The 57,077-nt window shown below is 57.8% G+C and carries 54 protein-coding genes and 1 tRNA gene (1 of these 55 running past the window's edge); 30 read left to right on the forward strand and 25 right to left on the reverse strand.

The genetic code is table 11. The features are described from left to right. From VB780_RS09840 to VB780_RS09865, 6 genes are all read left to right on the forward strand, one after another. Positions 1-235, forward strand: a 235-nt coding sequence (locus VB780_RS09840; protein WP_323350973.1) for a transposase, incomplete at its 5' end; no start/stop codon positions are given. A gap of 289 nt (positions 236-524) precedes the next feature. After that, positions 525-1,277 (forward strand): IS1 family transposase, encoded by a 753-nt coding sequence (locus VB780_RS09845; protein ID WP_323351212.1) that lies wholly within the window; start codon positions 525-527, stop codon positions 1,275-1,277. Positions 1,278-1,538: 261 nt separating this feature from the next. Beyond that, entirely contained in the window at positions 1,539-2,159 is a 621-nt protein-coding gene (locus VB780_RS09850) for a Uma2 family endonuclease (RefSeq protein WP_323350974.1), read from the forward strand. A 160-nt stretch (positions 2,160-2,319) separates the two neighbouring features. Further along, positions 2,320-2,751 carry an element excision factor XisH family protein gene (locus VB780_RS09855; protein ID WP_323350975.1) on the forward strand — a complete coding sequence of 144 codons (432 nt, stop codon included), beginning with the start codon at positions 2,320-2,322 and terminating at the stop codon, positions 2,749-2,751. Then, a complete protein-coding gene (locus VB780_RS09860) occupies positions 2,727-3,065 on the forward strand; it encodes a XisI protein (protein WP_323350976.1) in 339 nt (112 codons plus the stop codon). The genes VB780_RS09855 and VB780_RS09860 overlap by 25 nt, the downstream gene beginning before the upstream one ends. 443 nt (positions 3,066-3,508) lie before the next feature. After that, positions 3,509-4,951, forward strand: a complete 1,443-nt coding sequence (locus VB780_RS09865) for an HNH endonuclease (protein WP_323350977.1) — start codon at positions 3,509-3,511, stop codon at positions 4,949-4,951. A 154-nt stretch (positions 4,952-5,105) separates the two neighbouring features. Here the strand turns inward: VB780_RS09865 and VB780_RS09870 are convergent, their stop codons facing one another. From VB780_RS09870 to VB780_RS09880, 3 genes are all read right to left on the reverse strand, one after another. Next, the gene (locus VB780_RS09870; protein WP_323350978.1) at positions 5,106-6,548 is read right to left on the reverse strand and encodes a carotenoid oxygenase family protein; all 1,443 of its coding nucleotides are present in this window, start codon (positions 6,546-6,548) and stop codon (positions 5,106-5,108) included. Between the two features lie 136 nt (positions 6,549-6,684). Further along, positions 6,685-7,467, reverse strand: a complete 783-nt coding sequence (locus VB780_RS09875) for an anti-sigma factor domain-containing protein (RefSeq protein WP_323350979.1) — start codon at positions 7,465-7,467, stop codon at positions 6,685-6,687. A gap of 52 nt (positions 7,468-7,519) precedes the next feature. Continuing rightward, positions 7,520-8,107, reverse strand: a complete 588-nt coding sequence (locus VB780_RS09880; protein ID WP_323350980.1) for a sigma-70 family RNA polymerase sigma factor — start codon at positions 8,105-8,107, stop codon at positions 7,520-7,522. A 187-nt stretch (positions 8,108-8,294) separates the two neighbouring features. Here VB780_RS09880 and VB780_RS09885 point away from each other — a divergent pair, with 187 nt between their 5' ends. Then, positions 8,295-8,963, forward strand: coding sequence for a ferritin-like domain-containing protein (locus VB780_RS09885; RefSeq protein ID WP_323350981.1), 669 nt, complete (start codon positions 8,295-8,297; stop codon positions 8,961-8,963). A 104-nt stretch (positions 8,964-9,067) separates the two neighbouring features. Here the strand turns inward: VB780_RS09885 and VB780_RS09890 are convergent, their stop codons facing one another. Then, positions 9,068-12,799 (reverse strand): substrate-binding domain-containing protein, encoded by a 3,732-nt coding sequence (locus VB780_RS09890; RefSeq protein WP_323350982.1) that lies wholly within the window; start codon positions 12,797-12,799, stop codon positions 9,068-9,070. 137 nt (positions 12,800-12,936) lie between these two features. On the opposite strand from VB780_RS09890, the gene VB780_RS09895 reads away from it, so the two are divergent. Further along, a complete protein-coding gene (locus VB780_RS09895) occupies positions 12,937-13,254 on the forward strand; it encodes a hypothetical protein (RefSeq protein ID WP_323350983.1) in 318 nt (105 codons plus the stop codon). Between the two features lie 108 nt (positions 13,255-13,362). Continuing rightward, positions 13,363-13,815 (forward strand): hypothetical protein, encoded by a 453-nt coding sequence (locus VB780_RS09900; RefSeq protein WP_323350984.1) that lies wholly within the window; start codon positions 13,363-13,365, stop codon positions 13,813-13,815. A 63-nt stretch (positions 13,816-13,878) separates the two neighbouring features. Here VB780_RS09900 and VB780_RS09905 read toward each other — a convergent pair whose 3' ends face one another. Together VB780_RS09905 and VB780_RS09910 are read right to left on the reverse strand one after the other, a co-directional pair. Beyond that, positions 13,879-15,735 carry a serine/threonine-protein kinase gene (locus VB780_RS09905; RefSeq protein WP_323350985.1) on the reverse strand — a complete coding sequence of 619 codons (1,857 nt, stop codon included), beginning with the start codon at positions 15,733-15,735 and terminating at the stop codon, positions 13,879-13,881. A 172-nt stretch (positions 15,736-15,907) separates the two neighbouring features. Beyond that, on the reverse strand, positions 15,908-16,156 hold the full coding sequence (locus VB780_RS09910; protein WP_190706116.1) for a Ycf34 family protein: 249 nt from the start codon (positions 16,154-16,156) through the stop codon (positions 15,908-15,910). A gap of 307 nt (positions 16,157-16,463) precedes the next feature. On the opposite strand from VB780_RS09910, the gene VB780_RS09915 reads away from it, so the two are divergent. After that, the gene (locus tag VB780_RS09915) at positions 16,464-17,723 is read left to right on the forward strand and encodes a CCA tRNA nucleotidyltransferase (RefSeq protein WP_323350986.1); all 1,260 of its coding nucleotides are present in this window, start codon (positions 16,464-16,466) and stop codon (positions 17,721-17,723) included. A 10-nt stretch (positions 17,724-17,733) separates the two neighbouring features. Here VB780_RS09915 and VB780_RS09920 read toward each other — a convergent pair whose 3' ends face one another. Next, positions 17,734-18,357, reverse strand: coding sequence for a hypothetical protein (locus VB780_RS09920; RefSeq protein ID WP_323350987.1), 624 nt, complete (start codon positions 18,355-18,357; stop codon positions 17,734-17,736). A gap of 390 nt (positions 18,358-18,747) precedes the next feature. On the opposite strand from VB780_RS09920, the gene queF reads away from it, so the two are divergent. Continuing rightward, the gene (queF, locus tag VB780_RS09925) at positions 18,748-19,179 is read left to right on the forward strand and encodes a preQ(1) synthase (RefSeq protein WP_323350988.1); all 432 of its coding nucleotides are present in this window, start codon (positions 18,748-18,750) and stop codon (positions 19,177-19,179) included. A 122-nt stretch (positions 19,180-19,301) separates the two neighbouring features. On the opposite strand, the gene VB780_RS09930 is transcribed toward queF, so the two are convergent. Continuing rightward, complete coding sequence (locus VB780_RS09930; RefSeq protein ID WP_323350989.1) at positions 19,302-21,149, reverse strand: hypothetical protein; 1,848 nt, start codon at positions 21,147-21,149, stop codon at positions 19,302-19,304. Between the two features lie 341 nt (positions 21,150-21,490). On the opposite strand from VB780_RS09930, the gene rsfS reads away from it, so the two are divergent. The 5 genes from rsfS to VB780_RS09955 all read left to right on the forward strand — a co-directional run bounded on the left by rsfS (position 21,491) and on the right by VB780_RS09955 (position 25,271). Continuing rightward, the gene (gene rsfS / locus VB780_RS09935; RefSeq protein WP_323350990.1) at positions 21,491-21,931 is read left to right on the forward strand and encodes a ribosome silencing factor; all 441 of its coding nucleotides are present in this window, start codon (positions 21,491-21,493) and stop codon (positions 21,929-21,931) included. A 107-nt stretch (positions 21,932-22,038) separates the two neighbouring features. Beyond that, on the forward strand, positions 22,039-22,527 hold the full coding sequence (locus tag VB780_RS09940; RefSeq protein WP_323350991.1) for a CGLD27 family protein: 489 nt from the start codon (positions 22,039-22,041) through the stop codon (positions 22,525-22,527). 46 nt (positions 22,528-22,573) lie between these two features. Then, a complete protein-coding gene (locus VB780_RS09945; RefSeq protein WP_323350992.1) occupies positions 22,574-23,536 on the forward strand; it encodes an asparaginase in 963 nt (320 codons plus the stop codon). Between the two features lie 220 nt (positions 23,537-23,756). Beyond that, positions 23,757-23,833 (forward strand) — tRNA-Met (locus tag VB780_RS09950). A gap of 118 nt (positions 23,834-23,951) precedes the next feature. After that, entirely contained in the window at positions 23,952-25,271 is a 1,320-nt protein-coding gene (locus VB780_RS09955) for a four-carbon acid sugar kinase family protein (protein ID WP_323350993.1), read from the forward strand. Between the two features lie 114 nt (positions 25,272-25,385). Here VB780_RS09955 and hslO read toward each other — a convergent pair whose 3' ends face one another. Then, positions 25,386-26,297 carry an Hsp33 family molecular chaperone HslO gene (gene hslO / locus VB780_RS09960; protein WP_323350994.1) on the reverse strand — a complete coding sequence of 304 codons (912 nt, stop codon included), beginning with the start codon at positions 26,295-26,297 and terminating at the stop codon, positions 25,386-25,388. Positions 26,298-26,475: 178 nt separating this feature from the next. On the opposite strand from hslO, the gene VB780_RS09965 reads away from it, so the two are divergent. Continuing rightward, a complete protein-coding gene (locus tag VB780_RS09965; protein ID WP_323350995.1) occupies positions 26,476-26,862 on the forward strand; it encodes a hypothetical protein in 387 nt (128 codons plus the stop codon). A 16-nt stretch (positions 26,863-26,878) separates the two neighbouring features. Here VB780_RS09965 and VB780_RS09970 read toward each other — a convergent pair whose 3' ends face one another. Continuing rightward, entirely contained in the window at positions 26,879-27,352 is a 474-nt protein-coding gene (locus VB780_RS09970; RefSeq protein ID WP_323350996.1) for an NUDIX domain-containing protein, read from the reverse strand. Between the two features lie 327 nt (positions 27,353-27,679). Between VB780_RS09970 and VB780_RS09975 the strand changes: the two genes are divergently transcribed. After that, positions 27,680-28,216, forward strand: a complete 537-nt coding sequence (locus tag VB780_RS09975; protein WP_323350997.1) for a zinc ribbon domain-containing protein — start codon at positions 27,680-27,682, stop codon at positions 28,214-28,216. A gap of 112 nt (positions 28,217-28,328) precedes the next feature. Here the strand turns inward: VB780_RS09975 and aqpZ are convergent, their stop codons facing one another. Next, positions 28,329-29,096 (reverse strand): aquaporin Z, encoded by a 768-nt coding sequence (gene aqpZ / locus VB780_RS09980; protein WP_323350998.1) that lies wholly within the window; start codon positions 29,094-29,096, stop codon positions 28,329-28,331. A gap of 278 nt (positions 29,097-29,374) precedes the next feature. Between aqpZ and glgX the strand changes: the two genes are divergently transcribed. Next, positions 29,375-31,534 (forward strand): glycogen debranching protein GlgX, encoded by a 2,160-nt coding sequence (glgX, locus tag VB780_RS09985; protein ID WP_323350999.1) that lies wholly within the window; start codon positions 29,375-29,377, stop codon positions 31,532-31,534. 4 nt (positions 31,535-31,538) lie between these two features. Beyond that, a complete protein-coding gene (locus VB780_RS09990; protein WP_323351000.1) occupies positions 31,539-31,901 on the forward strand; it encodes an MGMT family protein in 363 nt (120 codons plus the stop codon). An 8-nt stretch (positions 31,902-31,909) separates the two neighbouring features. Here the strand turns inward: VB780_RS09990 and VB780_RS09995 are convergent, their stop codons facing one another. From VB780_RS09995 to psbB, 4 genes are all read right to left on the reverse strand, one after another. Continuing rightward, positions 31,910-32,890, reverse strand: coding sequence for a 30S ribosomal protein S1 (locus tag VB780_RS09995; RefSeq protein WP_323351001.1), 981 nt, complete (start codon positions 32,888-32,890; stop codon positions 31,910-31,912). Positions 32,891-33,112: 222 nt separating this feature from the next. Then, positions 33,113-33,637 (reverse strand): transcriptional regulator NrdR, encoded by a 525-nt coding sequence (nrdR, locus tag VB780_RS10000; RefSeq protein WP_323351002.1) that lies wholly within the window; start codon positions 33,635-33,637, stop codon positions 33,113-33,115. A gap of 210 nt (positions 33,638-33,847) precedes the next feature. Further along, positions 33,848-33,946: a photosystem II reaction center protein T gene (locus tag VB780_RS10005; protein WP_073607450.1), complete on the reverse strand. Its 99-nt coding sequence runs from the start codon at positions 33,944-33,946 to the stop codon at positions 33,848-33,850. Between the two features lie 114 nt (positions 33,947-34,060). Continuing rightward, a complete protein-coding gene (psbB, locus tag VB780_RS10010) occupies positions 34,061-35,590 on the reverse strand; it encodes a photosystem II chlorophyll-binding protein CP47 (RefSeq protein ID WP_323351003.1) in 1,530 nt (509 codons plus the stop codon). Positions 35,591-35,941: 351 nt separating this feature from the next. Between psbB and VB780_RS10015 the strand changes: the two genes are divergently transcribed. The 3 genes from VB780_RS10015 (at position 35,942) to VB780_RS10025 (ending at position 37,558) form a co-directional block, all read left to right on the forward strand. Further along, on the forward strand, positions 35,942-36,280 hold the full coding sequence (locus VB780_RS10015; RefSeq protein ID WP_323351004.1) for a 2Fe-2S iron-sulfur cluster-binding protein: 339 nt from the start codon (positions 35,942-35,944) through the stop codon (positions 36,278-36,280). Positions 36,281-36,483: 203 nt separating this feature from the next. Further along, positions 36,484-36,594 carry a photosystem II reaction center protein PsbM gene (gene psbM, locus VB780_RS10020; RefSeq protein WP_017300174.1) on the forward strand — a complete coding sequence of 37 codons (111 nt, stop codon included), beginning with the start codon at positions 36,484-36,486 and terminating at the stop codon, positions 36,592-36,594. A 187-nt stretch (positions 36,595-36,781) separates the two neighbouring features. Next, on the forward strand, positions 36,782-37,558 hold the full coding sequence (locus VB780_RS10025) for a proteasome-type protease (RefSeq protein WP_323351005.1): 777 nt from the start codon (positions 36,782-36,784) through the stop codon (positions 37,556-37,558). A gap of 30 nt (positions 37,559-37,588) precedes the next feature. Here VB780_RS10025 and VB780_RS10030 read toward each other — a convergent pair whose 3' ends face one another. Further along, complete coding sequence (locus VB780_RS10030; protein ID WP_323351006.1) at positions 37,589-38,374, reverse strand: 4'-phosphopantetheinyl transferase family protein; 786 nt, start codon at positions 38,372-38,374, stop codon at positions 37,589-37,591. A 94-nt stretch (positions 38,375-38,468) separates the two neighbouring features. Here VB780_RS10030 and VB780_RS10035 point away from each other — a divergent pair, with 94 nt between their 5' ends. After that, positions 38,469-39,698 (forward strand): NAD(P)/FAD-dependent oxidoreductase, encoded by a 1,230-nt coding sequence (locus VB780_RS10035; RefSeq protein ID WP_323351007.1) that lies wholly within the window; start codon positions 38,469-38,471, stop codon positions 39,696-39,698. A gap of 227 nt (positions 39,699-39,925) precedes the next feature. On the opposite strand, the gene VB780_RS10040 is transcribed toward VB780_RS10035, so the two are convergent. Beyond that, positions 39,926-40,501 carry a TMEM175 family protein gene (locus VB780_RS10040; RefSeq protein WP_323351008.1) on the reverse strand — a complete coding sequence of 192 codons (576 nt, stop codon included), beginning with the start codon at positions 40,499-40,501 and terminating at the stop codon, positions 39,926-39,928. 207 nt (positions 40,502-40,708) lie between these two features. On the opposite strand from VB780_RS10040, the gene VB780_RS10045 reads away from it, so the two are divergent. Then, entirely contained in the window at positions 40,709-42,184 is a 1,476-nt protein-coding gene (locus VB780_RS10045) for an NYN domain-containing protein (protein WP_323351009.1), read from the forward strand. Between the two features lie 7 nt (positions 42,185-42,191). On the opposite strand, the gene purF is transcribed toward VB780_RS10045, so the two are convergent. The 8 genes from purF to VB780_RS10085 all read right to left on the reverse strand — a co-directional run bounded on the left by purF (position 42,192) and on the right by VB780_RS10085 (position 51,431). Beyond that, positions 42,192-43,712 (reverse strand): amidophosphoribosyltransferase, encoded by a 1,521-nt coding sequence (gene purF / locus VB780_RS10050; RefSeq protein ID WP_323351010.1) that lies wholly within the window; start codon positions 43,710-43,712, stop codon positions 42,192-42,194. Positions 43,713-44,080: 368 nt separating this feature from the next. Next, a complete protein-coding gene (gene purL, locus VB780_RS10055; RefSeq protein ID WP_323351011.1) occupies positions 44,081-46,462 on the reverse strand; it encodes a phosphoribosylformylglycinamidine synthase subunit PurL in 2,382 nt (793 codons plus the stop codon). A gap of 134 nt (positions 46,463-46,596) precedes the next feature. Beyond that, positions 46,597-47,844, reverse strand: a complete 1,248-nt coding sequence (locus VB780_RS10060) for an RNA polymerase sigma factor (protein ID WP_323351012.1) — start codon at positions 47,842-47,844, stop codon at positions 46,597-46,599. A 7-nt stretch (positions 47,845-47,851) separates the two neighbouring features. Next, complete coding sequence (locus tag VB780_RS10065) at positions 47,852-48,469, reverse strand: glutathione S-transferase family protein (RefSeq protein ID WP_323351013.1); 618 nt, start codon at positions 48,467-48,469, stop codon at positions 47,852-47,854. Next, on the reverse strand, positions 48,466-48,819 hold the full coding sequence (locus tag VB780_RS10070; protein WP_323351014.1) for a YciI family protein: 354 nt from the start codon (positions 48,817-48,819) through the stop codon (positions 48,466-48,468). Before VB780_RS10070 ends, VB780_RS10065 begins: the two co-directional genes overlap by 4 nt. 226 nt (positions 48,820-49,045) lie before the next feature. Continuing rightward, positions 49,046-49,555, reverse strand: a complete 510-nt coding sequence (locus VB780_RS10075) for an N-acetyltransferase (RefSeq protein ID WP_323351015.1) — start codon at positions 49,553-49,555, stop codon at positions 49,046-49,048. Positions 49,556-49,591: 36 nt separating this feature from the next. Next, complete coding sequence (locus VB780_RS10080) at positions 49,592-50,578, reverse strand: adenylate/guanylate cyclase domain-containing protein (protein ID WP_323351016.1); 987 nt, start codon at positions 50,576-50,578, stop codon at positions 49,592-49,594. Between the two features lie 136 nt (positions 50,579-50,714). Beyond that, positions 50,715-51,431: a DUF3120 domain-containing protein gene (locus VB780_RS10085; RefSeq protein WP_323351017.1), complete on the reverse strand. Its 717-nt coding sequence runs from the start codon at positions 51,429-51,431 to the stop codon at positions 50,715-50,717. A 375-nt stretch (positions 51,432-51,806) separates the two neighbouring features. Between VB780_RS10085 and VB780_RS10090 the strand changes: the two genes are divergently transcribed. The 5 genes from VB780_RS10090 to moeB all read left to right on the forward strand — a co-directional run. Further along, positions 51,807-52,739, forward strand: a complete 933-nt coding sequence (locus VB780_RS10090) for an undecaprenyl-diphosphate phosphatase (RefSeq protein ID WP_323351018.1) — start codon at positions 51,807-51,809, stop codon at positions 52,737-52,739. Between the two features lie 42 nt (positions 52,740-52,781). Beyond that, positions 52,782-54,239 carry a TIGR03279 family radical SAM protein gene (locus tag VB780_RS10095; RefSeq protein ID WP_323351019.1) on the forward strand — a complete coding sequence of 486 codons (1,458 nt, stop codon included), beginning with the start codon at positions 52,782-52,784 and terminating at the stop codon, positions 54,237-54,239. 215 nt (positions 54,240-54,454) lie between these two features. Further along, positions 54,455-56,113 carry a TolC family protein gene (locus tag VB780_RS10100; protein WP_323351020.1) on the forward strand — a complete coding sequence of 553 codons (1,659 nt, stop codon included), beginning with the start codon at positions 54,455-54,457 and terminating at the stop codon, positions 56,111-56,113. Positions 56,114-56,117: 4 nt separating this feature from the next. Continuing rightward, positions 56,118-56,684 (forward strand): M67 family metallopeptidase, encoded by a 567-nt coding sequence (locus VB780_RS10105; protein ID WP_323351021.1) that lies wholly within the window; start codon positions 56,118-56,120, stop codon positions 56,682-56,684. Positions 56,685-56,759: 75 nt separating this feature from the next. Beyond that, positions 56,760-57,077, forward strand: the 5' end (the start) of a protein-coding gene (gene moeB, locus VB780_RS10110; RefSeq protein ID WP_323351213.1) for a molybdopterin-synthase adenylyltransferase MoeB. The gene runs 855 nt beyond the window's last position; only the first 318 of its 1,173 coding nucleotides appear in the window; it begins with the start codon at positions 56,760-56,762; its stop codon lies beyond the right edge, outside the window.

Consider the following 57,077-nt stretch of genomic DNA (forward strand, 5'->3'; position numbering starts at 1 on the left):
CCCCGCCTTCATGATGTGGGTGATGGATACCTGTCGCTGGATCGTCGAGGTCGTCTTACGACCGCAGCAGACCAAAGGATTTGTCCTGCTGAAGAAACGCTGGGTCGTCGAGCGTACCTTCGGATGGTTGATGGGGTGCCGACGCTTGGTGCGAGACTACGAACGGCTACCGGAAACGTCAGAAACCCTCATCTACCTTGCCATGATACGGATCATGGTCAGGCGATTGGCATGATTTTTGACCCCATCGGACTTTTCAAACACCCTCTAATGCCTTGGCAATAGTTCAAAATGGGTAGACAATATGGACTATGGCTTATGCGTTAATAACTATGGCTTAAGCAATGCTAATTGTTGGGGCTTAAAATCTGTGGTTAGTACGGAGGTGGGTTTGGGTGGGACTAGCGATCGCCCCAAATACCTGGCCAACCATAGGCATTGCTGGTAATGAATTAGTGTAAAGGATGGAGAAAAATAAGGTGTCGCCGTCGCAGTTTTGATGGGGTAACCAGATGACCATTGAGATGACCTGTCCAACCTGTGGTTCTCACGACATCTCAAAGAACGGCACCACTAGACGCGGCAAGCAAAACTACAAATGCCGAGATTGTAACCGTCAATTCGTCGAAGATCCGCAGTGGAAGCCGAAACCTAGGGACACTCAGGCTTTAGTCAATCTACTGCTGTTGGAGAAGATTCCATTAGCCGGAATCGCCAGAGTCACCGGGGTTTCGGACAGTTGGCTACAAAGCTATGTGAATGCCCAATATCAGGTAGTGCCCAAAACAGCAGAAGTTCTACCTAAGGCCAAAGGCAAACTGAAAGTGCAGATGGATGAACTGTGGTCTTTTGTCGATCACAAAGGCAACAAGCAGTGGGTATGGCTGGCGATGGATACAGACACCCGAGAAATCATCGGCTGTTATATTGGTGACCGCTCTAGAGAATCGGCGATTGCCTTATGGCAGTCAATTCCTGCTGTATACCGACAATGTGCCCAGGTCTACACCGATTATTGGGAGGCCTACGTCACCGTTATCCCGAGCAAACGGCATGCGGCGGTCGGCAAAGACAGCGGCTTGACAAGTTACATAGAAAGACTGAACAACACGCTAAGGCAGCGGATTTCTCGGCTAGTGAGGAAGACACTGTCCTTCTCAAAGAAGCTAGAGAATCACATCGGTGCCATCTGGATGTTCATTCATGAATACAATCGCTTAGTCAGAAAGAAGATAGCAGAAAGGGGAGAGTCTGTCTTTTCCGCTGTCCTTTACTAAAATGCACTACCGGCATTGCTTAAGCATTAGTGAATAGTGCTTAAGCGTTAATTATTAGTCGTGTTATGCCTTTAAAGTCGGGCATCCACAGGGAGAAATTGCTACCGAGTGGATTTCGCACCATGCCTTTGCGAGGATCTGTGCTGAAATGACATGCAGAGTTTTGCGTCAGTGGCCCCAGTTACGGTGTCGCTTCGCCCACCCCGCGCTTCCTCGATTAACCTATAGATAAGCCTGTCCTGCCTATCTGCGTCTCTGCTCATGGTTCAAGCGCTTTCTGAGACTCTGACCTTTGAAGAATTTCTCGACTGGTATCCAGACGGGCAAGGACGCTATGAATTGATCGATGGTGTTGTCTCTGAAATGACTCCTACGGGCGACCATGAAGAAGTCGGTGCGTTCATTGCCCGCAAGCTGAATGTCGAAATTGATCGCCTGGAACAGCCCTGGTTCATTCCCCGCACTTACATTGTTAGGCCTCCTGTTTTGGCTAGCGGATATCAGCCCGATGTGCTGGTGGTCGATCGCCTAGCTTTAGACCAGGAACCCCTATGGAAGAAGTCTTCGGTGATTACCCGTGGGGCATCGATTAAGCTGGCGATCGAAGTGGTCAGCACTAACTGGCGTGATGACTATGGCCGCAAGCTCTTTGACTATGAAGCGATGGGCATTGGCGAGTATTGGATTGTGGATTTTCGCGCGCTGGGTGCCCGCCGTTTTACGGGATACCCAAAACAACCGACGCTCTCGCTGTGTCAGTTGGTTGAGGGAGAATATCAAATTCAGTTGCTTCAGGGTGATCAGCTTATTATTTCGCAGGTTTTCCCAGAGTTGACGCTAACGGCTGCGCAGGTTTTCCAGGCAGGATTGAACCAAGCTTAATCTGGCCTACTGCTTTCTACCAATTCTGGATGCCTTACCAGCCATGAACAGTGTCCAGTTACGCCAGAACGTCAACCATGTCGAGACCTGGGAAGGTTCAGACTTCGAAGAATGCTTAGAAAGTGAGATGGTGGGTAGTAGGTAAGAGAGAAGTGAGCCCATGCCAGCGAGAGACATCTATCACAATGCCGTCAAACAAGCCCTACAAAAAGACGGGTGGACGATTACCCATGATCCCTATCGGCTCAAACTCTCTAGAGGCAAAAACCTATTTGTAGATCTTGGTGCAGAGCGCCTCATTGCCGCCGAACGGGGGCTAGAGAAAATTGCTATTGAAGTCAAAAGCTTTCGCAGCGCCTCCGACATGAAAGACCTCGAAGATGCAGTGGGGCAGTTTGTCTTATACGACCATCTTCTCACCCGCTATGATCCAGAGAGAGCACTATATTTGGCTGTTCCTGAGGCAGTTCGCACTTCAGTTTTTGAAGAAGAAGCAGGCGCTGTGCTGCTTGAAGATCGCGTTATCCGGTTGTTTACCTTCAGCCCTACTCACGAGGTTATCGTTCAATGGATGCCCCAAACACCAAGCTAAAACAGATCGTTTTGCAGGTCTTACAAGACTACATAGACTTTTTGGGCAGTGATCTAGAGACTCAATTACAGCTCATCGCTGATGAGAAAAACGACCATTACCTGCTGACCGAAATCGGCTGGCAGGGGCAGCGACGCATCTATGGCACCTTGATTCACTGCGACATCATTGACGGCAAAATCTGGATTCAGCAAGACGGCACTGAAGACGGCATCGCCCCAGAACTCTTGGCTCTTGGCATCGATCAACAGCAGATTGTGCTGGGGTTTAAGTCCATAGAACGGAGACAGATTACAGATTTCGCAGTTGCCTAGTAGCTGTAGGGTGAGGCACTGCCCACCTTTCACCACTCGCCACCTTTCCCCCAAATCGAGAATGCTACAAACCTCCCTGCTCATACCCCAACAGGCTAAGCCTTAGATTGATGAAGGGGGAGTTGAGGATTGGGAGTTTATTTGAGGGGAAGGAGGAGGTAGTGAGTGAGGAAATGGGATCGTGGCAGTGCCTCAGCAGTTTATGTGAAACACGTTTGAAGCTATGCAGAAAGTTTTTTGTGATTCCCCTAAATCGGCACAATGTTTGGAAGTTTCCTCTAAACTATTAATTTTGGGTAAATATGTAGAAAGTTTCAGCCTATCTACCCGAACAGGGATGATATGTGGAAACTTTCTCTCTGATAAGACTGTCAACCTCCTTCAGTCTTGAGTGTGAAAATTACAAATTGTTCACCGTTAGAAGTAATTATGGTCTAAATGCCATGCCTAACCTAAACCAGATTTGGGAATGTGCAGCTGAATTGAGAGGTCATTCTAGCTGGGTTTATGGAGTTCCAATCACTTCTGATGGAATGTTAGCCAGTGTTAGTGGCAGTAAGATTTTATTCTGGAATTTAAACACTCAAGAAATCGATTCCATCCTTGAAGAACACACAGATACCATATTCTCTCTCAGTCTTAGCCCTAATCATAAAATCTTGGCTAGTGGTGGTCTTGACAAGACAGTGTGCTTATGGAACTTAAAAACAAGGAGCTTAATTTGTACACTTGCCAAACGCAAAGATCCCATACATTCAGTTGCATTTAGCCCTGATAGCGGATTGCTGGCAAGTGGGGGAGAAAGTAAATATAAAACCGCTGACGGACAAAAAACAACCATTTATCTTTGGAGTGTTGATAGCAAAGAATTAGTTCGTACTCTTCAAGGACATGATCTTAGAGTTAACACCCTTGCCTTTAGCTCTGATGGTCAAACCTTGGCTAGTGGAAGTAATGACAAAACAGTTAGATTATGGGATGTCAATACAGGTAGACAGTTGCATATCTTAGAGGGGCACTCCAGCAACATTGGCACAGTTGCCTTTACTCCAGACGGTGACAGTCTTTTCAGTAGTGGTGGCGGTGGGATCAAAGTCTGGAAGGTGCAAACTGGAGAGTTACAGCAAAGCTTTGCTGAGCAGTCTGAATATACAAGTTGCTTTGCGGTTGATCCTACTGGCCAACTTCTAGCTTTTGAAGTGCATGATGGTATTGAAATATGGAACCTAAGAAGCACTGAAAAATTACAATACTTAAACTTCATGTGGCCAACTAGCATGAATTTCAGTGCTGACAGTAAATTGTTAGCTAGTGGAGATGCCTCTGCGTTTGCCGAGGATGGTGGTTTAGTTAAGGTGTGGAGAGTTCCAACACTAGAATCTTTAGTACATCCAGTTGACAAAAACTATGCTCAATTTGAATTACTTACTGAGCGGCAGCAAATTGAAGCTGAAGGATATTTTGATGTAGAAACTATTGAAGATGCTAGAAAGCGCATTAATGCATCTATTGTGCAACGGCAGGGACAGGCTGAATTTCGGTTTAAGTTACTAAAATCTTATGGTTCTCGCTGCCCAATAACTGACTGCGACGTAGAATCGGCTCTTGAAGCAGCACATATAATTCCCTATCAAGGGACTGACACTAACCACCCGACAAACGGATTGCCGCTCAGAGCTGACATACACACTCTATTCGATCTGCATCTACTGTCAATTCAACCAGACACTTATGATGTGGTGATTGCCCCTGAACTTATTGGTACCTGTTACCAAGATTTAGTCGGTCGAAAACTTACTCTGCCAGAAGATCAAAACACAGCACCAAGTCGAATCGCTCTTAGAACACACTATGAAACTTTTCTCAGTCAATGCAAAAGTGATTAGCTGCTGACCAGCTAACAACCGCAATTTATAGGAACTCCTAAGTATTGCGTTTCTAAGAGAGGTTATCTAAGGCCGGTGATTGCGAACATTAGCTACCCCAGGTCTGGTCATGGGCAATTACTGACATCCTATGTGAACTGGTCAGCACCTATACTCACTCATCTACCCAGGTGCCATGGAAACTGTGGGGCACCACCTCCGGCAGCCCTAGCCGACAGATCGGCCCGTTTTCAAGTTCATTTCCCTCGTAGATCCACAGTTCGCTGCGGTGCTGGTTACCGTCGTAGACCACAGTGATCACCCAGGGCTGCTCGGGGTTAGCGGGGTTCGCCACGGGGATCGGTTCCGAGGGATAGCGGCCATCCCCAGGGTCGGCGACGGTGAGGCCAGTCTTGGGGTCGAAGCGGGCGATCGCGCTCAACAATTCCCCCGGTGGCGTCACCGCTGTGGGATGCACGCTCATATGGGTGGCGGCCCCGTGGTCTTGCCCCAGGGCGATTGGGAACTCGCAGTGGCGATCGACTAAGCACTGCTGATCGAGAACTTTTGCGGTTTTGGGGTCAATGCGGTACTGCCAGAGCTGAGCATCGGAGACGGTGCTTGCCGTTCCAGAGGCCACTTCTTTAAAGAACTGGTTGCTGGCAAAGTCGTTGTAGCGAGCCACATCAAACACGATGGAGCCATCAAAATCTAAATAGCTGTGGCCAAAGTGCCACTGAAACCAGGGGTCTGCGGCCTCCAGGGCGATCGCCTCCAGACTGTCAGCATCCACCACAATAATCTGGGTACCCTGCTGGGGTTGCCATTGCAGCGCGTCGCTAAAGCTAGACAAGCCAAACAGCGCGGGCAGTGGGCTAAGCCGCACGGGCGACACGCAAAACACCAGGTAGCGATCGGCCAGCACAAAGTCGTGAATCAGCGGAATGCCCGAGAGGGGAATGGTGCCGGTTTGCTCTACGACCCCGGCGGCGCTACAGCGGTAAATTTGCAGCGTGGCATTGCCCCCCGGAATCGTGCCAAAGCTAAAAATCTGGCCCGTGCGGGGGTGGCGCTTGGGGTGGGCGGTGAAGGTGTCGCTGACCTTGAGCCCCCCCAGGTTGTCTAGGCCCAGAGTCTCCAGAGTTTCTAAATCCAGACGGTGGGGTAGGCCGCCCTCCCATAGAGCCAAGAGGCGATCGGGCAGGGCCAGCACCGAGGTATTGGCGGCATTTTTGACCTGGGTCTGCCAGTGCTGCCAAAACGGGCCAGGGGGCAGGGTGCCGTAGCCGCGATAGAGGCCCTGGTCGGCTTCTTCTTCTTCCACAAACCCGGCAGAGCGCACGTAGCGGTAGTTGGCCACGGCACTGTCGCCGTCAAAGTTCACCCGCAGCACCGCCCCATCGCCGTCAAACCAGTGGCTAACCCGAGTGCCGCCGCGTTCTAGGCGAGCTGGGCCATTGCGGTAGAGGGTGCCCCTCAGACTGGCTGGTAACTGTCCCTCCAGCACGGGGAGAGTCGTGGCGGCGAATTCTGTCGCGGGCTGGGCGATCGCCCCCGCCCACAGAGCCGCAGTGGGGGCAGCGGCAGGCTGCGATCGCGACGGTGCCAAAGGAGCCATAGGTGCAGAAATAAATATTGCTCACTCTATTGTGACCCAGGACGCCCCAGAGGGTGGGGCGTCCTGGGTCACTCCCTCACCCATCACTCCCCCACTCCCTTATCTCCCTCACCTTCCCCATCACTCCCCCACTCCCCTACGACTGACTCTGCAACACCAAATCCCCCGCCGGTACTGGTGGATCGTCCGCCCGCTCGGTAGTAATTAGCATCTGCACCGGGGCAGTGCCACAGACGGCATCGGGCAGCGCCCACTGATTGGTATCTTCAGCGGTGGCCGTATTGAATTCTCCACAAAATACCGGGTCGCTGTCGGCCAGCGCCCAGAGCCGATACACCTGATCCTCATCCAGGGGCGGCAGATCGGTGGTGACAATCAGCGCGGTTTGGTCGGCGGGGTTGACCACCAGGCGGGCATTGGCCTGAGGTTCGGCCTCGGTGCCCGCCAGGGTGTAGAGGCGGTTGGCTGGCTGGCTAAAGCTGGCCACCACGGCCTCGGTTTGGCGTAGGGCCAGGCGCAGACGCTGGTTCTCTTGCAGGGTGAAGGCCAGGGCCAGGGTGGTGGCGGCCCAGCCCAGGGCTAACCCCACTCGACCCCAGGGGAATTGGCGGCGAGCGACTGGTGCGGCATCGGGGAACTTGAGTGTCTCTCTAGGGATTACAGGCCCAGGCTCAGCTGATACGGCGGCGGCCATGGCGGCGGCTAGGGTGCGATCGCGCAGCTCCGGCGGTGGCGTTACTGGCGTTGGCCCGAGGGCGAGGCTGCCCCAGGTGGTTTGCAGGGCGGCTAACTCGGTAGCCACCTCGGGATACTGCTCTAGCCACTGCTCGACCTGGGCGGCCTCTTCGTCCGTGAGGTCGTCGAGCACGTACCCGGCCAGCTGCGATCGCCAGTTGTCAGGAAGGGGAGGGGAGGTCATTGGTGGACTGGTGGGGAGTGGGTGGGTGAGTGAGTGAGTGGGTGTGTTACCGCTAACGCTGGTGGGGTTGGAGGAGGGTGCGGAGGCGGAGGAGTCCTTGGCGGCAGCGAGATTTGACGGTGCCGAGGGGAATGCCGAGCTGGGCGGCAATTTCGGTTTGGGTAAGCCCCTGAAAGTAGGCGATTTCTAGTACTTCGCGCTCGGTGGGGGGTAGCTGGGCGAGGGCGGCGCGCAGGTGCTCACGCTGTTCGTGCTGGGCGGCGTAGTCAACCGGGTTGGGCGATCGCGCCGAGGCCTCGCTAATGCGCTGAAACCGCTGCAAAATCAGCGCCCGCCCGCTGCTCACCCGCAGGCGATCGAGGGCGCGGGAGCGGGTGTAGGTGGCCAGATAGCTGCCCACGCTGCCCCGGTCGGGGTCGTACTGTCGCCGCTGCCAAAAATTGACGAACACTTCCTGGGTGAGATCCTCGGCCTCGGCACGGTTGGACAGCATTTTGAGAGCCAGGGTATAGACCATCGGCGAATAGCGGTCGTAGAGGGTGGCAAGGGCAGCAGTATCACCGTCCCACAGACGGGCAACCAGGTCGCGATCGCTAACTGGCTGGGGCGTCTGTGGGTCGGAGGGCGAGAATGGAGGCATTAACAACACATTAGAAATACGACTCAGACCACCGCTATGGATGGCCGGGGGAGACACAGTTAGAAAACGCAATGGACGGGCTGAGCTCATGGGAACTTTCTGCCATCCACAGACCCAAGCTAGTCGTATTGTGGCGGGTTCGATAGCAATTACGCTTGCCCACGACGTTAGCGCAAAGGATACTGCAATGAATAATGACTTTATGGGTTCTGACTCCCGTTTTGTTAAGCCAGGGCTGTCGCGGCGACGGGTGGTGATGGGCGGCGCGATCGCCGGGCTGGCCGGTACCGTGGGTTTCTCTGCCCTAACTAAGCAGTCTGCGAAGGCTGGTATGGCCACCAGTGCCGCCGCCAACGATGCCGACATTCTCAACGGCGCGCTCTTCTACGAGCACCAGGCCATCTGGGCCTACGGAGCCGCCGCCGGAGGTCTCAGCGACACCGATGTGGGTAAAGCCGTGCTGGCGATCGCCCTGGCCAACCAGGCCGACCACATGGCCCACCGCGACCTGCTCATGCAAGTCGTGAGCGACCTGGGCGGCACCCCCGTCATGGCCGCAGACAGCTACGACCTGTCGGCCTACCTAGAGCGGGGCGACGGCGGCCTCGACTCAGATGTCAACATCGCCAAGCTGGCCCTGGCCCTTGAAACCGATGCCGCGATCGCCTACGCGGGTGAGGTTGCCCGGCTCAAAACCCCCGAGCTAATCACCGCTGGGGCTTCCATCGCTGCCGCTGAGGCCGCTCATGCTACTACCATTCGCGCTGCCTTCATTTCCCTGGGGGTCGAGATTCCCTTTGTGCCCGCCCCCTTTGTCAGCGCCGACACCCGCGAGCAGTGGGTGCTCAAGGTGTGAGCCAACCCAGTTTTGTGAAAGACAGTCTTTCCTGAGATCGTCACCATCCAGATCGTCAAGTCACTCCTGACTATTGCCCGGGGCCTCGCCTCGGGCTTTTTTGTTCAGGATAGAGATATCGCCGCCACCTCGACCGATTGGGCGATCGCCTGCCAGTCGTCCGTTGCGCTCAGGTAGCCCACCTCGACCACATAGATGCGATCGCGCTGGGGAATCGGCAGGTACCAGTCTTGGGCAAAGTCGTCGCGGCAGCGCTGTTCTACCGCCGCTGGGGGCAGGGGCATTTGGGTGGTCTGGCCGGTGACATCGTAGAGGCGCAGGGTCATGGTTTCGCCGCCGTCGGCCTTAGCCTGGGCGCGATCGCCCTCCTCGATCTGCCAAACCGCATAGAAGCGATCCCCCTCCTGGTCAATGGAGAGGCGAATCCAGCTGTCGGCAGTGGCTTCTGCCACCGGCTCAGGGCTAGGGGGCACTACCCCAAAGCTGTCGGGCGAGCCGGCTGGAATGCTGGCTAGAGCCGCTACAACCTCTGGCGGTAGCCCCTCTAGCCCCGACAGATCCTCGTCCCCAGCCACCTCTTCCGGCGGGGGAACGTAGTCGCCGGGCTCTAGGGGCACTGGCGGCGGCACCGGCATGGGGGCCGGTCGCAGGGGTGGCATCGTTACGTCAGAGGTGGCTGGATCGCTCTCCAGCAGAAGCTCTTCAAAGTCGGTATTGGGAATAGGGTCATCCCCCAGATGCACCTGGCTAAGCAATTCTTCCTCTAGGGTGCTGGGCATCGGCTCTGACTCCATCAAACCGGGCTCCATCAAACCGGGCTCCACAAAACCGGGGGGTATTCCCTCTGGGGTGGTCTCGTCCGAGAAAGCAGACCCCGGCGGATTGGGCAGCGACGCTGAGCTGAAGCCGCCGGCATCTTCGGCGCGATCGGGCAAACTAGCGGCCTCTGCGGCCAGGTCTGGGGGAACGTCAAAGCTGAGGGTAGAGGTGCCAACCATTTCCACATCGGCGGACGGTAGCCCCTGCACCATCTGCTGTAGCTCTAGGGGCACATCGGGGTCGTAGCCGCCGTAGTCAGCCGGGGGGGCATACTCGGGCACCACCGCGCCCGGCCCAGGGGTGATGCCTAGATTTGGAGACACTGGAGCTACAGATATCCCGTCTCCAGGGCTTGGGGTATCGTCCCCAGGTAGCCCCCAGGGTTCTTCACTGCCCAGGGCAGCGGCCCGATCTAGACAGGCCTGCCCCTCGCTCTGGCGACCCATCGCGATCAGCGCTTCCCCCTTACCCAAATGAGCCGCTGCCGACGTGGGGTCAAGTTCTAAAGCGCTGTCGAAGCAGAAGATCGATTCTTCGTAGCGGGCCATGGTGTTGAGCAAACGGCCCTTGCCAATCCAGGCGTCAATCACGCTGGCATCGAGCCGCAGCGAGGCGTTGAAGCTATCCATCGCGTCGTTGGCCTGACCGAGCAGTGCCAGGGCGTTGCCCCGTTCGGCCTGGGCCTGGGCGGCAATGGCGTTGATGCCTCCGGCTGGTATGCCGGTGGCGTCGGTTTTGAGGCGCTCCACTTCGGTCGCCTCCACCGCCTGGTTGAAGTAAAGCAGGGCGCTGTCGTAGCGGCCCTCGCGCATCAGGCGGCGACCCTCGGCCAGGTCAACGCGAGCCTGTTCCAGCTTGTCGAGGGGCATCTCCACTGGGTAGTTGTCGATGGGTACCAGTTCGGCCTCGGGGGGCAAAAGGCCCACCTCGGGCAGGTCGGTTGCGGGGGGCACTGGCCCGGCGGTAATCGGGGGCTGGCTACCCACCTCAGAAAAGTCGATATCTAGACCAGGGCCGAGATCTGCCGCGTCGCGATCGCCATCGGCCTCTAGCTCGTCCTCATCCTCATCGTCGTGGTCTTTGCCGAATAGCGATCCTACAATGCCCGCCAGCAGCAGCAGGGCCGGAATTGCCGCCAGCATCCACCAGGCGCTGGGGGGCAGGTTTTGCAGGCGCTGCCAGAAATCGCCCAGAGCGGCAGCGGGGCCGCTGGAGTCTGCCGGGTCATCTCCGGGTTCGCTGTTAGACACCAGCTCGCCTTGCCCGTCGCGTAGCTCAACGGCGCGATCGCTCCCGCCCACCACTAGCAGCCCCTCGGGCGTATAGCCCAGGGAAGCCGCCGGTTCATCGAGCTGTATCGGTTCTTCTAGCTGCGCTGTGCCATCCGGCGACCACAGTTGCAGGGTGCCGTCGGTACCGGCGGTGGCCAGGGTGCTGCCGTCGGGGTTGTAGGCTACAGCGCTGACCGCACCTTCATGGGCTGGAATGGTATCCCCTCGGGGCTGGAGGGTAGCACGATCCCAGTTGCGCAGGCTGCCGTCGCCGCCCGTGGTCGTTAACACCTGGCCATCGGGGCTGCTGGTAATGGTGGTCACGCCCTCCGGATGGGCGTTGGCGCTCTGGCCAGCGGCGGTGCCGTCCGCATTCCAAAAGCCCAGGCTGCCGTTGCTGCTGCCGGTGATCAGCGTTTGGCCACCCACGGGGTAGTGGAGCGCTTGCACCGCTCCGCCGGGGGCGGCAATGGGCTGACCCACAGCGGTGCCATCGGCTAGCGACCAGCGCTCTACGGTACCGTCGGCGCTGCCACTGGCCAGGGTTTGGCCGTCGGGGCTCACGGCCAGAGCCAAAATTGGCCCGCCCTGCCCCGCGATCGGCTCGCCGATCGGGTTGCCGCTGCGATCCCATCGGCGCACGGTGCCATCGGCTCCGCTAGAGACCACGGTTTCGCCGTCGGGGCTAACCACCACCGCCGATATAGCCCCTTGGTGGGCGTTGGCGACCACCGTTTCGGTTGGGTTGCCGTCGGCATCGAGCCATTGCAGCTCACCCTCTTCGGTGCCGCGCACCATGAACTGGCCATCGGGGGCCAGGGCTACGCCACCGGGTAGTTTGTTGGCTCCCACCGTGACGTTGGCGCTGGCGGTTTGCTGCGCCTCGGCCACAGCGGCCTGGCCTTCGTCGCTGGTGGCAAAGCCCAAAAATGCCTCGACGGGCAGGCTGGGTTCACCCCGATAGATGTAGTTGCGCGGCTGAGAATAGGGATAGCGGGGGTCGTCGGGCAGGGTGCCATCCAGGCTCACCGGGCGCACGGCATCTTGCCCCAGCACTTCGGAGGCGATCGCATAGCTAATGCCGTCGTTGCCCAATTCGCGCACTACCGCAGCGGTGTCATCCTCCGCCACCTGCTCAGCGGTATCGCCGGTTTCAAAGGGCTGGGTCTGGAAGATTTCGTAGTCGGCCAGGGCCAAACGGGTGGAGCTTTCGGCGGGGCGATCGATAAACCGCAGGGGCACGTTAGGGCCACCCACCTGCGACCAGTTAGTGATCTCGCCGCGAAAAATGGCGGCAAAGTCGTCAAAGGTCAAATCGCCCCGAAACGGGTTGTCGCGCCCCACGATGATGGCAATTTTTTCCCGCGCCACTGGAATTGACGTGAGGCTGGGGTCTTCCTCGGCGTCACTGAGCGATCGCCCCAGGGCCGCTAGATCCACGTTGCCCCCCCGCAGGGCCTGAAGCGCCTGGTCGTCACCACTGGTCGAAGACACCACATCGGTATCGGGGTAGCGGGCTTCAAAGCCTTCGCTCAGGCTCTCGTTGATCCCCGCCATCGACGGTGACCCATCGATCGAGAGGGTGGTGCCGGGGGGTACGGTCTCTTGCAGGGTAAAGGTGGGCGTGGGTTCCGCCGTCACCTGAGCCAGTAGCCGTGGCTCAGACCTGAGCGCACTGATCGGCAACGCAGCGAGGGCGCTGAGCAGCGCTAGCATGGCCAGAGATGGCTTAGGAAACTGATTCATGGCGGTACCCAGAGGTCAGTAAACAATCTGCTAAAGGATACACGCTGGGGCGGGGGGTGGAAGGATTTTTTGCCGGGCCGCTGCGGGAGGTTGCCCCTCGCAGCGGCTAGAGTAGATGCATTCCGTTGAGCGTTGCCATGGTCGTCGTTATCTTTATGGGGGCGGGTCTGCTGGCCTTTGGCCTGTCGTTCTGGCTGACTCGGCGGCTCCAGCGCCCTCGCCCAGATGGGGATCAAAGATCTCAGGGGCGATCGCCGCAAACTGGGCCGCAAAATGGGTTCATGCCTCCCTCATCCCCAACCCAGCTCCCCAGCTCCCCAGCCACCGACCTCGATCGCCAGGTGCGCGATCTGCTGGGCCAGGGCAGGCTGATCGATGCCGTCAAGCGCGTCAGAGAGGTCAACGGCTGTAGCCTGAGCGACGCCAAAGCCTATGTTGAGGAGCGGTTGCCCTAGGCTAGGGCTCACCCCTTGACCAGCGCAGGACGAACCACCCTTGCCCTCCTGCCAGGGCAAATCGCGATAAGCTGATAGAGCTTGATTTTGCTCACCAGCAGGCGACCTATGGCACTACGTGGGATCTTCACCGCTCTTTTAATCGCGGGCCTTTGGCTAATTAGCGGAGCCGGTCTAACGGCCCAAGCCTTAACCCCCATTGAGATTAGCGACTTGAGCTACATCCCCTGCCCCCCCGACTATGCCGAGGGCATGGTGGCCGCAGGCTCCATTCAAGAAGCCAATTGTTTTTTAATTACGGGCAAGGCAATTAACCGCACCAACAAGTCGGTGATTGACGCCGACATTTTTGGCCGTATTTTTGACGCCAATGACAATCCTGTCATGCAAAACCGAGGCCGCTTGGGCGGTATTCCCGAAGTTCCCCCCGGCGAGAGCGAGTTTAAACTGCGAATTTCTGTAGCCGCCAACCAGCCCGAACCGCTCAAACTCAAGCAGTTTAAGGCATCGGGGTTTAGCTCCACTGTGCGCCAGTTTTCTGAAACCCCCTCGGCGCAATAGTAGCGCCCGGTATACCAATTGAGTTTGGTGCCCCGAATCCTAAGGTGCATCCCATCGTCCTAGCTAATCTGCCTCAAAGCACCAAAAGCGAATGGTTTCGTCGGCGCTGGTGCTGACTAGCATGCGGCTGTCGGGGGTAAAGGCGATCGCCCGCACGCCCCAGGCGTGGTGCATCTGGCTGGTTTGGCCTAGCCCTTGCAGGTTGCTCAAGGTCAGGTGACCATTCTCTGCCCCGATCGCCAGCCAGTGGCCGTTAGAGCTAATCGCCAGCGCCGTAATCGGGCTAGGAGCTTTGTAAATCACCAGTCCCTGGTCAGGATGCTCGGCACTCCAGACCTGCACGTGACCTTCGCGATCGCCGCTGACGATGCGGCCATCCTGAGGGTGGCAGGTAAGGGCTGTAATCGCGACCTTGGGAGCCGTGAGGGTGCGCGTTAGCCGCCCCGAGGGCAGTGACCAAAGGCGAATGGTGCGATCGCGCCCCCCACTCACCAGCAGATTTTCCACGACATCCACCGCCAGCGCCGTCACCTGGTCTTGGTGATGCACCAGGGTTTTGGGTGCATTGTCCTCAGCCAAAGACCACAGAAGGATGCGCCCGTCACCGCTGCCCACCGCCAGGGTGTCGCCCAGTGGGGCAATCAACACTGAGGAAATCTGCCAGCCCGACACCGGCAATTTCTGGCCAGTGTAATCGTCTAAACTCCACCGGATCAGCTGACTGTCTTCGCCGCCGCTGACGATCGCATCTCCAGCGGTAGTAAACGCTACCGCGTTGACGGCACCGCGATGGCCCATGCCCAGCAGGCCCAGCGATCGCCGAAAGGCGTGAATCAACTCTCCATTGGTGCAGTCCCACAGGCGCACAGAGCCGTCAGAACAGGCGGTGGCGATCGCTCTCCCGTTTGGACTCATCGCCAGGCCGTTGGCCACAACCCCCGGCAGGCTGAGGGCGAACCGCTGCTCCCAAACCGGGGCGGCATTCAGCGACTTAGTTAAGACCTGAGACGGTTTTGAGTCTTGGATATTCAGAACCAGACCGCTCCAGCGCAGGTCGGCCAGCACCTCCTGGGCATTGCTATAGCGCTCTTGCAGGCGACGGTTGACCATGCGATCGAGCACGCGCCCCAGGGCTGGACTGGTGGGTGCCGTCACGTAGGGCTGCCAGACCCAGGCATCGTCGCTGACAGAATACAAGTCGAAGGGATGCAGTCCGGTGAGCAGGTGCAGGCAGGTCACCCCTAGGCTAAAAATGTCGCTGGCGTAGACCGCCTTCCCCAAAGCCTGTTCTGGAGCAGCATACCCCGCGCTGCCGATCACCGTAGCGGTGCGCTTGAGCTGTTCAGGATCAGCGATCGCCTTCGCCGACCCAAAATCCACTAGGGCAAAGGATCGCGGCGACGGAGGCGCAATAATGTTGGCAGGCTTAATGTCGCGGTGAATCACGCTGTGATCGTGAATGTAGACCAGCACGGGCAGCAGCTCGTAGAGCACCCGCTGCACCAGAGCTTCGCCACCAACTTCGGGGGATTGCTGAATGAGCTGATCGAGGTTGGGGCCGGGAATATATTCCTGCACCAAAAACTGCCCTTGGGCGTTGTCAATCACAGCCAGCAGGGCCGGAATTTGAGGGTGTTGGCCCAGGGTGGCCAGGCGATCGGCCTCGCGGTGAAAGCGATCGCGGAGAAAGGCGCGATCGCTTCCCACCGCCAAAGTCATCTGCTTGACCACGCAAACAACTGGCGGGTCGCTACTCTCATCCACCGCCAAATACGTACGCCCAAACCCGCCCTGACCCAGGAACTGCTGACAGCAATAGCGATCGGCTATCCATAGCGGCTGCCCGCAGGTTGTGCAAACCCTCGCCCTTTCATCATTCTCAGGCTGTGGACAAGCAGGGTTGATGCAAAGAGTGGTCAAAGGATGGCTCTATTCACGATCCAGCAATCTGCAATGCTAGAGATTTTAGGCTGGTGGGCAATGCCCACCCTACTGCGGACTACGGCAGACTCGTTTTTCTGCAAACCAGCGGCAGGATAATGCTTTGGATTGACTCCCCTCTCCCCAGGGAGAGGGGCTGGGGGTGAGGGCGCTAGGTTGGCACCAGCTCGCCGGGGCGGAGCTTGGCCCACTTACCCTGTTCTGCAACAAAGCTGTCGCAGCCGACTACGTCGAATTCCTGTTCAACCCCGTCATCGAGCATACGAATGTTGGCGTTGACCGTAGGATTCACTGCCTCGAAGCTGGGGGAATCGGTCAGATGAGGTTGTCTGTGCAGCTCTTCCACCGCGTGGTAAGTGGTGCAGCGATCGACGTAGTGGCAGTTTACACAAATGCACATAGCACGCCCCCAGCAGGAACACAGCAAGGTCAAGGCCGACATCTCCAGTCTAGCCAGCCCTCGGCTAAATGGCCGTCATTCTCAAGGCAGTCAGGGGCTTTTGCCGTAAAGGGGATGCGTTTTCTGGTAGTCTAGCTCAAGTTTTTTGAATGTCCCGGGCGGCCCAGCCCAGATGTTGCAAAATGAAAACCCAGATTGGGTTTTCGGCTGTTCTCTGCGGGGCCAGGGTGTCAAGACTAAAAAACCCTGTTGTAATGAAAGAAATGAGGGTTCATTGAATCCAACGCTATCACCCTTCTCCCTTGCAGTGGCTACAGAAAAATCGGCGCTTTCGCCAAAAACCTGGCCCTTCAGCGTTTCGCTACTGCCACAGCAAGCCTACCTGGTGGGGGGAAGTGTCAGAGATGCCCTGCTGCATCGCCAGGCCGACTATTTAGATCTCGACTTTGTGCTGCCGGAGCGGGCGATCGCCACCGCCCAATCCATCGCCCAGCACTACAGCGCGGGCTTTGTGGTGCTTGACACCGAGCACCAGATCGCGCGGGTGGTGTTTCCCCATGCCACCGTTGACTTTGCCCAGCAGGTGGGGCCAACCATTTACTCCGACCTGCACCGGCGCGACTTTACGATCAATGCGATCGCCTACAGCCCCCACAGCGAGACCCTGCTCGATCCCCTCGACGGCTGTGCCGACCTGGCCCGCAAAACCCTCTGCATGGTCGCCGCCGAAAACCTCGAAGACGACCCCCTGCGGCTGCTGCGGGCCTATCGCCAGGCGGCCCAGTTGGGCTTTAGTCTCGACCCCGCCACGCAACAAATCATTCGCGGGCTGGCTCCAGCTCTGGGGCGTATGGCCGCCGAACGGGTGCGCGGTGAGCTAGACTGCCTGCTCAGCCAGCCCGAGGGGTCTGCTCTGCTGGGTCTGGCCTGGCAAGATGGCCTGCTGCAAACCTGGCTACCCGAAGTCGATCGCACCCACCTAGATCGCCTGGCCACCCTCGATCAGCTAGCGGCTCAGTACCACGAGCGCTGGCCAGAGTTTTCGTACCTGCTGCACAGCTGGGTCAAAGAACAGACGACCCCCGGCCTGCACCGCAGCTGGCTCAAGGCAACCAAGCTCAGCCAGCTCTTGCCCCCCGACCTGGCCAGCGCCGAGACCACCCTGGCAAAACTCAAGTACAGCCGCGCCGAGCAGCAGGCGGTGCTGAGCATTCTCAAGGGCTGGCAATATCTGCATCAGCACCAGGGCAAAACCGGCCTACCCCCTGGTCAGCAGTATCATTTGTTCAAAATTGCCGGGGCGGGCTTTGGGGGTGTTGCCCTGCTGAGTTTGGCCTACGGCATGCCCGAGGCCTTAATTTTGCCGCTGGTGGAGCGCTACCTCACCCCCAACGACCCCGTTGCCCATCCCCAGCCCCTAGTGACAGGCAAGGACCTGGTGCAAGGGCTTGCCCTCAAACCAGGTCCTAAAATTGGTGAACTGCTAGAGGGCGTTCATTTGGCTCAAGCCGAGGGGCTCGTGGGCAGCCGCGAAGAGGCCCTAGAGTGGGTCAAGCGGCAGCTCTAGCCGTCAGGATTTAGCTACCGGGGGCAGGCTCAGATGCTTCCTCAACGGTGGTTTCGGCCTCAGAGGCATCAACGGCGTCGGGGGTTTCTTCAACAGTTACTTCGGGATCGGCCTCTTCGACGGCAGCTTCGGGGGCAGCCTCGTCGACATTGGCTTCGACGTTAGCCGGATCTTCCTCGGCGTCAACGGTGTCAGGGATCTCTTCGGTAGCCGCTTCAGGATCAATCTCTTCGACGGTGGTTTCTTCGGTCACCGCTTCAGAATCAGCTTCTTCAACGGCGGTTTCTTCGGTCACCGCTTCAGGGTCAGTTTCCTCAGTCAGGATGTCAGGGGTGGCAGCTTCGATCGCAGCCTCACGCTCGGCATCCAGTTCAGCCTCGATCGCCTCGACATCGACCGTGGGGGCGGCATCAGGGGTGGCGGCTTCGATGCCAGCTTCGCGCTCGGCATCGAGTTCAGCTTCGATCGCTTCAACGTCAACCGTGGGGGCGGCGGTTTCGGTTTCAGGGGCAACGGCTTCAGTGTCTTCGGTCACTTCGGCCTTGGGGTCTTCGGCCTGGGCGGGCAGGCCTAGGGCCAGGCCGGCGAGGGTAAGGCTACTGGCAGCGAGGGCAAACTTACGGTAAATCGTCATTATGTCTCTCCTGAAAAAGCGTCTTCCGATGGAGCTGGGAAGTTAATGCTACAAAAGTGCTACAAGAACTACTCCCAACGCTTGGTGAACTTATCACGGGGTTAAGAGCACAGCCAAAGGTGTTAAGGAAGAAGTATGAAGTTTTGATTAAGCGATTGGAATAACTTTGGTTAAGGCTCTGTTTGGGAACTTTTGCCCCAGCCGAGTCATCTAGGGGTGATCGATCGCCGCCGCTTTGGTTAAGAAACATTGAAAAAGGCTACATTACCCAAGGAGGCAGTCTAGGTCATAGCCGCATTTTTCTTTGGGAATGTTAAGCGTTGTCAAAGCCTGTCTCACCCGTTCTGCGGTCAGCCTGGGCTGGCCCTGTCTACCCATTTCCCGCTGCCCATGACTATTGCTTCAGCCTCGACCTCTCAGTACGGCGATCGCGCCATTCTCCAGGCCGGCGTAGACCCGCTGGAGAAATGGCCTAATCCTTCGGAGAATATCTATACCATTCACCTAGAGCACCCAGAATTTACGGCGCTGTGCCCGCGATCGGGCTACCCAGACTTTGGCACCATTGTGGTGGACTATTGCCCAGGGCCATGGGTGGTGGAGCTTAAGGCGTTTAAGCTCTACATCAACAGCTTTCGCGATCAGCGCATCAGCCATGAGACTGTGGCCAACCAAATCGCCGATCGCCTGTGGCATGAGCTACAGCCCCAGGGGCTGCGGGTGATTGGTGACTATACCCGGCGCGGTGGAGTAAAGACAGTGATTACGGTCAAAAAAGGCAGTTGCGAAGGATTTGAGCCCTACACCCCCAACGTGCTCTAGCGCCAGTTCGGATGTGGGCTAGGAAAGGAGGGCCAAAGCCGTTGCCAGGCTTGAACGTTCAAACCTGGCAACCCGTTAGTGGCGCGTTTCGACTCGGGAACAAGCAATTCATCCAACCGTAGTTAGCTCAGATTGCTCAGGTCGTCGAGGTCGTCTAGCAGTTCGTCAGAAGTGGGTTCTGGCGCAGGTGCATTGAGTAGGGCGTCGAGGTCGAGACTGTCGGTGTTGAAGTCGTTGTCTAGACCGAAATCATCAACTTGACCGCTGTCTGCTTCACCTTCTAGCAGGGCTGCTAGGCCAAAATCGCTCTCCTCTAACTCGGATGAAGCCGTCTCGGGAGCAAACTCATCGATCGCAAACTCGGAGCTGGGTGCTGAGGTCGGTTCGTTAAGCAGGGCATTGAGATCGAGACTGTCGGCGTTGAAGTTGTTATCTAGGTCTAAGTTTTCGACTCGACCGCTCTCCGCTTCACCCTCTAGCAGGTCAGCCAAGCCGAAGTCGCCTTCGTCTAAGGCTGGTGCCGCCTCGGCAGCGAACTCACCCATTGCAAATTCGGAACCCGACTCTAAGGCAGGTTCGTTGGGTAGAGCATTGAGGTCGAGACTGTCGGCATTGGTATCTATCTCTAGGCCAAAATCGTCCATTTGGCCGCTGTCTACTTCACTCTCTACCAGGCCGGCTAAGCCAAATTCGTCTACCTCTGGCCCTGGTGAAGTCATCTCCGGGGAAAATTCGTCAGTGTCATCAAAATTCAGCTCAGATAGATCAGAGATGGCTTCTGGCTCTGATGTATGGAATTCATCTACGTCGGGACTGTCGGTGTCAACATCAGCATCTAAGCTCCAATCATCGACTTGCCCCCTGTCTGACTCGCTCTCTAGCATGACAGCTAGGTCTGAGGCTTCCTCATCTACTGCCGGTGGGGGCGCTGCTGAGGTGAACTCGTTCATATCCAGGCTGATTTCGCTGTCGGCTATCAGAGCGGCTTCGTCGGTGATCGCGGCTTCCGGTGGCATCGCTGCGAGCATCGCACTGTCTAGATCAAACGCTGGGTCATCAGCCACGGGGGTAGATGACTCTGTGTAAGGGACTTGCAGTTGTAGTCTGGCTTCATAGGCCTGCTCAAGCTCTTGGGTGCGCTGGGTCAGCTCATCTTGGTAGTGCTCAATCTTTTCGGCCAGTTTTTGCTCGTACTCAGCTCTGAGGCTTTCCTCTAACTCTCTGCGGAGGTTTAGTTCTAATTCTGCGGCAGAGGGGGCGAGATCTGTGGGCACTGGGCCACTGGTCTGGGCCGTCTGTAGCCGGGCCTCATAGTCTTGTTCCAGTTGGGCCAGGCGCTGGTTGTACTCGGCCTGAAGTCGGGCTTCGATCTCAGCGGTGTCAGCGGTATTGCCACTGGCTACGGCTGTCGGTTCTGGCACTAAGGCACCCAGGGAAGTCTCGCCCGGAGTGGTCTGGCGGGCCTGTTCTTGGTCTTGGTAGTGGGCGATCGCCTCCGCCAGCCGCTGATCGTAGTCTTGCTGAGCCTGCGATCGCGCCTCCACCAGTTTTTCTTGCAGGTGCTGCTCGTAGGCCTGCTGAATCTTGGTGGCTGCTTCTTTCAGGCGGGTCTCGTACTGCTTGCGAATGCGCTGTTCGGTGGTGCTGTCTGCATCAACGGGGGCACCGCCCATTACACTCTGGCGGGTGCGGTACTCAGACTCTAGCTGACCGCGCCGCTCCTCAAACTGATCCTCATACTGCTCCATCTTCTCGGCGAGATGAGCTTCGTAATCTCGCTGCAGCTGCTGGGTGGCATCGCGCAGCCGCTGCTCGTGCTGTCTCTCTAGCTCCTCTTGGCGCTTTTGGCTCTGCTGCAAAGCCTCGGTCAGCTCATTCACCTGGCCCTGGCGTAGGTAATACCCCACAATAACCGCTAGCAGTAAGCCGATTAAAGCAGCAACGATAAGCCCTTGCGTAAGTTGAGGCATGGTGAATCTTCCCCTGTAGAGTTCAAAGACGAGCCGTAGAGTATTCACGCCTGAGGGGCAGAAAACCAGCCGCTACCCCGCCTTTGCAGCCACTTTCTAGCTGCTAAATAGTGACGATCAATGATATACGCTGCGCTCCGTTTGGGATCTCAAATTTGCCCAGTCTAGGGCGGGGCTAACCCTGGGCGATCGCCCAGATTCACCCGTTCCATAACAGATTATGACCGTGGGGAGAGCGGCTCGGCGACTCCCTAGGTCATCCTCTACAATGAAGCTACGGTGTATCGGCGCAGTAAATCTGGGCCGTAGCCCACCGTACTTGCCCCACTACGTTTTTGCGTATGACCCAGTCTTCCCACCGCCAGCCTGCTGCTACCGATGCCTCTGCGCCCAATCAACCTGAGGACGATGCCCTCAAGCTGGCCTACGCCATTGCGGCCGCCGCCGATGAGCGCAAAGCGGGCAACATCACAATTTTGCAGGTGGGAGATGTGTCGTACTTAGCTGACTATTTTGTGGTGGCCACTGGCTTCTCGGCGGTGCAGGTGCGCGCCATTACCCGCTCCATCGAAGCTACCCTAGAGACTGATCACAACCGCCGCCCGCTGCGGGTCGAAGGCCAGGGCGAGGGCAGCTGGATCGTCATGGACTACGGCGAAGTCATTGCCCACATCTTTATGCCTGAGGCCCGAGACTATTACGATTTGGAGGCATTTTGGGGCCACGCCAACCAAATTCTTTACCAGCCTTCGGGCCAGCACTTTAGCCCTGCCCAGCTCTAACCGCTCGCTACATCCATTGTCCGGCGGAACACAAATTCCCAGACAGCGATTCCTATTGGTAGGCAATTCGTTTAGGCTATAGCTAGATTTGCGTATTGTCGGTGGCCATGTCTCAACGATGTCCAGTACCGGCTGAGCAGCAGCCCCTCAACGAATATCAGGACGTGCGTGAGTCCTGGTTCTATAGCTGGGGCAGCCGCGATCTGACAGGCTATCTCAAACCCCTGATTATTCTTTGGCTGGTCGGCTGGGGTGTGGCTGGGCCGATGGCCGCCGCTAGCTTTGCCCCTGCTAAACACCCGCTTCCCTTTGGCCTCAGCGGAGCCCTAGGGGCTATGGTGCTGCCCATGCTGACGCTTCTCCAACTCTACGTCGGCTGGGCCCACGTGGGCGGGCGACTGCGGCAGACCACCGTGCCCTACGAAGAGTCGGGCTGGTACGACGGTCAGCTCTGGGTTAAGCCTGAAGAGGTCTCAAACCGCGATCGCCTGATCGTAGATTATGAAGTGCAGCCCGTGCTCCAGCGTATTCGCCGCACTCTGGGGGTCATGGCCCTCCTGCTGGCCGGGGGGCTGATTGCCTGGCCCCTGGTATAGTGGGCATCGCCGCATTATCCTTGTACACCACCGCAGAGCGTCCCCTATGACTAGCAGTCGGGTTAATCGACACCAAACCAAAGAGCTAGAAATTCAGCTGCTGCGGGAGGGCATTGCAGAGTCTACCCACCTGGCCCACGTGGCGGTCTGTGACGACCGGGGGCGCACGTTGTCGGTGGCGGGCAACGGCGAATTGGGCACGTTTATTCGTTCGGCTCTCAAACCCTTTCAGGCTCTGGCGGTGACCGCAGCAGGGGCGCTAGAGCGCTACGGCCTTGACGATCGCGACTTGGCCATTATGTGTGGTTCGCACCAGGGCACTATTGAGCAGGCGCGCCAGGCTTTTCACATTCTCTGGCAGGCCGATCTTGACCCCATGGCCCTGCGCTGCCCTACCCCAGCAGGTAAAAAAAGCCCGCTTGAGCACAACTGCTCGGGCAAACACGCCGGCATGCTAGCCGTGTGTCAGCAGCGCAACTGGCCCTTAGCCACCTATCTCGATCGCGGCCATCCGATCCAAAAGCTGATTTTGACCCGCATTTCAGAACTGCTGGGCATGCCCTCTGATGAGTTTATCTGCGCCCACGACGACTGCGGTGCCCCCACCTACTTCATGCAGCTCAGTCAGATGGCCTCCCTGTTTGCTATGCTCTCCTCCGGCAACAACCTGGATATGGAGCGCATTGTCCGGGCCATGACCAGCCATCCCGACATGGTGGGTGGCCCAGGCACCTTTGACACCACGCTCATGAATCTCACCCACGGAGCCTTGGTCAGCAAGTCGGGAGCCGAGGGCATTCAGTGCATTGGCCGGGTGGGCGAGGGGCTGGGCCTGTCGATTAAGGTGATCGATGGCGCTAAGCGGGCCAAGTACGCCACCGCCATCTTCGCCCTGCGGCAGCTCGGCTGGATTACACCCACCGTAGCCGACACCCTGGCCGAAACCTATATGAAAGTTGGCGAGTTTACGCGCCTCGATGTCATGGGTGATCTGCCCATGATGTACTAAGCCCCAGGGGGCATTCCCTTCCCCGTCTGATAGCGCTGAGGTTGGCCTTTGCCGCCTAAAAGACAGGCAACACTGCTTAAGGGAAGGCATAGTTCAGCTATTCGACAGGCTGAAATGCCTTTGAGGTAAGGGATTTAGGGCGATCGCCTCAAAAAAATCTAATTCAAACGAAAATTAGATTGTTATCTGAGAACATTTAGCGCTATAGTAGATAAGCCGACGCGGGGTAGAGCAGTCTGGTAGCTCGTCGGGCTCATAACCCGAAGGTCCATGGTTCAAATCCATGCCCCGCCACCAAAGTGAAAAAAGGACTTCTGGAAATTTCTGGAAGTCCTTTTTTTGTTTGCCCCATCTTGGCCAACCTGCCCCCAATGGGGGATAGTGATTTCTGTTCACCCTGTCGAGGCCAGCACCGATGGCTCAGCCCAAGATCATTGTGTTAGACGACGACCCCACCGGGTCTCAGACGGTGCACAGTTGTCTGCTGCTCATGCAGTGGGACGTAGACACTCTACGCCAGGGGCTGCGCGATGCCTCGCCGATTCTCTTTGTGCTCACCAATACCCGCGCCCTCACCGCTGCCGCCGCTGAGCAGGTGACTAGAGAGGTTTGCCAGAATTTAAAGCAGGCGATCGCCCTCGAAGGCCTCCAAGATTTTCTCGTCGTCAGCCGCTCTGACTCGACTCTGCGGGGGCACTATCCGGTGGAGACCGATGCGATCGCCCAGGAACTCGGCCCCTTCGACGCCCACTTTTTGGTGCCCGCCTTTTTTGAGGGGGGCCGCATCACCCGCGACAGCGTTCACTACCTGATGGTGGATGGCGTACCCACGCCGGTTCACGAGACTGAATTCGCCAAAGATTCGGTGTTTGGCTACAGCACCAGCTATCTGCCCGACTACGTAGCCGAAAAGACCGCTGGGCGCATCCCGGCCACATCTGTGGAACGTTTTATCCTTGAGGACATGCGGGCGGGTTCGCTAGATCGGCTGATGGCCCTAGAACACAACGTCTGCTGCGCTGTGGATGGCGAGACCCAGGCCGATCTGAACCAGTTCGCCCAGGATTTGCTCGCTGCTGCCGCCCAGGGCAAAAAATTTCTGTTTCGCAGCGCCGCTAGCATTCTCACCGCCCTAGCCGCCCTGCCGCCTCAGCCCATTGACGCTGACCATATGGGTACTTACGTGCGCGGGGGCTTGCCTGGGGCCATCATCGTTGGCTCCCACGTCAAGAAGACCACCCAGCAGCTAGAAACCCTGCTGCAAGAAGCGGGTGTCATTGGCATTGAAGTCGATGTGGCGCAGCTCCGAGATGGCTCATCAGAAGCTCACAAAGCGCTGCTAGCGGATATTCTCCAGCGGGTCAATCAGGCCCACGGCAGTGGTCAAGTACCCGTGATCTACACCAGCCGCCAGGAGCTCGCCTTTGATACCATTCAGGCCCGTCTCGACTTTGGTGTCGAAGTCTCTTCGCTGCTGATGGAGGTAATCAAAGGATTGCCCGATGATATTGGATTCCTCATCAGCAAAGGCGGCATTACCTCTAACGACACCCTCAGCACCGGGCTCGATCTACGTACCGCCCGCCTGCTCGGTCAAATTTTACCTGGCGTCTCTGCCGTGCGTACCCCCGCCGATCATTCCCAGTTTCCTAATTTACCCGTGGTGCTGTTCCCCGGAAACGTGGGGGATGAGAATGCGCTAGCGATCGCCTATCAGCGATTAACGAGCCGATAGGAAAGATCAGGAAGATGAGGAGATGATGCGATCAGGAGAAGCCCCTATAGCGATCGATCTGCCCACAGAATTCCACTCCCTTATCTCTCCTGCTTCCCTATCTCCCCCACTCCCTCAACGACTCGCCGCCTGCCGCTCCTCTCGCAGATCGTCAATGAGTTGGGCTAGCTGATCGCTGTCGGTGTGGTAGACCTCGTTACAAAAGTGACAGATGGCTTCGGCCCCATCGTCTTTTTCAATCATGTCTTGCAGTTCGTCTTCACCCAGCATTTTGAGGGCGCGCAGCATGCGATCGAACGAACAGGGGCAAGAAAACTGCACCATTTGGGTTTCGGGCAAAACCTCCAGCCCCAGATCACCCACCAGTTCATCAAAGATTTGAGGCAGGGTTTTGTTCGCCCGGAGTAGGGGGGTAAATCCGGTTAAGCCAGCCAGGCGACTTTCGATCAGATCCACCATTTCAGTGTCTTCGGCGGCGCGGGGCAAAATTTGCAGCAGCAGGCCCCCAGCGGCTTCTACGCCATCGGCACCGACAAACACGCCCAGCACAAGGGCTGAGGGAGTTTGCTCAGAGTTCACCAGGTAGTGGGTGAGGTCGTCGCCAATTTCCCCTGTGATCAACTCAACGGTGCTCGAATAGGGGTAGCCATAGCCCATGTCGCGCACCACGTAGACATAGCCCTTGCGGCCTACGGCTCCACCGACATCGAGCTTGCCCTGGGCATTGGGAGGCAACTCCACAGCGGGATTGTCCACGTAGCCACGGGCGGTGCCATCCATACCGGCATCCACCAGAATGCCGCCCAGGGGGCCATCGCCCCGCACGCGAATATTTACTCGTCCCTGGGGTTGCTTCATGCTAGAAGCTAGCAGCAGCCCTGCCGAGAGGGTACGGCCTAAAGCAGCCGTAGCTACGTAGGAGAGGTTGTGGCGCTGCCGGGCCACCTCGGTAAGTTTAGTGGTGATGACGCCGACCACTCGTATACCGCCATCGGCGGCGGTAGCCCGAATCAATTGATCTACCATGCGCTGCCCCAGTTTTCCCTTAATATTGCTTATTAATAATTGTAAGAGGTTTGGGAGTGCGGGTTTGGGGTGGTTTACCTACCCAGAGGATGCGGCTGGGTTGCCTGCTCTGTTTCTCCATGCCATTGGTTTTCTTTTGGCATACTGAGAGGTGTTGTTTGCGGGCCATCACCGTCTTATGCTAGGCACATTTCAGCAAAGCCACCTGCGCATTGAGGTCAATGCTACTCAAGAGCACATTCAGTCCAGCTTGGTGCAGCCTAGCCAGTTTTGCCAGTGGCTTTGGCCCCAGCGATTCAGCCAGGGGTTGCCTGACAAGATCCAAGGTGGACTAAGCTTTGACAGTTATCTTGGCCCCGTTGAAATTCACCACGATGTCGAGCAGGTCAACGACCACAGTCTGTATATGGTGCTTTCCGGGGGTATTGATGGCTTCCACGAATGGTATTGGGGTGACCAGTGGGTGCAGTCCCGTCTGGAGGGGGTATCGGTGCTACCCCTCAATCTAGGCCAAAGTCTGGGGATGGCGCGACTGCGGCAGTTTTTAGAGCAGTCTGCCCATTAGCCTTAGCTTTGAGCCATTAGGCCAAGGGCACTTGCCCCAACACCTGCACCAGTTCGTCTAGAAACTGGCCCTGGGCTTTAATGATGCGTTTTTTAGCTTCTTCTAGCTCAAACCAGGCGGCCTGGTCAACCTCGGGAAATTCACGCAACACCCCGGAGTTGGGTGGCCATTCCAGCATGAAGGTATTGCTGTGTAAATTTGCGGGGTTGAAGTTGCCCTCAAAGGCCCAGGCAAAGACTAGTTTGCCCCCCGCCTGCCGCACCGGCTGGAGCGGTCGAAAGTTGCCAGTGGGGGCTTGGCCGGTTTCTTCCAAAAATTCGCGCTTGGCGGCTTCGAAGGTGTCTTCTCCAGGATCGATTTCACCCTTGGGAATTGTCCAGGCTTGCCAGCGGCGATTGGCCCAGTAGGGACCGCCAGAGTGCACCAGCAGCACTTCCAAGCGGTGATCCTGGGTTCGATACATGAGTAGCCCTGCGCTTTTTTTAGCCATGGCAGCGATCGCGCCATACCCTCAGCCCATCTAGCTAGCTTTGGGCATGCCATCCTCAAGTAATTGGCAGTTACAACCTCAGACCCGGAACTCCTTCGACCATCCGATTGTAGCGGGCGGGTCTAAAAACGCTCGGTCTGACCTCCCCTCAAGATTCCCACCCCCCCTCAACCGGCATCCCTCAACCAGCCTAAAGATGAGCTAGTTTAGACAAAGACATTCTGGAGAAACCCCTTCGATGCCAGTGTCTTGGCGTAGCATACCGATAGCTGAGGTCTAACGGCTGAAGCCTGCTTTAGATCATTGACAAAATCGGCCAAAATAACTATGCCCTACTACTGCGATCTTGGCCCTGGCCAAAAGGTATATCTTGATAACCCCGGTCCAACTACCTTAATTACTCTGGCTAGCGGCAGTGCTGGCCAGCAGCAGCAGTCGAGTACCCAGATACACACTGGCCCTTGGACAGAGGTGCCTCAAATAGCCAGGGTAGGCAGTGGGGCGCTCCTGCGCTGTGTTACAGCCCAGGGTACATATACCTGGCAGATTCAGGGTATGCAAATTGGGGCCGCACCCACAAATGCCTGGGTTGCCGACCAGGCCACCCCTATGCAGGCTACCGAGGTTGGTTTGTCTTCGATGGCGTCTATGCAGCCGATGGCCCCGATGGAACCCATGGCCCCGATGCGCATGGGCGATATGCAGATGTCGATGAACCCTATGACGATGCGCATGGGCAATATGACCCTAGGGCTAGACGCTCCGGCGGCCAGCACCCAGCAATTTTGCACCCAGTGCGGTGCGGCGATCGCCTGGGGCGATCGCTTCTGCGGTAGCTGTGGACATCAGCTGCATCAGCCTTAGATACCTACAAAAAATCGGGAGAATGCTTTCCCCGATCTAATCCGACAATTGAGATGTAATCCAGCCCTCAGTTGCCAGCTTGGCCGGATAGCTGAGGGTCTGAGATGTGGCCCTAGGCAACTGGCTTGGCGCTTTCAACCTGAGCGGCACTTTCCCGATCGCCCGCAAAGAACGTAGCGTAGAACCAGCCCGCCAGCAGTGCCCCTAGAATGGGTGCCACCCAAAAGAGCCATAGCTGGCCAAACAGTGGCCCCCCGACAAACAGCGCCGGGCCGGTGCTGCGAGCCGGGTTTACCGAAGTATTGGTCACCGGAATGCTAATCAGGTGAATTAGCGTCAGCGCTAGGCCAATCGCCACTGGGGCTAGGCCCACTGGGGCTCGAAAGTCGGTAGCCCCCAGGATGATCATCAAGAAAAAGAAGGTCATCACCACTTCGCACACGAAGCAAGCCAAGAGGCTAAAACCACCGGGCGAATGAGCTCCAAACCCATTGGTAGCCAAGGGATTGCCCGCAGAGGGGTCAATGGCAAACCCCGGCTGGCCAGTGGCAATAATATAGATAATGCCAGCGCCTAAGATGCCACCCAAGACCTGGGCCACAATGTAGGGCAGCAACTCACTACTCGGAAACCGTCCCCCCGCCCACAGCCCGAAGGATACCGCCGGATTGAGGTGACACCCTGAAATATGACCAATAGCGTAGGCCATGGTCAGCACTGTTAACCCGAACGCCAGGGAAACACCTAAAAAGCCAATGCCCAGGTTAAAGGCACCACTGCTATCTAAAAACTTACCTGCCAGCACGGCGCTACCACAGCCGCCCAGCACTAGCCACAACGTACCAAAAAATTCAGCCACACAACGCTTTGTGAGAGGCATTGTCACCACTCCTACCAATGAAGTTTATAAAGCCGATTAGTATTGTCAAATACAGATGAGAACGACAACCTATATCACCTGGCAAGATTACCTCAAGACTATAAAAGTTTGATAAGCCCCAGCGATACCCAACCCCTCTTGCCATGGCCACGCCCATTCCCCTAGCCTGGTACCCTGGAATAGGCGCGGCGCAGTAGCGCCCCGAGACCTGCTCAAAGGGGGGGCACCAGCCTCAGCGTCGTCAATTCTTAGGGTTGTTAAGAAATACAGCACTCACTATGGGAATGCAAGTTTGGCCGGGTCGTCCCCATCCCCTGGGTGCCACCTGGGATGGCACGGGCACCAACTTCGCCCTGTTTTCAGAGAATGCTACAGGGGTTGATCTCTGTCTCTTTGATGCGGCCAACCAGGAAACTCGTATTCCCCTGACTGAGGTTGACAACTATGTGTGGCACGGCTACCTCGTCGGGGTCAGGCCTGGACAGCGCTATGGCTTTCGGGTAAAAGGGCCGCATCATCCCAAGGCTGGACAGCGGTTTAACCCCTACAAGCTGCTGATCGACCCCTATGCGAAGGCTGTAGACGGCGATGTCCAGTTTGACCCAGCTATCTTTAGCTATGACCTGGGAGCAACCCACGACCTCGAAAGTCTCGATCTATCGTTTTCTGAGGTCGATAGCGCCCCGTTTATGCCCAAGGCGGTGGTGATTGACCCGAGTTTTGACTGGGAGGGCGATCGCCCCCTCGATATTCCTTGGCATCGCACCATTATCTACGAAGCCCACGTCAAAGGGTTTACCCAGCGCCACCCCGATGTGCCAGAGCCGCTAAAAGGCACCTATGCCGGGCTAGCCCATCCAGCCGTAATTGACCACCTCAGCTGCTTGGGCGTCACCGCTGTAGAGCTCCTACCTGTCCACCACTTCCATGCCTACCCGGGGCATTTAGCCAACACAGGGCTGCGCAACTACTGGGGTTATGACTCCCTTAGCTACCTGGCTCCCTACGGTGGCTACAGCAGTGCTGGGCAAGCTGGGGGGCAGGTCAACGAGTTTAAGCAGATGGTTAAAGCGCTGCACCAGGCCGGCATTGAAGTCATTTTAGACGTAGTCTATAACCACACTGGCGAGGGCAGCCACCTGGGCCCAACCATCAGTCTGCGGGGCATCGACAATGCAGCCTACTACCGCCTAGTCGAGGATGCCCCCCGCTACTATATGGACTTTACCGGCTGCGGCAACTCGCTCAATGTGCGCCATCCCCAGGTGCTGAAGCTGATTATGGATAGCTTGCGCTATTGGGTGCTAGAGATGCATGTTGACGGCTTCCGATTTGACCTGGCCTCGGCCTTGGCTCGCGAACTGTACGAAGTAGACAGTTTGGCGGCTTTTTTCGACATCATCCACCAAGACCCGGTGCTGTCTACCATTAAGCTGATTGCTGAACCCTGGGATTTAGGGGAGGGGGGCTACCAGGTGGGTAACTTTCCGCTGCTTTGGTCAGAGTGGAACGGCAAATACCGCGATTCTATGCGCGACTTTTGGCGCGACCACGACTGCCGTTTGGGGGAGTTTGCCTTTCGGGTTACCGGCAGTTCTGACATTTATGAGGCCAACGGCAAGCGTCCCCACGCCAGTATCAACTTCATCACCTGCCACGATGGCTTTACCCTGCGGGATTTGGTCAGCTACAACGAAAAGCACAACCTGGCCAACCACGAAAATAATCGCGACGGCGAGAGCTACAACCGATCCTGGAACTGCGGTGCCGAGGGTGAAACCGACGACCCGGCCATTCTGGCCCTGCGGCACAAGCAGCAGCGCAACTTGCTGGCTACGCTGCTGCTCTCCCAAGGGGTACCCATGCTGCTCGGTGGCGACGAACTCAGTCGTACTCAGCAGGGCAACAACAACACCTACTGTCAAGATAGCGAGTTATCTTGGTTCGACTGGGATCTGAGCCCTCTCGGGCGTGACCTGCTGTCTTTTACGAGTAAGCTCATTCAGCTGCGACAAAACCACCCTACCTTTGCCCGTCGCCACTGGTTTCAGGGGCGTGCCATCCACGGGTCTGAGGCTCACGACATTGGTTGGTACAATCCCGACGGCAGCGAAATTACGAACAATCAGTGGCACGACGGTGCAGCCAAAGCCATTGCGGTGTTTCTCAACGGCGAAGAGTTGATGAGCTTTGAGCCCCAGGGGCAGCGGTTAATGGACGACAGTTTTTTGCTGTTTTTTAATGCCCAGGCCGACCCGCAAGAATTTCATATCCCGCCTTTGCGTAAAAACCAGTCCTGGTTGATGGTGATTAATACTGAAGAGACGTCTGGTTTTGTGGCAGATAGGCAGGTTTACCACCCCGGCACTGCGATCGCAGTGGCTGACTTTTCGCTAGTGGTGCTCACCAGCCCCCGTTCTAAATCTACTGCGGGCTGAGCCCATGCTGACCTACGAGCGCATCTATGCCGTAGTTCGCCAAATTCCTCGGGGTCAAGTCGCCACCTATGGACAGGTTGCTGAGCTAGCGGGTCTAGTGGGTAAACCTCGCCTGGTGGGCTATGCCCTCTACCGAGTCGATATGGCCAATGATGACGTACCCTGGCAGCGAGTCATCAATGCCAGGGGAGAAGTGTCTGAGTCGCCCCGCCGCAACGGCACCGACTATATTCAGCGGGCCATGCTAGAGGACGAAGGCATTGAGTTTGACCACCGGGGTCGCATTGACCTGAGCCAATACAAATGGTGCCCGCCCGATAGCGTGATCGAGCAGGCACTAGCAGCATTTAGAGAAAAACTGGACTGAGCAAGAGCCTAGTCAACGGCCACAGCCACTTCCTCTTCCTCGACGTAGACCTCTTCGGGTTCGTCGATGACTTCACCGGCCTGCTCGGCGGCTTGGCGACGCATGGCTTCGCGGTACTTGGCGGCCATTTCCTCAGCCTTGTCGTAGACCAAGTCAGGGTTCTTCACCATATCGCCGGGCTCGGGCTCTAGCTGCTTAGTCGAGAGCGAGATCCGCCCCCGCTCGGCATCGAGGTCGATGATCATGACCTTGATTTCGTCGTTGACGTTGAGCACGCTATGGGGCGTATCGATGTGGTCGTGGGAAATCTCAGAGATGTGCAGCAGACCACTGACGCCGCCGATATCGATAAAGGCACCGTAGGGCTTGAGACCGCGCACCGCACCCAGCACCACTTCGCCCACCTGAAGACCGTTCATCTTGCGCTCGACCAAGGCGCGGCGGTGGCTGAGCACCAAACGGTTGCGCTCTTCGTCCACTTCCAGAAACTTGAGGGGCAGGTCTTCGCCCACCAGGTCTTCCTTAGGCTTGCGGGTGCTGATGTGGGAGCCAGGGATAAAGCCCCGCAACCCCTCAATCCGCACCAGAGCACCACCGCGGTTGGTGGCAAATACCCCAGAACGCACGGTGGCGTCTTCCTGCTGGAGCTGGCGCACCCGTTCCCAAGCGCGCATGTACTCAATGCGGCGAATGGAGAGGGTCAGCTGACCGTCTTCATTTTCGTCGGTAAGAATAAAGAACTCGCGGGTTTCGTTGGAGCGCAACACCTCTTCAGGATGGTCAACCCGGTTGATCGACATTTCCTGAATCGGGAGATAGGCGGCGGTTTTAGCACCGATATCAATCAGGGCGCCCCTGGGCTCAAGGCTAAACACGGTGCCAGAAACCGTATCGCCTGGGTTGAAGTGATAGTCGTACTTGTCTAAAAGTGCGGCAAAGTCTTCGTGTGTAAACCCGATGTCAGCGTCCTTTACGTCCTGATTGAGCATGCTAGTGTTGTCCTATTATTTCTCCGTAATACTGCGGTTTCCGTGTAGACGTACAAAACAATCAACTCAGATATGTGACAGCCAGCCCCCACGCAGCAGCGTGCCGACATAGACAGCCCGATAAACCCACAGGATTAAAATTATAGCTGAATAGGCGGTGTTGTTGATCTACGCCGCTAGGATTGGTTTGAGTTTGCCCTCAAATTCACTGCCAATACTAGCTCATAGCGATTGGGCAGAAATCACGTAGGTGGAGGCCTGGCCGTTCTCGGGATTGCCCACGGGGCGATCGCCCCGGTCATCTTGAAGCTGGCTCAACGTTTCTGCAAAATCGCGAATGCCCTGAAACTGACGATACACCGAGGCAAACCGCACAAAGGCCACCTCATTCATGGCCTGGAGTTTGGCCAGCACCATGTCGCCAATCTCAGCGCTGCTCACCTCGCGGGTGGCCCGCTGCTGCAGTTCGGCCTCAATGTCATCGACGATCGCCTCCATGGCCAGGGACGACACCGGGGTTTTTTCGCAGGCCCGCACAATACCCCGCAGCACCTTGGATCGCTCAAACAGTTCTCGGTCCGCGCTGCGCTTGATTACCGTAACGGGCACATACTCAATGCGCTCGTAGGTCGTAAATCGTCGCTCACACTGCAAACACTCTCGCCGTCTGCGAATACTGCGTCCTGCCTCCGCCGATCGCGATTCTAAGACTCGATTGTTCAGATGCTGACAGAACGGGCAATGCATAGACACACTCCCAACGGGAGGAAAAGACCGAGCCACAGTGCTTTAAAGCCATTGCAGCCGGGAAAAAATAAAGGCAAACCTTCCCATCAGCGGAAAGGCTTGCCTCTATATTAATTAAATTGTGAGAAAACAATCGAAATGAATCGAAAGTCCTGCCAAATTTGCGTAAACCCCAGGCTAGCGTCAGTCTAAATGACTAGGTCGCCAGGATTAATCCTTAGAAATGCGGGGGGGTTCGCGGAATGCGATCGCAAAGAAAAGGGTGCCAATGATGCAGGCAAAAATGAAGATGTAAGCGACAGCTTCCATGGTGAAAAGGCTCCTATCTCAACCGGGTTATCTTTAGTTTACAAGGATTAGATGGAACGTGCCCGGCGGATGATGGCTTAGAATCAACCGCCGGGCACCTTAGCTCACGGGAAACTAAACCGTTTCTTCTTTACGAGTACTGGTATCTCCCACCTTCGCAAAGAAACCCCATTCCACCTGTTCGGGAGACAGGTCGGGGTCAACACCTGCAAACACATCGCGGAACAAGGTACGAGACCCGTGCCAGATGTGACCAAAGAAGAACAGCAACGCAAACACCGCGTGACCGTAGGTAAACCAGCCCCGAGTGCTCGTGCGGAACACCCCGTCAGAACCGAGGGTTTCGCGATCGAACTCAAAGGGTTCACCCAGTTGGGCTTTACGAGCATAGCGCTTCACCAGAGCAGGCTCAGAGATCGTTTGACCGCCGAGCTCACCGCCGTAGAAGGTCGCAGTTACGCCAGTCTGCTCAAAGCTGTACTTAGACTCAGCCCGACGGAAGGGAATGTCAGCCCGAACGACGCCATCTTTGTCGACCAACACCACGGGGAAGGTTTCAAAGAAGTTGGGTAGGCGGCGCACAAACAGTTCGCGCCCTTCTTTATCTTTGAAGACCGGGTGACCCAGCCAGCCCTCGGCGATACCATCGCCCTGAACCATGGGGCCAACCCGGAACAAACCACCCTTAGCAGGGCTGTTGCCCACGTAGTCGTAGAAGGCCAGCTTCTCAGGAATACCGGCGTAGGCCTCGGCTAAGGAGTATCCGGCGTTGACATCGCCCTGAACCCGACGCTGAATCTCTTGCTTAAAGTAGTCGCCATCCCACTGGTAGCGGGTGGGGCCAAACAGCTCGATGGGGGTAGCGGCACTGCCGTACCACATGGTGCCAGCCACCACAAAGGCCGCAAAAAACACCGCTGCGATACTACTAGACAGCACTGTCTCGATGTTACCCATGCGCAGGGCCTTGTAGAGGCGCTGGGGTGGGCGCACCGTCAGGTGAAACAGGCCAGCGATAATGCCCACAATCCCGGCGGCGATGTGGTGAGCCACAATACCTCCCGGGTTGAAGGGGTTAAAGCCTGCCGAGCCCCACTCGGGGGCAACCCCCTGCACATGGCCGGTAAGGCCGTAGGGGTCAGACACCCACATGCCAGGGCCCCAGAGACCGGTCAGGTGGAAGGCTCCAAAGCCAAAGCAGAGAAGGCCCGACAGGAACAGGTGAATACCAAACATTTTGGGCAGATCCAGCGCCGGTTCCCCGGTGCGAGGATCGCGGAATAGATCTAGATCCCAATAGACCCAGTGCCAGCAGGCGGCTAAAAATAGCAGCCCCGACAGCACGATGTGAGCCGCTGCCACCCCCTCAAAGGACCAAAAGCCAGGGTTGGCGGCGGCGCCAGTGACGCTCCAGCCACCCCAAGAATCGGTGACGCCCAGGCGAGCCATAAAGGGCAGCACAAACATGCCCTGCCGCCACATGGGGTTCAGCACAGGGTCGCTGGGGTCAAAGGTAGACAGTTCAAACAGGGCCATCGAGCCAGCCCAGCCAGCTACTAAGGCCGTATGCATTAGGTGTACAGCAATCAGTCGCCCGGGATCGTTAACGACGACCGTGTGTACCCGGTACCAGGGTAGTCCCATTGACTACGCGCCTCCTCTAGGTAAAACAATGTTGTTTTGGGAATTGTCTTAAGCATGCCAGTACTGATTAGCCTATCAGAATCAGGCTCTCAGTAATGCCCCAATTGCCCCGTCATCCTGCCATTGCCTGAGGGGGCGATGTCATTGTTGGATGCGGAATCATTTGGTACAGATGAGATGTAACAATGAAATTACTTAACGAAGTGTAACTAGTCCCAATTTCTCTCGCAACCAGCTTGGGCCTTAGCCGAGGCCGATCGCGAGGGTTACGGTTCAAAGACACCTCGTCCCAGCGGTTAAAGGCTTGATTTACCGCTGCCAACGACGCAGAACGCTAAGGAGATTCCCCTGATGGTCAATGTTAAGTTTGTTAACGAAGACACCGAGATTGTCGTTGCCGATGGGGCGAACCTGCGTTTTAAAGCCTTAGAAAACCGCATCGATATCTATACCTTTAGCGGCAAGCTGATGAACTGCGGCGGCTATGGCCAGTGCGGCACCTGTGTTGTAGATGTGGTGGAAGGGGGCGAGAACCTTTCGGCCCGCACCCAGGTAGAAGAGCGCAAATTAAAGAAGTGGCCTGAAAGCTGTCGGCTAGCCTGTCAAACCACGGTGCATGGCCCGGTTTCAGTGGCCACAAAGCCCAACCGCAAGGCCCTGGCTCAAGCTAAAGCTTCGAAGAGCGCCTAGCCCTAGTTGTCTGGATTCAGCTTAGGGGGTTTGGGCCAGCGCTGCATTCTCAGCGGGTAGAGTGATATTCTGAAGTCATTGGGTCTTTGGCGCAGCAAGTCTTGGGCAAGTCGGGCTGAAACAGGTTCGACAAGGGCAAGGATGGCTAGCGTTAGACGCTCGATGCGACGTTGTTGGGTTGAGAGTAGTAGAGGCAAGCACTGATGGAAGTCAATAAGCTTGGTTTTGTAGCCAGCATTCTTTTTGTTCTGGTACCGACGGTTTTTCTGCTAATTCTGTACATCCAAACCTCTAGTAAGCAAACCGGATCGTAAGATCGCGGTTGAGGGCTGTGGTGTTAGGTCGCTGCTACGCTGGCTCAAGGGGCAGCGAGCCGAGCTGTGAGAATTAGGTGTATTCTTAGGGCGCTGGGTTAACCGGCGCTTTTTTGCGGTTTTTATTAGGTTGCGGCAGTCTAAGCCCATGGGTTGCGAGGCCGCTATGACGTACCGTTGGAAACCCATGACCTACTGTTTGGGCATTTTGGTGAAGGAAGGGTTGGTGCTGGCTGCCGACTCCAGAACCAATGCTGGGGTTGACTACATTTCGTCGTACCGCAAGCTGTTTGATTTTTCTAAGCCCGGCGATCGCGTCATTTTGCTCTGTACCTCGGGCAACCTGTCGATTACCCAGGCGGTGGTGCATCGGCTGGAGCAAGATATTAAGCACGATCGCGAGCCCAATCTGCACAGCCTGCACAGCCTTTACGACATAGCTCGCCACCTGGGGGAGCAAATTCGCACCCTGCAAGAGGCCGATCGCGCCTGGCTGGCCCAGGACAAGATTGATTTTAAGTGCAGTTTTTTGCTGGGCGGTCAGGTGCAGGGCGAGGTGCCAGAGCTGTTTTTGATCTACAGCCAGGGCAACTGCATCAAGGCCACTCCCGAAACGCCGTTTTTGCAGATTGGCGAAACCAAGTACGGCAAGCCCATCTTAGATAGAACCCTGGGGTTTGACGTGCCCCTCGATGCGGTGGCCAAGTGTGCGCTGCTGTCGATTGACTCGACCATGCGATCGAACCTGTCGGTGGGGCCGCCGATTCATATGGCCATGTACCAGGCCAACAGCTTTGAGATTCGCCATCGAGCCAAGTTTCAGGCGGGGGATCCTTACCTGATCAAAATGCGGAAGCACTGGGAGGTGGCCCTGCGGGAAGCCTCGCTCAGCATGCCCGATATTTCGTGGAACCACGCTGACGCCCTCTTACCCCTAGGGATACCCGATCCGGGCGATACCTAGGTAGGAGCGGGGGCCGATCTCAGGTTAGTCCTAGTTAGGCCAGTCTCCGGCTAGGATGGCGGCGGGAGTCGTCGGCCAAAGGTGCAAATGATCTGGCCCTAGGTGGGGAGCTTGAACGGCGATCGCGCCCATATATCCCGGTTCTAGCTGCCACTGATAGAGCTGACCTGGGTGCTCTGCCCCACGGCAAACCACTTTGGCCAGGGTTGGAACCGAGGTCAGCTTGGGAGTCTCTAAGATCAGCTCCAGGGTCTGTATGGCGTCGGCAATACCCAGACCCAGGGCTTTGAGGCAGGCTTCTTTACCCGTCCAATAGCGTAAAAACTGGTGGTCTGCCTCGGGATGTGGCAGCGCTAGCACGGTGTTGGCCTCAGCAGCGGTGAGGTAGCGGCGACATAGCCCCGATAGATGCTTTACCGGTCGCAGGGTTTCGATATCCACACCAATGGCATTCACTTCATCTGCGGTGCTAATGGCTACGAGCAGCCGCTGCCCACTGTGGGATAGGTTGAACCTCGGCAGGGGGAAAGTTTTACCGCCGTCTGGGCTCAGTTCTGGCTTGCCCTTGGGGCCGTAGGCAAAGGTGAGAGCGGCGGGCGTTTGGCCGGTGTAGCGGCTGAGCAAGTAGCGTAAGCACCCGCGACTGATGAGAAACTGGCGCTGGGCAGCGGGCCAGTGGATGTGCTGTAGCTGAGCTAGTTCTGTCGGCGCTAGACAAGCTTTAAGGGCTGCTTGTACGGTCGTTTTAAGGGGCTCGGTAGAGAGCAGCCAAAGATCGACGGTAGGGGATGAATAGCCCTGGCAAGACTCAGACATAGATGAGCAATAACGGTGACGAGTAGCCGGGACAGCCTAGCGCTATTGTGCAGTAAGCTGGGCACCCTTGGCACAGCCCCCGCGTTCCTTTCCTATGTCTTTGAAGCGTGCTCTCTCTGCTGACTTAAAACCTGCGACTGACGCTGTGCGAATCTGCATTTTGGGCGGCGGCTTTGGTGGGCTGTACTGCGCGCTGGCTCTACACCAGCGGCTCAAACAATCGCCCCGGCCTATTCACATTACCCTGGTCGAGCCGCGCGATCGCTTCAACTTTACCCCCCTGCTCTACGAACTGCTCACCCAAGAGCTAGCCCCCTGGGAGATCGCCCCCGCTTATCGAGAGCTGCTCAAGCACACCAACCTTGACCTGCGCCAAGACTGGGCCGAGCACATTGACTTGACCCAACAATCTGTCACCCTGCGCCACGGCGAACCAATCCCCTACGACTATTTAGTGGTGGCGCTCGGTAGCCAAATGCGGCCCCCTACTACCCCCGGTAGCCAGACCCACAGCCTGCCGTTTAACACCTTGCATGATGCTGAACAGCTAGAGCGACGATTAAACGACCTCGAACAATCTCCGAAGGTGCGGGTGGTGGTGGCCGGGGCTGGCCCCAGCGGCGTCGAGCTGGCCTGCAAACTAAGCGATCGCTTAGGATCCCGAGGCCACGTCACCGTGGTCGATCGCCGGAGCGAAATTCTGCGCTCCTATCCGCAGCGCATCCAGCGGGCGGCGGCGCGGGCCCTGGCCAAACGGGGAATAGAGGTCTATCTGGATGCTGCGATCGAGGCGGTCGATGCCAGCGGCCTGACTTTCGGCTACGAGGGGCAAACCCACCACTGCCCAGCCGATGTGACTCTATGGACGGTGGGCACGGTGCCGCGATCGTGGCTGGGGAACAATGCCCCTAAACTCACCCCCCTGGGGCAATGCCCGGTGAGACCTACTCTGCAATTACCCAACTACGACAATGTTTTTGTACTGGGGGATATGGCTGCCATGCCTGCGCCAGGTCGCGATTCGCAGAGCGATCCGTCCCGGAATCGCGCCCCCACCACGGCCCAAGCGGCTTACCAAGCTGGCCCAGCGGTGGCCCACAATCTGCTGGCGCTAATCGCCAATCGACCCCTCAAGCCCTTTGTCTACAACCATTTGGGCGACATGCTCACTCTCGGCCAAAGGGAAGCGGTGGTGTGCGGGTTTGGGCTGTGCATCACGGGGCGCTTGGGGGCTGTTTCGCGCCGCTGGGCCTACTGGCTGCGGCTGCCCACCCACGCCCACCGCTGGCGGGTGCTCAAACACTGGCTGGGTTTGAGGAGCTAGCGATCCCCAAAATTCTCTCGGCGGTAGTTTATGCGGCAATCTGTTCAGAGCAATTGGGCTAGGGTCAGTTTCCACCAGGGGGTTGCTCGATAACCTGCGGGGTTTTTTGCAGCGCCCGGTGGGCAGCGGTCAAGGTCTTGAAAAGTTTTTCTAAATGGTTGAGCGCGATCGCCCTGGTTCTCATCGCCATCCTCACCCTGTGAGCCGCCCCCGCCCATCCTCAGAATTTAAGAAGTTAAAGCCCTTTCGATGCGGCGATCGGGGATCAGCCAAATGATGGCGACGCAAACATAGAGCAGCAGGGATAGCCAGGAATTGAGGAAGGCGAGGGGAATAGCGATCGCATAGAGCACGACCGAAATCTTGCCCTTCCAGTCGCGCCCCACCGCGATCGCCAGGGCCGAGTCTCGGCCCTCACAGGCAATCAGCATTCGACAGAGGATGTAGTAGGCGATCGCCGCCGCTAGCAGTACTCCCCCGTAAAACGCCACGGGCAACGCCGCAAAGTGGTTCTCCCCCGTCCACCCAGTGACGAAGGGAATCAGCGATAGCCAAAACAGCAGGTGCAGGTTGGCCCACAGCACATTGCCATTCACCCGGCGCACCGCCTGGAACAAGTGATGATGGTTGTTCCAGTAGATACCGATGTAGACAAAGCTCAGCACGTAGCTCAAAAACACCGGAATCAAAGGTCTCAGCGACGTAAACCCAGCTTCGTGGGGTATTTTTAGCTCTAATACCATAATGGTGATGATGATAGCGAGCACGCCGTCGCTGAAGGCTTCTATTCTGCCCTTGCCCATGGTGTCAGCGCTCCATATACGCCGGTGTAGATATCGTTCACTACAGCAAATGCCTAGATATGCTGAAGTTTACCCTGCTTAGCTCAGCGGCGGCGTAGAGCTAGGGAAAACAGGGAACCCAACGGCGATCGCCCCCCATCCCCTCTTTGGAGAAAGATTAATTTTCTATCGTGTAGACTAAGCCATTAATTTCTTAGGCCGACCGGCATGACCCGCTCCCCTGAGCTGCTTAACCCAGAGCGCAGCGAGAAAATCGCTCGTTGCCTGCACGCCGCACTCCTTAAAACTCAGCAGCAGAGAGCAGATCTGCTGACGGAGGCTGGCAGAACCTGGCTACAGACCACCTCTGCCGAAGGGCAAATTGCCAAGCTCGCGGGACTGCTGGAGCAGCAGTCCACTGTGCCGACTCTGCTGAGAGCCGTCGAGCGGATTCTAGAAAAGCTATTTGTTCCTGCTTTCCAAGGCTCTAAGCCCTACCGCCAAGTTTTACAGCAGGTGCAGCGGTTAGCGATTCCGGTACGGATACTCGTTCCGAGTCGGTTCCCGAACGCTTCGCGAATCGCCCCTCCCGCTCGTCCTGGGCAGTCCCCAGAGCCCGAACCCCAGGACGAGCTCTCCCCCCTTCCCTGGGTTGGGCTTTTGCTGGTGGATGCCGAAAACATGAATCCGCCTGAGGCGCTGGAGGCCTTTCTGCAAACCCTCGGTCAATACCCTATCCGCCATCGACTGGCCTTTGGCAACTGGCGCAGGCTGGGCCGCCGCGATCGCGATCTCTATCGGCGGGGCTATCAGATGGTGCATGTGCCGTCGGGCAAAAATAGTGCCGACATCAAAATGGCCGTAGACACATCCCTCATTACCCTCCAAAACCCGTCGATCCGCGAGGTATTCATTTGCTCTGCGGATACCGACCTGCTTCACCTGGGCTACGCGCTGCTTAACCTGGGGATCCGCGTTCACTGCGTCAGCCATCGCCACGATGGCTGGTTTGAGGTGCTCGATCTGGCCCAGCAAACCACTCAGAAGGTCTACGTTGACTCCGGTGAGGGGGCTGGCCCGGCAGCCGAGTCAGCCCAGCAGGTGATGAAGGTGCCCACCCTAGCAGAAACGGCGCGATCGCTCAAACAGCTGCTGACTCAAGCCCATCAGGATGATCCCGACCAGCCAATCACGATGGGGCATCTGGGCAAGCTGTTTCGCGATCGCCACCACCTTTCCGCCAGCGAGGCTCTCCAGGCCAACTCGGGCTACAAAACCCTGGGGCAGTTTCTCAAATCCCACAATGCCTTTGTCCTTTCCCCTTTGCCCAACAGCAAGCAGGTCGTCGTCACTCTTAAGGCGATCGCTAATGACAACCCCCCAGTCCCGCAGCCTGCGATCGCCCCTAGCCCTCTGCCCCCCGGAGGTGACCCCCCACTGCTCTTACCCATTACCGACGCTCAAACCCTCGAGCAGGCCATTATCAAACTCCTCTGGAGCCTTTCATCCGGACAGCCGGACGGTCAAATTCGCCTGGCAGTCCTAGCCGCCTACTTTGCCCACGTCTACCAAGAGTCCATGAGCGCCGTGCTAAAGCGCATCGGTGAGCCCAAAGGCCTGCCGAAGTTTTTAGCTAAATGTCGCTCTCTGCGGGTGCAAAAACAGGGCGAAGACTGGCGGATTGCCCTGGCCTGTGTCAGCTAGGGCAATCCTACGTCGCCACAGGTTCCTTGGCCTCAAACTTGAGCTTGGCCCGCTTAAAGGGTTCCGGAATTTCCACCGGGTACTTGCCCGTAAAGCAAGCTGAGCAAAAGCTGCCCGGCTCCTGGTGAGTGGCCTCCAGCATGCCTTCCCAACTCAGATAAGCTAGTGAATCCACATTGATTTGCTCGGCGATCTCGTCTAAGGACTTGGTGGCCGCAATCAGCTGATCCTGGTTGTCGGTGTCGATGCCATAGAAGCAGGGGTGAGTGACCGGCGGCGACGAAATCCGCATATGCACTTCGATCGCCCCCGCATCCCGCAAAGCCTGCACGATCTTGCGGCTGGTGGTGCCCCGCACAATCGAGTCATCCACAATCAAAATTCGCTTGCCCTCCAGTACGTCCCGCAGGGGGTTGAGCTTCATGCGAATGCCCACCTCCCGCATCGACTGGGTGGGCTGAATGAAGGTGCGCCCCACGTAGCGATTTTTGATCAGCCCCTCGGCGTAGGGAATTTTTGACTGCTGCGAAAAGCCGATCGCCGCTGGCACCCCAGAGTCGGGCACTGCCATGACTAAATCCACATCGGCGGGCGATTCTTTGGCCAACTGGTGGCCCAGACGGCGGCGATAGCTGTAGAGGCTCTCGCCGTTGACAATGCTATCGGGCCGCGAAAAGTAAATCATTTCAAACACACAAAGCTTGCGCTCCGTGGCCCCTGCCCACTGGCGAGAGATAATCCCCTCCGGGGTAATCCACACCAGTTCGCCGGGTTCAATATCGCGCACGTAGGTAGCGCCGATGATGTCAAGAGCGCAGGTCTCCGAGGCCAGCACGTAGTGAGCCGGCTGCCCCACCTCAGGAATTTCGTGGCCCAGCACCCCCAGCACTAGGGGGCGAATGCCCTGCTGATCGCGGGCACCCAGAATGCCGTTGGGGGTGCCAATTACCAGGCTAAAAGCCCCATAGCAGCGGTTAAAGGCTTTCTCTGCCGCATTCATCCAGTCGGCCCCGTCGTTGACGGCCTCGGCCAGGGCGAAGGCGATCATCTCAGAGTCGGTGGTGGTGACTAAGTCGTGGTCGCGATCAATGAGTTCTTCGCGCAGGTCGGCGGCATTGACCAAGTTGCCGTTGTGGGCCAGGGCCAGATTGCCTAGGCGGGTGGGCACCACCGCAGGCTGAGCGTTGCACACATGGCTCGACCCGGTGGTGGAGTAGCGAGTATGCCCTACCGCAATATGCCCCGTCAGACCTTTGAGAATCTGGTCGTCAAACACCTGGGAAACCAGGCCCATGTGTTTGTAGCAGTGACTGCCAGAGGCATTGAAGGTGGCGATGCCCGCCGACTCTTGGCCCCGGTGCTGAAGGGCAAACAGGCCAAAGTAGGCCAACCGCGCCACCTCTTCATCGGGGGCGTAGAGGCCAAAGATACCGCAGGCTTCTTCGGGCTTATCGGGGCGATTGTCGGCGCAGTGATCCTGGAAAGAATCACCGGACTCGTCTAGGAAAGATTCAGAAGGGAACGTCATGGGTGGTGCAGGGTGGCTTTAGGACCGCAATGGCAAAGGAGCAGAACGTCTCAACACATTTGGCTGCCGCATTTTGCCTTCAATGCGAGCCCAGCTACATCATAGGGTGAGGGCTTTCGGAGTGGTATTAGAAACTACCGAACTTCCCTAACCTATTTAATAGTTCCTTAACATATGAGCGATCATAACACCTGCCGCATTCTCCGTAGACGGCTTCGAAGGCCCTGCGCAGAAAGGATCGTCGGGCTGCAATGAATGTGAGGCACGGCCCACCATTGCTGTGCAGAAGTTTCCTCAGCCTGTCCTAAGGCATGTCATCAATTCTGTCCAAAGTCCTGATCCCATCAGCGATCGATTGATGACAGCCCCTAGCTTTCCCCCGCTAGCCGTTGTTCAATGGCCGTATGCCACCTGTATGCCAGGGCCTCAACCGACTCAGCAATCAGGGTTTGACTCTCTTGGGTAACGAGAGTTAAGGTGTCGCCCTGAACGGTGCCCAGCCACTGCCAAGCACCTGCCAGATGACTCAGGTAAGTCTCCCATTCCGCCTGGTGCTCACGGCTAACGGAGACCACAATTCTCGCGCCGCCTTCCCCAAACAGCAGCCGATCCCACCGCTGGCTGGCTTGACTGGCTTCTAGCGGCAGCTGAACCGCCGCCCCCCGCCGACCTGTAATGCATGATTCTGCCAGAGCCACGGCCAACCCGCCCTCGGCACAGTCATGGGCCGATCTCACCCAACCCTGGGCAATGCCGTAGCGACAAGCTGCCTGCACCCGCTTCTCTAGCGCCATGTCGATCGCCGGGGGCTGCCCGGTCGCCTGACCGTGGACTCCGGCTAGATACTCCGAGCCACCCAGGGTGACTAAGGGATTGCCGTCCACAGTAGCTGTCCCCGTCTGCTCCACAGTGATCCCCAGCAGGTAGATCAGATCACCGTTTTGCTGCCAGCCCTGGCCGCAGGTGCGGCTCAGATCGTCGATCAGCCCCACCATGCCGACTACGGGGGTGGGGTAGATGGGCTGGGGGTTGCCCTGGCTGTCTACGGTTTCGTTGTAGAGGGAGACGTTGCCGCCGGTTACCGGGGTTTCAAACTCTCGGCAGGCGTCGGCTAAGCCCCGGCAGGCGTTGGCCAGTTGCCAGTAGCCGGTGGGCTTTTCGGGGCTGCCAAAGTTGAGGTTGTCGGTCACTGCCAGGGGTAGGGCCCCGACGCAGCTCAGGTTGCGGGCAGCTTCAGCTACGGCGGCTTTGGCTCCTTCATAGGGATTCAGATACACGTAGCGGGCGTTGCAGTCTACGGTGGCGGCCAACCCTCGGGCCACCGCTCCGGGCTGATACCCTGGCACGTTCTCTAGGGGACGCAGGCGAATGACGGCGGCGTCGCCCTGGCCGGGGCGCTGCACAGTGTTGTTTTGCACCTGGTGATCGTACTGGCGGTAGACCCAGGCTTTGGATGCGATTGTAGGCTGGGCTAGGAGCCTGTGGAGAATCCCAGTCCAGGATGTATCCCCCGTGTCAGGCAGTGCGATCCCTGACACCGAGCAGGGGGGAAGACTGGCTTCGCTCCAGGCCCAGGCTTTTTGGGCGTACTCGGGCGGTTCGGCCAGCAGTTCTCGGTGATAGATTGGCGTGTTTTCCGACAGGGCCAGGGCAGGGATTTCGGCGGCAATATCGCCTTTAAATAGAATCCGCACGATGGGGTTGGCGATGACGCTCCCGGCAACCACGGCATGGAGACCCCAGCGCTCGAAGATTTCGATCACCTCAGGTTCTCGGCCTTTGGCGACCACGAACAGCATGCGCTCCTGGGATTCTGACAGCAGGTACTCGTAGGGCACCATGCCCGTTTCGCGTACTGGAATCAGGTCAAGATCTAGCTCAATGCCGACGCCGCCCTTGGCCGCCATCTCGGCGGTGGAGCAGGTGAGGCCCGCTGCGCCCATGTCTTGGGCGGCGACAATCGCCCCCGTCTTAAACGCCTCCAAGCAGGCTTCTACCAGGGATTTTTCGAGAAACGGATCGCCTACCTGCACGGCGGGGCGATCTTGCTCCGACTCATCGGTTAGCTCTGCACTAGCAAAGCTGGCCCCGCCCATGCCGTCGCGCCCGGTGGTGGAGCCCACATAGACCACGGGGTTACCCAGGCCCGCCGCCCCCGATTTGACAATCTCGTCGGTTTCCATAATGCCGATCGCCATGGCATTCACCAGCGGGTTGCCGTTATAAGCGGCGTCAAAGTAAACTTCGCCGCCCACGGTGGGCACCCCAAAGCAGTTGCCGTAGTGGGCAATGCCCGACACCACGCCCTGGCACAGGCGACGGGTGCGGGCATCGTTGAGATCGCCAAACCGCAGGGAGTTGAGTACGGCGATTGGCCGTGCGCCCATGGTGAAAATATCCCGCAGAATGCCGCCGACCCCGGTGGCCGCGCCCTGAAAGGGTTCTACCGCAGAGGGATGGTTATGGGACTCGATCTTGAAGGCCACCCGCAGGCCGTCGCCCGCGTCGATCACCCCCGCATTTTCCCCTGGCCCCACCAGCACCCGTGGCCCTTCGGTGGGGAACTGCTTGAGTAAGGGGCGCGAATTCTTGTAACAGCAGTGCTCTGACCACATCACCCCAAACATGCCCAGTTCGGCCCGGTTGGGGTGGCGGCCCAGGCGCTGCACGATGTCGTCGTATTCCTCGGGTTTGATGCCCTCGGAGGCGATTTCGGCGGGGCTGAAGGGGGCAGCAGCGTAGGCGGTCATGGGGTTGCGGGGTTAGGTGCCTACCGATCTTAGCGGTAAGTGGGGAAGGTGAGGAGGATGGGGAGGATGGGGAAGATAGGGAACTGGGGGAGCGGAGGGGGATGGGAGTGATGGGGTGATGAGCCACCACTCCATTATTCGGAAGCTGAATTGCCCTGGACAGATAGGGCTCGCCCCAGCAGAAACTCCCGAATTGCCGCATCTTCGGATAGGCCGATCGCCCGCTGGTAGGCTTCTTTAGCTGCCGCCGGTTGGTCGAGCTGGTGCAGCAGATGAGCCTTGAGCGCCCAGTAGGGTTGGTAGTTCTTAACGGCGTCGGGGGGAATCTTTTCCAGCGATTGCAGGCTGGTGGCAGGGCCACAGGCGGCGGCGATCGCCGCCGCCTGACTCACCAAAGCCCCCAGGGTCGGCGCTAGCTGAATCAACCCTTCGTAGAGCAGTGCCAGAGCCTGCCAATTGACCTGGCGGGTGATGGCCCGCTGGGCATGGATAGATTGAATGGCGGCCTCTAGCTGAAAGCGGCCCAGCGGGTTGAAGGTGGCGGCCTGGGCCAGCTCGTGCTCGGCTTCGGCAATCATGGGTTGCGACCACCGCTGGGTATCCTGCTGGTCGAGGGGAACGTAGCGGCCATCGGCATCGCGGCGGGTTTCGCGGCGGGCTTCGCAGTAGAGCATCAGAGCCAGCAGGCCACGGGCTTCGGCGGCCTGGGGCATGAGCTGCACACACAGGCGAGCCAGCCAGATCGCCTCTTCGGCAAAGCCCCGATGGCGTGGATCGGCCCCATCGACGGTTTCCCAGGCGTGGGCGTAGGTGGCGTAGACGGCTTCTAGCACGGCGGCGAGGCGAGTCGGCAGGTCTTGGGGGTCGGGCAGCTCAAAGGCGATCGCGGCATCGCGAATTTTGGCCTTGGCCCGCACCAGGCGCTGGCCCATGGTGGCGGGGGCAACTAAAAAGGCCGAGGCAATCTGGGCGGCATTGAGGCCCAGCACCGTTTGTAGCATCAGCGGCGTATGCATCGCCCCATCGATCGCCGGGTGGGCGCAGATAAACAGCAGCTTGAGGCGATCGTCGGGGAAGGAGGCCGATTCGCTGTCCAGGGCCGGAGACGAGCCTACATCGCTGGTTTTGAGCGTATTTAGCACCCGCTCCTGGGTTTGGCTGCGGCGGGCTGTGTCGATCAGCTTGCGGCGGGCCGTCACCAGCAGCCAGGCTTCGGGCTTGGTGGGCACGCCCTGGTCGGGCCAGGTATTAAGGGCGGTGAGAAAGGCATCGCCGAGGGCATCTTCAGCCGCCGCCACATCTCGGGTTTGGGCCGCCAGGTAGGCGACCAGCCGACCGTAGGAGTTGCGGGCTGCCAATTCTGCCGCTCGACGTGCATCCATTCGCTGGCTACCCCTTGGGACTGGTCTGTTGCCAGGCGGGCAGCGCCTCAATCCGCCTATACCACGCTTGAATGTGAGGGTAGCCCCCCAGGGGAAACTGCCCCGGCCCGGCGTAGGTGAGGTCGCTAGCCACTGAGAAATCGGCCAGGGTGAGGGCGTTGCCGACTAAAAAGTCGTGCTCGGCCAGGTGATTATCGAGCACCTTGGCCTCCTGATGAAAGCGATCGCTCGCCTCCTGCACCACTTGCTTGTCGGGTTCGCCCAGCTGCAGCAGTGGCTTGACGAAGTTTTCAAACTGCAAGGGCTGACAGACCACAGACCAGTGGGCCAGTTGCCAGCTCTGCCACCGCACAATGTCGGCCCGAGTCTGGGCATCGTCGGGCCAGAGGAGGTTGGGCATTTGGCTGGCCAGATACTGCATGATGGCGGTTGACTCCCAGAGAATAAAATTGCCATCCTGAAGCACTGGCGTGCGCCCGGTGGGGTTGAGGGTCATAAATTCAGGCGTGCGCTGTTCGCCCTTTTGCAGATCGATCAGCTTGAGGTCGATGGGCAGGCCCAGGTGAATGGCCACCGCATGGGCCTTGCGGGTATTGGGCGAGGGGGGAAAATAATAGAGTTTCATAGGGCGATCTCCTGGGCGGGGGGAGGCAGCAGGGGGCGAACTTCAACGGCACAATTGCTGGCAGCGGGGCAGCGGGCGGCCCAGTCTAGTGCCGTGTCGAGATCGGGCACATCAATCAGAAAAAAGCCCCCCAGCTGCTCTTTGGTGTCGGCGTAGGGGCCGTCTTGCACCTGCCGCTGACCGTTGTGTAATTGCAGCGTCGTCGCGGTGTGGCTGGGGTGAAGCCCCGCGCCCCCCACCATAACCCCAGCTTCGGCCAGGGCTTTAGAGTAGGCATTGTAGGCGGGCATCTGCTGCTCGCGGTTAGCGAAGTCGTGCTCGGTCTCGTAGACCAGAATGGCGTACTGCATGGACTAACTCCATCGGGTAGGTGAGTGTAGAGGGCGTTTGGATGCCCTCTGTAACTACGACGAGTGGGGTTAGCGCATTTCGACAGCGATCGCAGCTTTTTCTAAATTTCAGTTTGAGTTAGGGATATTTGAGGGTTAGAACGTTCTAACGTTCCGACATCAGAACGCTTATACCTCAGTCCTCAACCTCACAAATCCGCCAAACTCCAAACTTTCCAGCCTTCTCCTACTCGCAATCGGCAAACTCTGGGCGATACCGCACCAGCCCACGGCAGTTCTGTAACGCCCCCGGCTCCAGTTCCAGCACCCGAAACGCGCCCTCGGGCACGATGTATTCGCACCGCAGCGCCTTCTCTTCGGCAGGAATAAAGCCAAACCGGGCATAAAACTGCGGATCGCCTAGCACAGCAACCGCCGTGCTGCCTATCTGACGGCACTGCTCTATCCCCTGGCGAATTAGCTGTGTCCCAATGCCCTGACGCTGGTGGGCTGGTTGCACCGCCACCGGCCCCAGACCTAAAAACAGTTGGCGATCTGCATTACTTTCTTCAAGGGTGACCGGACTGAAGAAGATGTGGCCTACGATCGCATCCTCCACCACCGCCACTAAAGACAGCGTATGGGGCACCCCCCGCAGCCGATCGACCAGCTTGGCCTCATGCTCGCGACCAAAGGCGATCGCATTGACCTGGTAAATCGACGCAATATCCGCTGGGTGCTCAGCTCGAATTATCATTTTGCGGCGCGTAAGCTATGGCCTAGGGATCAGGGTTCAAGAGGACTTAGCTAAGAACTTGTTTAAGTCGGCGAAGGTGCCAGCACGGGTGTTGATGGGCTCTTCGTAGCCTTTCATTTCTACGGTAAAGCGCTTAAAGCAGAGGGCATCTACTCCGGCTTTTTGCAGATACTCATAGGTGGTTTCGCCCATGGCGATGTCTAGGCCCAGGGGCTTGGTAGCTGACTCGAGGCGAAAAGCTGCGTTGACGGTATCGCCCAGGGCCGTGTAGTCGGGGCGATCGCTGCTGCCGGTATTGCCGACCATGGCATAGCCGGTGTTGATGCCCGCCCCGATGCGCAGGGGAAACGGCAGCGGAAACTGCTCGTGGAGCTGGCCGGTCATCTCAGCCAGGGTGCTGACGGCCTGCAAAATCTTAATCATGCTGACCTGGTCGGCCCCCTCTGGGCCATGTATCCACACCGTCATCACCGCATCGCCAATGTATTTATCGACCCAGCTGCCGTACTGGCCGATGATCTCTCCGGCGCGGCGAAACCAGGTGCCAATGGCTTCGGAGAGAACTTTTTCGTCGATCTGGCGGGTGAGCACCGTAAAGTCGCGAATATCGACCACCATCACCGAGATCAGCTGCCGCACATGGAGCATGGCCGTCGCGGTGGCTTCCGGGCTTCGGGCACCACCCAGGTTGGCATCGGCGGCCCTAGAGGCATCGACGGGCGAAAAAAAGCGGAGTTCAGTCTGGCCAAAGGTGAGCAGGTCGCCATCGTGGAGAATGACCGGCACACTGACCCGTCGCCCATTGACGAAGGTGCCGTTGCGGCTGCCTAGGTCAATTAAGTAAAACCGACCACTGTCGCTGCCCTGAAGCATGGCGTGGTTGCGAGAAATCCAGCGGTCGGGCAGCACAAAATTGTTGTCGTCGCCGCGCCCTACAGTCCAGCAGGTGCCGCCCACCAAAGAAAGCTGGCGATCGCCGGAGCTGGTTTTAAGCGCAAGGTAGGGGCCAGAGGAAGAAGTCACAACGGTATGCTATGGGCACAAACTAAGAGTGATTGGGCGCGATCGGCTCAAAACTCAGCTGCGATCGCGGCAGACAACCCCAAAATATCCCTGAGCTGACCCCATTATGCCAGAGATGCTAACCCCAGCGCTCAGCCTAGGCCAGCGCCGCCGTCAGAAAGAACAAGCCATCCACAATCAGGGTGCTGAACACAGCCCCGCCAAAGGCCCACCAGGCCAGCTGTCGCGAAGTGCTGAGGGCGATCGCCGTAGCTACCAGCAAAAATAAAATTAAAATCACCGCCCGACAGGCTGCCACATCGGTTTGTAGAGTCGCGCTGGCGGCCCGCAATACCAAAGGCGCTGCATCTGGACTGGTGAGCATGAGCTGCCGCCAGGTAGGAAACAAATGCATCCAGTTGATATAGAGATCGGTAACAGCAGTGCCCAATAAAGATCCTAAAAAGAAATAGCTGCCAACACGCCCCCAGCCCTGGTGTAGGCAAGCCAGCGCAATGGGCAACCCCAGGGCTTCGATCGGCAAATGAACGATTGGATCCCAGCGAAACCAGCCCCAGTATAGCGAACCCGTCAGCCAGATCCACCCAAAGCCAACAATCAGGTCGCCCCAGAGGCTCCAGCGAGGCCGCTTCATGAGCCAAGCCCCCAGCACCAGCCAGAGGGGGGTAATCGCCAGGCTCACCCAAGGAAAGTAGCGCACCAGGGGGGCCTGTACAAACACCGGCAGAATTACCAGGCCAATGGCTGCCCCAAAAACCTTAATTTGGGTACTCGATCGCAACACCCAGCTCTGTACGAGAGCCAGCAGCGGCAATATCCCCTTGACTGAAGCAGAACTGTAGGAAAGACTCAAGGTAATTCTGAGTATTTAGTTAATCATTGTTAACATAACATGCCCCAGGGGGGGATGGGGCAGACTGGATAGGGATTGACAATGGTTAACGCTGTATTAAAGGTTTTCTTCAGGTTCACAGTTCACCCTGCGGCTAATTAAGCCTGCAAGAAGAAGCCAAGCACCCACCAACACCGATGCGCCAAATCTCTACAATAGTTAACGATCGGCTTCGGCTAGCTCGATTGTTACCCCGGTTGGTGTACTTATCTTAAGAGAATCTCCTCGCTGCGGCAATTTAGAGATTTTGTGGCCTGTGACCGGGAGAAGGCTGTGCTCACTGACCTGTTCTGCCAGTTGTCTATTTATGATGCGCAACACCTTATGAGTAATGTTATGGGTAGCTTAGTCTCGGCGCTGACTTTGGCCGCTCCAATAGCCCAGGTAGCCCAGGTAAACGAGGCTGCTTCCACCGCCGCGATCGCAGCACCTATCAATCTGTTTCAGGCCATTGTCATTGGTATTGTGCAAGGGCTCACGGAGTTCTTGCCGATTAGCAGCACCGCCCACGTCAAAATGGTGCCCGTAGTCCTGGGCTGGGGAGATCCGGGGGTGGCGTTTACCGCAGTCATTCAGCTCGGCAGCATTGCGGCCATGATCTGGTATTTCTGGGCAGATCTGCGTCAGGTGGTAGGAGGCATGGCTCAGGCGGCCATCGGCGGCAAATACAACTCCCCAGACTTTCGCCTCGGCCTAGGGATTTTATTGGGCACTCTCCCGATTGTGGTGGGTGGGCTGTTGATTAAAGCCTTCATTCCTGATTTTGATAACTCGCCCCTGCGGAGTAGCGCCACCATTGCCATCGTGTCTATTGTGATGGCGCTGCTGCTGGGGGTAGCGGAGATGTTCAGCACCCGTCAGCGCACCTTTGAGGCCCTGACCCTCAAAGATGGCGTAATCATGGGATTTGCCCAGGCGCTGGCCCTGATTCCTGGAGTGTCGCGATCGGGATCTACCCTAACCGCTGGCCTGTTTATGGGGCTGGAGCGAGCCACAGCAGCCCGATTCTCCTTCTTGCTGGGCATTCCGGCCATTACCCTGGCTGGGCTAGTGGAACTAGAGGGATTGCTCGAAGGTGGGGTAAGCACCGTTGGGCTAGCACCGTTAATTGGCGGTTTGATTGCTGCCCTGGTGTCGTCTTACTTGGCAATTTTCTGGCTGCTGCGGTTCTTAAAGCAGCACAGCACCTGGGTCTTTGTGTGGTATCGTCTGGCGTTTGGAGCGGCGATTTTGCTGGCGCTGGCTACCGGAAAAATGCAAAACATCTAATATGGGAAGGCACATTTTGCTTCTCAAAGGCTTCCTTGCGCTATGGCTGCTTCGGCTATTCGCCCTGCCCGCATTACCCGCGTGCTGCCCGACTCCATTGCCGAAGAGATTGGCTTTGAGCCCGGCGATGCCCTGGTGGCCATCAACGGCCAGCCGCCGCGCGATTTAATCGACTATCGCTTTCTCTGCGCCGATGAAGACTTGACCCTGGAGGTGCTAGACACCAGGGGCAAAACCCACCAAGTCGATATTGAAAAAGACATTGATGACGATCTGGGGCTGGAGTTTGAAACAGCCCTCTTTGACGGGCTGATGCAGTGCAACAACGCCTGCCCCTTTTGCTTTATTGACCAGCAGCCCCCTGGCAAGCGCGGTACCCTCTACCTGAAGGACGACGACTACCGCCTGAGCTTTCTCTACGGCAGCTACCTGACCCTCACCAATCTGCTGCCTCAGGAGTGGGAGCGCATCGCCCAGATGCGGCTCTCGCCCCTGTATGTGTCGGTGCACGCCACGGAGCCAGAGGTGCGATCGCGCCTGCTCAAAAACCCCCGAGCCGGTCAAATTCTCGATCAGCTGGCCTGGTTTCAAGCCCAGCGGCTGCAAATTCACGCCCAGGTGGTGGTCTGCCCCGGCATCAACGACGGCGAGCACTTAGCCACCACCCTGCAAGACCTAGCTCGCTTTCACGAAGGGGATGTGCCTGCGGTCGCTTCAGCGGCGGTGGTGCCCGTGGGTCTAACCCGGTTTCGCCCGCCGGGGGATGAGCTAACTCCAGTGACCCAGGCCCAGGCTCGACAGGCGATCGCCCAGGTGCAGGCGTTCCAAGCAGACTGTCGGCGGCGATTTGGCACCAACTTTGTCTGGCTGGCCGACGAGTGGTTTTTGATCGCTCAGCAAGAGGTTCCCGACGAGGGCCACTACGAAGACTATCCCCAGTTGGGCAACGGGGTGGGGTCGATTCGTCAGTTTCTCAAAGCGTTTCAGCAGTCGGCGGATGACTACCTGCCGGAGACCGTCAGCCCACCGCGAACCCTGACCTGGGTGGTGGGCAATGCGGTCGGGCACGCCTTCCAACCTATCGTCGATCGCCTCAACACCGTCCAGGGGCTGACGGTACGACTGGCCGCCTTAGCCAGCGACTACTGGGGGCGAGACCTAACAGTGACGGGGCTACTGACCGGCCACGATTTGTTACTGGGGTTACGCGATGTTTCTGACGCTCCCAACCCGGCTCAAAATGAGCCACCATCCCAGCATCACGCTCTGGGCGATGCCCTGCTTCTGCCTACGGTTATGCTAAAACCCAGCGATTCGGGCGACCCTAAAGACACTCTGTTTTTAGATGACCTCAGCGTGGCTGAAATTAGCCAGCGACTCGGCTGCCCGGTCATCCCCATAGACGATACCGATGCCCTAGTGCGAGCCTGCTGCTGCGATCTGCCTGACGACAGCTTCACCGATTTGCAACCCGCTGCTGGCTATTGGACGCCCTCGTGATTGTACTAAACCGTTTAGTTTGCTAAGCTGGTGACTGGGAAATTTTGCGGCTAATCCTTGCCTCTGTGGACATAGGTCTGTCTCTGTCGATAGGGGTAGATCGCCTTGGGGGCAGGTCAAACTTAGACCCGATGCCGATATGCTAAAAAACTGTGGCTGAAATTTTCATTTTCCCGTTAGTGACTTACCCTCGTTACTGATAGTCCATGGTGCCTATGCTTTACTCCTATTGCCGCTATCTCCTAACGCTAAGCTTAGGCATTACTCTATCTAGCTGGGCTGCTGCGGGGTTGGCTGCCCCCGCCCCTCGTTCTTTAGCCAGTGCTGGTGAAGTTAGTGTTAGCCAAGCCGAGACTGAAGCGCTGGAACCATCAGATCCTGCCGTCTTACCGGAGGCTTCACCTGCTGTTGAGACAACTGAGCCAGGTCTAGAACCTGGCGAAGAGGCTCGGCCTCTGGGCGCGGGCGAAACCACGTCGTCTTCACCGGGGACTGGTCCCCTGATACCCCAGTCCGATCGCCCCACCGACCAGGGCTTTGTCACGCCGCCCGATTACCTGACCCCAAACCCAAACCCCCTGCTGGTGCCCACTCGACCTGAGGAGGTAGAAATTTTGGGTACCCAGCCGCTGTCGCTCGAAACGGCCCTCGATCTGGCATACCGCAACAGCGAGACTCTGCGCGCGGCCCAGCTTCAGCTAGAGCGCAGCCAGGCGGGGCTGCGGGCTCAGCAGGCTACCCAACTGCCCACTGTAGATCTGGGTGCCGATGTGCAAACCAGCAATCAATCTTCGTCTGGGGGAGGGGGAACGTTCGACTCGACCAGCACCACCGCAGGCGCTACCCTGCGCACCGACTATGACCTGGGTCTTTCGGGGGAGCGATCGGCCCGGATTCGGGCGGCCGAGCGTCAGGTGCGAGTTTCGGAACTGCGGGTGGAGCAAACCCGTGAAGAACTGCGGCTGAATACCACCACCGACTACTACGCGGTGCAGGAGGCCATTGAGCAAATTCGCATCAACCAGGCCTTTTTAGACGCCGCCGAGCGCAACCTGCGCGATACCCAGCTGCGAGAAGAGGTCGGCGTCGGCACCCGCTTTGACGTGCTGCAAGCCGAGGTGCAGGTGGCCAACGCGCGCCAAACTCTGACCCAGGCCACCAGCCAGCGACAGATTTCCCAGCGCCAGCTAGCCCGGCGGCTCAACATTCAGCCCTCGATCGATCTGACGACCTTAGCCGTCAACATCGCCGGGGCCTGGCCGCTCTCGCTGGAGGAAAGTATTGTGCTCGCCTTCCAGAACCGGGCCGAGCTAGAGCAGTTCTTAGTCGAGCGAGAGCTCAACGATGCCCAGCGCCAGGCCAGCCTGGCGGCGGTGCGCCCCAACCTGGGGGTGTTTGCCCAGTACGGGGCGCAGAGCTTGCTGACGTCGTCGTCGGGGGCCTCGTCGAGCATTGATGACGGGTTTTCGGTGGGGGCACAGCTCAACTGGCGGCTGTTCGACGGTGGGGCCGCCCGAGCGCTCGCCGCCCAGAGTGAAATCGACATTGAAACCGATGAGTCGGAATTCGAGAGCGCTCGCAACGACATTCGCGTTCAGGTTGAAGAGGCCTACTACACCCTGGTGTCTAACCAGTCCAATATCGACACAGCCTCAGTGGCCGTCAACCAGGCTGAGGAGGCGCTGGAGTTGGCTAACCTACGCTTTAATGCCGGGGTGGGTACCCAGCTAGAGGTGATCAACGCCATTCGGGATCTAACCGAAGCCCAGGGCAACCTGGTGACCGCTGTGCTCGAATACAACCGCGCCCTGGCTCGGCTAGAGCGATCGGTGAGCAACTTGGATAGCCCGGCCAGTCCCGTGATTGAGGAATAATTTCTTGGCGGCAAGCGTTGGGGTTTCCTTGGCGGGCAACAGTCACGGTCTGGGGCTCGGTTCTGACGGTTACCGTGCCCTGGTTGAGGCGGCGATCGCCGCCTACCCCAACGAGTGCTGCGGGCTGCTCGTCGGACGGCGGGAGCCCGCGCCAGACAGCGACGATCGCACCGTTGTGGAGGTTGTTGCCCTAAACAACGCCTGGGAACCCTCGCTGTTGGAGTACACCGATAGTCAAGACGCCCTAGGACAGGATCAGGCTGTGGGGGAGCACAGCAATCGCGATCGCTACTGGATCGACCCCGCCGATATGCTGGCGGTGCAGCGTTCGGCACGGGAGCGCAGGCTGGAGATTATTGGCGTGTTTCACTCGCACCCTGACCATGCAGCGGTGCCGTCGGAGTGCGATCGCACCCTCGCCTGGCCCGTCTATTCCTACGTGATTGTATCTGTGGTCAAGGGCGAAGTCGCCGACCTCAAAAGCTGGCGGCTCAATGAGCAAAACCAGTTCGAGCCCGAGCCTGTGAAAATGATTGGATCATCTGCCAACAAAGCCCCATTCTTGTCCTAAGCTGAAATGATGTAAAAAACGGTCGTGCCCCAGACCGTTTTTTGTTTTTACCGCCACAGTTTCTCTGCCGAGGCCATGCTCAACCCAAACCTGGACGATATTCAGCTCACCAAAGAGGAGTACGAGCGCTACTCCCGCCACATTATTTTGCCGGAAGTAGGTCTCGACGGGCAGAAGAAGCTCAAGGCCGCTAGCGTGCTCTGCGTGGGCACTGGCGGTCTGGGTTCACCGCTGCTGCTGTATCTGGCCGCCGCTGGCATTGGCCGCATCGGCATCGTTGACTTTGACACGGTCGATCAGTCAAACCTCCACCGCCAGGTGATCCACAGCGAGTCGTGGGTGGGTAAACCCAAGATCGAGTCGGCCAAAAGCCGCATTCTTGAAATCAACCCC

The organism is Leptolyngbya sp. CCNP1308, from assembly GCF_034932455.1.
In the GTDB taxonomy this organism is placed as follows: domain Bacteria; phylum Cyanobacteriota; class Cyanobacteriia; order Phormidesmidales; family Phormidesmidaceae; genus Nodosilinea.

Coding starts and splice junctions, on each gene's coding strand:
- VB780_RS09845 (WP_323351212.1), top strand. CDS start 525: ATGACCTGTCCAACCTGTGGTTCTCACGACATCTCAAAGAACGGCACC.
- VB780_RS09850 (WP_323350974.1), top strand. CDS start 1,539: ATGGTTCAAGCGCTTTCTGAGACTCTGACCTTTGAAGAATTTCTCGAC.
- VB780_RS09855 (WP_323350975.1), top strand. CDS start 2,320: ATGCCAGCGAGAGACATCTATCACAATGCCGTCAAACAAGCCCTACAA.
- VB780_RS09860 (WP_323350976.1), top strand. CDS start 2,727: ATGGATGCCCCAAACACCAAGCTAAAACAGATCGTTTTGCAGGTCTTA.
- VB780_RS09865 (WP_323350977.1), top strand. CDS start 3,509: ATGCCTAACCTAAACCAGATTTGGGAATGTGCAGCTGAATTGAGAGGT.
- VB780_RS09870 (WP_323350978.1), bottom strand. CDS start 6,548: ATGGCTCCTTTGGCACCGTCGCGATCGCAGCCTGCCGCTGCCCCCACT.
- VB780_RS09875 (WP_323350979.1), bottom strand. CDS start 7,467: ATGACCTCCCCTCCCCTTCCTGACAACTGGCGATCGCAGCTGGCCGGG.
- VB780_RS09880 (WP_323350980.1), bottom strand. CDS start 8,107: ATGCCTCCATTCTCGCCCTCCGACCCACAGACGCCCCAGCCAGTTAGC.
- VB780_RS09885 (WP_323350981.1), top strand. CDS start 8,295: ATGAATAATGACTTTATGGGTTCTGACTCCCGTTTTGTTAAGCCAGGG.
- VB780_RS09890 (WP_323350982.1), bottom strand. CDS start 12,799: ATGAATCAGTTTCCTAAGCCATCTCTGGCCATGCTAGCGCTGCTCAGC.
- VB780_RS09895 (WP_323350983.1), top strand. CDS start 12,937: ATGGTCGTCGTTATCTTTATGGGGGCGGGTCTGCTGGCCTTTGGCCTG.
- VB780_RS09900 (WP_323350984.1), top strand. CDS start 13,363: ATGGCACTACGTGGGATCTTCACCGCTCTTTTAATCGCGGGCCTTTGG.
- VB780_RS09910 (WP_190706116.1), bottom strand. CDS start 16,156: ATGTGCATTTGTGTAAACTGCCACTACGTCGATCGCTGCACCACTTAC.
- VB780_RS09920 (WP_323350987.1), bottom strand. CDS start 18,357: ATGACGATTTACCGTAAGTTTGCCCTCGCTGCCAGTAGCCTTACCCTC.
- queF (WP_323350988.1), top strand. CDS start 18,748: ATGACTATTGCTTCAGCCTCGACCTCTCAGTACGGCGATCGCGCCATT.
- VB780_RS09930 (WP_323350989.1), bottom strand. CDS start 21,149: ATGCCTCAACTTACGCAAGGGCTTATCGTTGCTGCTTTAATCGGCTTA.
- rsfS (WP_323350990.1), top strand. CDS start 21,491: ATGACCCAGTCTTCCCACCGCCAGCCTGCTGCTACCGATGCCTCTGCG.
- VB780_RS09940 (WP_323350991.1), top strand. CDS start 22,039: ATGTCTCAACGATGTCCAGTACCGGCTGAGCAGCAGCCCCTCAACGAA.
- VB780_RS09945 (WP_323350992.1), top strand. CDS start 22,574: ATGACTAGCAGTCGGGTTAATCGACACCAAACCAAAGAGCTAGAAATT.
- VB780_RS09955 (WP_323350993.1), top strand. CDS start 23,952: ATGGCTCAGCCCAAGATCATTGTGTTAGACGACGACCCCACCGGGTCT.
- hslO (WP_323350994.1), bottom strand. CDS start 26,297: ATGGTAGATCAATTGATTCGGGCTACCGCCGCCGATGGCGGTATACGA.
- VB780_RS09965 (WP_323350995.1), top strand. CDS start 26,476: ATGCTAGGCACATTTCAGCAAAGCCACCTGCGCATTGAGGTCAATGCT.
- VB780_RS09970 (WP_323350996.1), bottom strand. CDS start 27,352: ATGGCTAAAAAAAGCGCAGGGCTACTCATGTATCGAACCCAGGATCAC.
- VB780_RS09975 (WP_323350997.1), top strand. CDS start 27,680: ATGCCCTACTACTGCGATCTTGGCCCTGGCCAAAAGGTATATCTTGAT.
- aqpZ (WP_323350998.1), bottom strand. CDS start 29,096: ATGCCTCTCACAAAGCGTTGTGTGGCTGAATTTTTTGGTACGTTGTGG.
- glgX (WP_323350999.1), top strand. CDS start 29,375: ATGGGAATGCAAGTTTGGCCGGGTCGTCCCCATCCCCTGGGTGCCACC.
- VB780_RS09990 (WP_323351000.1), top strand. CDS start 31,539: ATGCTGACCTACGAGCGCATCTATGCCGTAGTTCGCCAAATTCCTCGG.
- VB780_RS09995 (WP_323351001.1), bottom strand. CDS start 32,890: ATGCTCAATCAGGACGTAAAGGACGCTGACATCGGGTTTACACACGAA.
- nrdR (WP_323351002.1), bottom strand. CDS start 33,637: ATGCATTGCCCGTTCTGTCAGCATCTGAACAATCGAGTCTTAGAATCG.
- VB780_RS10005 (WP_073607450.1), bottom strand. CDS start 33,946: ATGGAAGCTGTCGCTTACATCTTCATTTTTGCCTGCATCATTGGCACC.
- psbB (WP_323351003.1), bottom strand. CDS start 35,590: ATGGGACTACCCTGGTACCGGGTACACACGGTCGTCGTTAACGATCCC.
- VB780_RS10015 (WP_323351004.1), top strand. CDS start 35,942: ATGGTCAATGTTAAGTTTGTTAACGAAGACACCGAGATTGTCGTTGCC.
- psbM (WP_017300174.1), top strand. CDS start 36,484: ATGGAAGTCAATAAGCTTGGTTTTGTAGCCAGCATTCTTTTTGTTCTG.
- VB780_RS10025 (WP_323351005.1), top strand. CDS start 36,782: ATGACCTACTGTTTGGGCATTTTGGTGAAGGAAGGGTTGGTGCTGGCT.
- VB780_RS10030 (WP_323351006.1), bottom strand. CDS start 38,374: ATGTCTGAGTCTTGCCAGGGCTATTCATCCCCTACCGTCGATCTTTGG.
- VB780_RS10035 (WP_323351007.1), top strand. CDS start 38,469: ATGTCTTTGAAGCGTGCTCTCTCTGCTGACTTAAAACCTGCGACTGAC.
- VB780_RS10040 (WP_323351008.1), bottom strand. CDS start 40,501: ATGGGCAAGGGCAGAATAGAAGCCTTCAGCGACGGCGTGCTCGCTATC.
- VB780_RS10045 (WP_323351009.1), top strand. CDS start 40,709: ATGACCCGCTCCCCTGAGCTGCTTAACCCAGAGCGCAGCGAGAAAATC.
- purF (WP_323351010.1), bottom strand. CDS start 43,712: ATGACGTTCCCTTCTGAATCTTTCCTAGACGAGTCCGGTGATTCTTTC.
- purL (WP_323351011.1), bottom strand. CDS start 46,462: ATGACCGCCTACGCTGCTGCCCCCTTCAGCCCCGCCGAAATCGCCTCC.
- VB780_RS10060 (WP_323351012.1), bottom strand. CDS start 47,844: ATGGATGCACGTCGAGCGGCAGAATTGGCAGCCCGCAACTCCTACGGT.
- VB780_RS10065 (WP_323351013.1), bottom strand. CDS start 48,469: ATGAAACTCTATTATTTTCCCCCCTCGCCCAATACCCGCAAGGCCCAT.
- VB780_RS10070 (WP_323351014.1), bottom strand. CDS start 48,819: ATGCAGTACGCCATTCTGGTCTACGAGACCGAGCACGACTTCGCTAAC.
- VB780_RS10075 (WP_323351015.1), bottom strand. CDS start 49,555: ATGATAATTCGAGCTGAGCACCCAGCGGATATTGCGTCGATTTACCAG.
- VB780_RS10090 (WP_323351018.1), top strand. CDS start 51,807: ATGGGTAGCTTAGTCTCGGCGCTGACTTTGGCCGCTCCAATAGCCCAG.
- VB780_RS10095 (WP_323351019.1), top strand. CDS start 52,782: ATGGCTGCTTCGGCTATTCGCCCTGCCCGCATTACCCGCGTGCTGCCC.
- VB780_RS10100 (WP_323351020.1), top strand. CDS start 54,455: ATGCTTTACTCCTATTGCCGCTATCTCCTAACGCTAAGCTTAGGCATT.